The sequence below is a fragment of the Mycobacterium aquaticum genome (assembly GCF_002086485.1).
GTDB lineage: Bacteria > Actinomycetota > Actinomycetes > Mycobacteriales > Mycobacteriaceae > Mycobacterium > Mycobacterium aquaticum.
This window is the reverse complement of the sequence record NZ_MVHF01000025.1, coordinates 1-57,123: the sequence shown is the minus strand read 5'-3', so window position 1 is coordinate 57,123 and position 57,123 is coordinate 1. Positions and strand designations below refer to the sequence as shown.

47 protein-coding genes, 1 tRNA gene and 2 pseudogenes (1 of these 50 only partly in view) are annotated in these 57,123 nt (G+C 67.1%); 26 read left to right on the top strand and 24 right to left on the bottom strand.

Annotated features, from left to right (window positions below):
• On the bottom strand, positions 1-103 hold the beginning of the coding sequence (locus BST13_RS22350) for a type 1 glutamine amidotransferase (RefSeq protein WP_095533664.1). Its footprint begins 620 nt before the window's first position; 103 of the gene's 723 nt are visible here — the first part of the coding sequence; the start codon lies at positions 101-103; the stop codon falls past the left edge of the window.
• 45 nt (positions 104-148) lie between these two features.
• Here BST13_RS22350 and BST13_RS22345 point away from each other — a divergent pair, with 45 nt between their 5' ends.
• Entirely contained in the window at positions 149-529 is a 381-nt protein-coding gene (locus tag BST13_RS22345) for a DUF2784 domain-containing protein (protein WP_083166208.1), read from the top strand.
• On the opposite strand, the gene BST13_RS22340 is transcribed toward BST13_RS22345, so the two are convergent.
• The 3 genes from BST13_RS22340 to BST13_RS22330 form a co-directional block, all read right to left on the bottom strand.
• Complete coding sequence (locus BST13_RS22340) at positions 486-1,730, bottom strand: cytochrome P450 (protein ID WP_083166207.1); 1,245 nt, start codon at positions 1,728-1,730, stop codon at positions 486-488. The two genes, BST13_RS22345 and BST13_RS22340, sit on opposite strands and share 44 nt — an antisense overlap.
• An 84-nt stretch (positions 1,731-1,814) precedes the next feature.
• Positions 1,815-2,492 (bottom strand): response regulator, encoded by a 678-nt coding sequence (locus tag BST13_RS22335; protein ID WP_083166206.1) that lies wholly within the window; start codon positions 2,490-2,492, stop codon positions 1,815-1,817.
• A complete protein-coding gene (locus tag BST13_RS22330; protein WP_083166205.1) occupies positions 2,485-4,128 on the bottom strand; it encodes a sensor histidine kinase in 1,644 nt (547 codons plus the stop codon). Before BST13_RS22330 ends, BST13_RS22335 begins: the two co-directional genes overlap by 8 nt.
• A 108-nt stretch (positions 4,129-4,236) precedes the next feature.
• On the opposite strand from BST13_RS22330, the gene BST13_RS22325 reads away from it, so the two are divergent.
• From BST13_RS22325 to BST13_RS22305, 5 genes are all read left to right on the top strand, one after another.
• Entirely contained in the window at positions 4,237-5,187 is a 951-nt protein-coding gene (locus tag BST13_RS22325; protein WP_211296158.1) for a Bug family tripartite tricarboxylate transporter substrate binding protein, read from the top strand.
• Entirely contained in the window at positions 5,184-5,702 is a 519-nt protein-coding gene (locus BST13_RS22320) for a tripartite tricarboxylate transporter TctB family protein (protein WP_083166203.1), read from the top strand. The genes BST13_RS22325 and BST13_RS22320 overlap by 4 nt, the downstream gene beginning before the upstream one ends.
• Entirely contained in the window at positions 5,703-7,244 is a 1,542-nt protein-coding gene (locus BST13_RS22315) for a tripartite tricarboxylate transporter permease (RefSeq protein WP_083166202.1), read from the top strand.
• The gene (locus tag BST13_RS22310) at positions 7,241-7,633 is read left to right on the top strand and encodes a universal stress protein (protein WP_083166201.1); all 393 of its coding nucleotides are present in this window, start codon (positions 7,241-7,243) and stop codon (positions 7,631-7,633) included. Before BST13_RS22315 ends, BST13_RS22310 begins: the two co-directional genes overlap by 4 nt.
• Positions 7,634-7,765: 132 nt before the next feature.
• Positions 7,766-11,833, top strand: coding sequence for a bifunctional nitrate reductase/sulfite reductase flavoprotein subunit alpha (locus BST13_RS22305; protein ID WP_083166200.1), 4,068 nt, complete (start codon positions 7,766-7,768; stop codon positions 11,831-11,833).
• 3 nt (positions 11,834-11,836) lie between these two features.
• Here the strand turns inward: BST13_RS22305 and BST13_RS22300 are convergent, their stop codons facing one another.
• The 3 genes from BST13_RS22300 to BST13_RS22290 all read right to left on the bottom strand — a co-directional run bounded on the left by BST13_RS22300 (position 11,837) and on the right by BST13_RS22290 (position 17,468).
• Positions 11,837-14,437: a LuxR C-terminal-related transcriptional regulator gene (locus tag BST13_RS22300; protein WP_083166199.1), complete on the bottom strand. Its 2,601-nt coding sequence runs from the start codon at positions 14,435-14,437 to the stop codon at positions 11,837-11,839.
• Positions 14,438-14,556: 119 nt separating this feature from the next.
• Positions 14,557-15,657, bottom strand: a complete 1,101-nt coding sequence (locus BST13_RS22295; protein WP_083166255.1) for a catalase family protein — start codon at positions 15,655-15,657, stop codon at positions 14,557-14,559.
• Entirely contained in the window at positions 15,654-17,468 is a 1,815-nt protein-coding gene (locus BST13_RS22290; protein WP_083166198.1) for a peroxidase family protein, read from the bottom strand. The genes BST13_RS22295 and BST13_RS22290 overlap by 4 nt, the downstream gene beginning before the upstream one ends.
• A gap of 424 nt (positions 17,469-17,892) precedes the next feature.
• On the opposite strand from BST13_RS22290, the gene BST13_RS22285 reads away from it, so the two are divergent.
• From BST13_RS22285 to BST13_RS22275, 3 genes are all read left to right on the top strand, one after another.
• Positions 17,893-19,731 (top strand): S8 family peptidase, encoded by a 1,839-nt coding sequence (locus BST13_RS22285; RefSeq protein ID WP_083166197.1) that lies wholly within the window; start codon positions 17,893-17,895, stop codon positions 19,729-19,731.
• An 18-nt stretch (positions 19,732-19,749) separates the two neighbouring features.
• Positions 19,750-21,117 (top strand): alpha/beta fold hydrolase, encoded by a 1,368-nt coding sequence (locus tag BST13_RS22280; RefSeq protein WP_083166196.1) that lies wholly within the window; start codon positions 19,750-19,752, stop codon positions 21,115-21,117.
• Positions 21,118-21,348: 231 nt separating this feature from the next.
• On the top strand, positions 21,349-23,805 hold the full coding sequence (locus BST13_RS22275) for a hypothetical protein (RefSeq protein ID WP_083166195.1): 2,457 nt from the start codon (positions 21,349-21,351) through the stop codon (positions 23,803-23,805).
• Between the two features lie 83 nt (positions 23,806-23,888).
• Here the strand turns inward: BST13_RS22275 and BST13_RS22270 are convergent, their stop codons facing one another.
• The 5 genes from BST13_RS22270 to BST13_RS22250 form a co-directional block, all read right to left on the bottom strand.
• Positions 23,889-25,163 carry an HNH endonuclease signature motif containing protein gene (locus BST13_RS22270; protein WP_083166194.1) on the bottom strand — a complete coding sequence of 425 codons (1,275 nt, stop codon included), beginning with the start codon at positions 25,161-25,163 and terminating at the stop codon, positions 23,889-23,891.
• A gap of 140 nt (positions 25,164-25,303) precedes the next feature.
• Positions 25,304-26,908, bottom strand: a complete 1,605-nt coding sequence (gene mhpA / locus BST13_RS22265) for a bifunctional 3-(3-hydroxy-phenyl)propionate/3-hydroxycinnamic acid hydroxylase MhpA (RefSeq protein ID WP_083166193.1) — start codon at positions 26,906-26,908, stop codon at positions 25,304-25,306.
• The gene (locus BST13_RS22260) at positions 26,905-28,794 is read right to left on the bottom strand and encodes an acyl-CoA synthetase (protein ID WP_083166192.1); all 1,890 of its coding nucleotides are present in this window, start codon (positions 28,792-28,794) and stop codon (positions 26,905-26,907) included. Before BST13_RS22260 ends, mhpA begins: the two co-directional genes overlap by 4 nt.
• Entirely contained in the window at positions 28,791-29,729 is a 939-nt protein-coding gene (locus BST13_RS22255; protein WP_083166191.1) for a fumarylacetoacetate hydrolase family protein, read from the bottom strand. Before BST13_RS22255 ends, BST13_RS22260 begins: the two co-directional genes overlap by 4 nt.
• A complete protein-coding gene (locus tag BST13_RS22250) occupies positions 29,726-30,856 on the bottom strand; it encodes a VOC family protein (protein WP_083166190.1) in 1,131 nt (376 codons plus the stop codon). Before BST13_RS22250 ends, BST13_RS22255 begins: the two co-directional genes overlap by 4 nt.
• Positions 30,857-30,961: 105 nt before the next feature.
• Here BST13_RS22250 and BST13_RS22245 point away from each other — a divergent pair, with 105 nt between their 5' ends.
• Both BST13_RS22245 and BST13_RS22240 read left to right on the top strand, forming a co-directional pair.
• Complete coding sequence (locus tag BST13_RS22245) at positions 30,962-31,600, top strand: TetR/AcrR family transcriptional regulator (RefSeq protein ID WP_083166189.1); 639 nt, start codon at positions 30,962-30,964, stop codon at positions 31,598-31,600.
• Between the two features lie 144 nt (positions 31,601-31,744).
• Complete coding sequence (locus BST13_RS22240) at positions 31,745-33,394, top strand: alpha-keto acid decarboxylase family protein (protein ID WP_083166188.1); 1,650 nt, start codon at positions 31,745-31,747, stop codon at positions 33,392-33,394.
• Positions 33,395-33,631: 237 nt separating this feature from the next.
• On the opposite strand, the gene BST13_RS22235 is transcribed toward BST13_RS22240, so the two are convergent.
• Positions 33,632-34,066, bottom strand: coding sequence for a type II toxin-antitoxin system VapC family toxin (locus tag BST13_RS22235; RefSeq protein ID WP_083166187.1), 435 nt, complete (start codon positions 34,064-34,066; stop codon positions 33,632-33,634).
• Positions 34,067-34,069: 3 nt separating this feature from the next.
• A pseudogene (locus tag BST13_RS39800) lies at positions 34,070-34,511 on the bottom strand (type II toxin-antitoxin system Phd/YefM family antitoxin).
• Between the two features lie 289 nt (positions 34,512-34,800).
• On the opposite strand from BST13_RS39800, the gene BST13_RS22225 reads away from it, so the two are divergent.
• Positions 34,801-35,970, top strand: coding sequence for an IS481 family transposase (locus BST13_RS22225; RefSeq protein ID WP_083166186.1), 1,170 nt, complete (start codon positions 34,801-34,803; stop codon positions 35,968-35,970).
• A gap of 54 nt (positions 35,971-36,024) precedes the next feature.
• Here the strand turns inward: BST13_RS22225 and BST13_RS22220 are convergent.
• A tRNA-Leu gene (locus BST13_RS22220) sits at positions 36,025-36,110 on the bottom strand.
• Between the two features lie 117 nt (positions 36,111-36,227).
• Between BST13_RS22220 and BST13_RS22215 the strand changes: the two genes are divergently transcribed.
• A complete protein-coding gene (locus BST13_RS22215) occupies positions 36,228-37,571 on the top strand; it encodes a M20/M25/M40 family metallo-hydrolase (RefSeq protein WP_083166185.1) in 1,344 nt (447 codons plus the stop codon).
• A gap of 9 nt (positions 37,572-37,580) precedes the next feature.
• Complete coding sequence (locus BST13_RS22210; protein WP_083166184.1) at positions 37,581-38,105, top strand: YbhB/YbcL family Raf kinase inhibitor-like protein; 525 nt, start codon at positions 37,581-37,583, stop codon at positions 38,103-38,105.
• 61 nt (positions 38,106-38,166) lie between these two features.
• Here BST13_RS22210 and BST13_RS22205 read toward each other — a convergent pair whose 3' ends face one another.
• From BST13_RS22205 to BST13_RS22195, 3 genes are read right to left on the bottom strand one after another with little or no spacing between them, the layout of a single operon-like run.
• Positions 38,167-39,240 carry a quinone-dependent dihydroorotate dehydrogenase gene (locus tag BST13_RS22205; protein ID WP_083166253.1) on the bottom strand — a complete coding sequence of 358 codons (1,074 nt, stop codon included), beginning with the start codon at positions 39,238-39,240 and terminating at the stop codon, positions 38,167-38,169.
• The gene (locus BST13_RS22200; protein ID WP_029368317.1) at positions 39,240-39,500 is read right to left on the bottom strand and encodes a DUF5703 family protein; all 261 of its coding nucleotides are present in this window, start codon (positions 39,498-39,500) and stop codon (positions 39,240-39,242) included. The genes BST13_RS22205 and BST13_RS22200 overlap by 1 nt, the downstream gene beginning before the upstream one ends.
• Before the next feature lie 2 nt (positions 39,501-39,502).
• Entirely contained in the window at positions 39,503-40,588 is a 1,086-nt protein-coding gene (locus BST13_RS22195) for a YncE family protein (RefSeq protein WP_425437033.1), read from the bottom strand.
• 51 nt (positions 40,589-40,639) lie between these two features.
• Here BST13_RS22195 and BST13_RS22190 point away from each other — a divergent pair, with 51 nt between their 5' ends.
• From BST13_RS22190 to BST13_RS22165, 6 genes are all read left to right on the top strand, one after another.
• A complete protein-coding gene (locus BST13_RS22190; RefSeq protein ID WP_087082056.1) occupies positions 40,640-40,951 on the top strand; it encodes a hypothetical protein in 312 nt (103 codons plus the stop codon).
• Between the two features lie 45 nt (positions 40,952-40,996).
• Positions 40,997-41,827, top strand: a complete 831-nt coding sequence (locus BST13_RS22185) for an undecaprenyl-diphosphate phosphatase (RefSeq protein WP_083166252.1) — start codon at positions 40,997-40,999, stop codon at positions 41,825-41,827.
• A gap of 25 nt (positions 41,828-41,852) precedes the next feature.
• Positions 41,853-42,524: a histidine phosphatase family protein gene (locus BST13_RS22180; RefSeq protein ID WP_083166181.1), complete on the top strand. Its 672-nt coding sequence runs from the start codon at positions 41,853-41,855 to the stop codon at positions 42,522-42,524.
• A gap of 35 nt (positions 42,525-42,559) precedes the next feature.
• Positions 42,560-43,147, top strand: a complete 588-nt coding sequence (locus tag BST13_RS22175; RefSeq protein ID WP_083166180.1) for a DUF3090 domain-containing protein — start codon at positions 42,560-42,562, stop codon at positions 43,145-43,147.
• Positions 43,131-43,997: an SCO1664 family protein gene (locus tag BST13_RS22170; RefSeq protein ID WP_083166179.1), complete on the top strand. Its 867-nt coding sequence runs from the start codon at positions 43,131-43,133 to the stop codon at positions 43,995-43,997. The genes BST13_RS22175 and BST13_RS22170 overlap by 17 nt, the downstream gene beginning before the upstream one ends.
• A gap of 115 nt (positions 43,998-44,112) precedes the next feature.
• Positions 44,113-45,030: a TIGR03619 family F420-dependent LLM class oxidoreductase gene (locus tag BST13_RS22165; RefSeq protein WP_083166178.1), complete on the top strand. Its 918-nt coding sequence runs from the start codon at positions 44,113-44,115 to the stop codon at positions 45,028-45,030.
• Between the two features lie 24 nt (positions 45,031-45,054).
• Here BST13_RS22165 and BST13_RS22160 read toward each other — a convergent pair whose 3' ends face one another.
• Positions 45,055-45,729 carry a DUF6891 domain-containing protein gene (locus BST13_RS22160; RefSeq protein WP_083166177.1) on the bottom strand — a complete coding sequence of 225 codons (675 nt, stop codon included), beginning with the start codon at positions 45,727-45,729 and terminating at the stop codon, positions 45,055-45,057.
• A 6-nt stretch (positions 45,730-45,735) separates the two neighbouring features.
• Positions 45,736-46,164 carry a DUF2628 domain-containing protein gene (locus BST13_RS22155; protein ID WP_083166251.1) on the bottom strand — a complete coding sequence of 143 codons (429 nt, stop codon included), beginning with the start codon at positions 46,162-46,164 and terminating at the stop codon, positions 45,736-45,738.
• An 89-nt stretch (positions 46,165-46,253) separates the two neighbouring features.
• Here BST13_RS22155 and BST13_RS22150 point away from each other — a divergent pair, with 89 nt between their 5' ends.
• From BST13_RS22150 to BST13_RS22140, 3 genes and pseudogenes are all read left to right on the top strand, one after another.
• Complete coding sequence (locus tag BST13_RS22150) at positions 46,254-47,012, top strand: 3'(2'),5'-bisphosphate nucleotidase CysQ (RefSeq protein ID WP_083166176.1); 759 nt, start codon at positions 46,254-46,256, stop codon at positions 47,010-47,012.
• 121 nt (positions 47,013-47,133) lie between these two features.
• Complete coding sequence (gene mshC / locus BST13_RS22145; RefSeq protein ID WP_083166250.1) at positions 47,134-48,372, top strand: cysteine--1-D-myo-inosityl 2-amino-2-deoxy-alpha-D-glucopyranoside ligase; 1,239 nt, start codon at positions 47,134-47,136, stop codon at positions 48,370-48,372.
• Positions 48,373-48,393: 21 nt separating this feature from the next.
• Positions 48,394-49,268 (top strand): annotated as a pseudogene (locus tag BST13_RS22140) (SDR family oxidoreductase).
• 7 nt (positions 49,269-49,275) lie between these two features.
• Here the strand turns inward: BST13_RS22140 and BST13_RS22135 are convergent.
• The 4 genes from BST13_RS22135 to BST13_RS22120 form a co-directional block, all read right to left on the bottom strand.
• On the bottom strand, positions 49,276-50,115 hold the full coding sequence (locus BST13_RS22135) for a DeoR/GlpR family DNA-binding transcription regulator (protein ID WP_083166174.1): 840 nt from the start codon (positions 50,113-50,115) through the stop codon (positions 49,276-49,278).
• 77 nt (positions 50,116-50,192) lie between these two features.
• On the bottom strand, positions 50,193-51,221 hold the full coding sequence (locus tag BST13_RS22130; RefSeq protein ID WP_142282824.1) for a substrate-binding domain-containing protein: 1,029 nt from the start codon (positions 51,219-51,221) through the stop codon (positions 50,193-50,195).
• A gap of 73 nt (positions 51,222-51,294) precedes the next feature.
• Positions 51,295-52,311 (bottom strand): ABC transporter permease, encoded by a 1,017-nt coding sequence (locus BST13_RS22125; RefSeq protein ID WP_083166172.1) that lies wholly within the window; start codon positions 52,309-52,311, stop codon positions 51,295-51,297.
• A gap of 29 nt (positions 52,312-52,340) precedes the next feature.
• A complete protein-coding gene (locus BST13_RS22120) occupies positions 52,341-53,864 on the bottom strand; it encodes a sugar ABC transporter ATP-binding protein (RefSeq protein WP_083166171.1) in 1,524 nt (507 codons plus the stop codon).
• A 144-nt stretch (positions 53,865-54,008) separates the two neighbouring features.
• Between BST13_RS22120 and BST13_RS22115 the strand changes: the two genes are divergently transcribed.
• Genes BST13_RS22115 through BST13_RS22105 form a run of 3 tightly spaced genes read left to right on the top strand, consistent with a single transcriptional unit; the run spans position 54,009 to position 57,006 of the window.
• Positions 54,009-55,751: a dihydroxyacetone kinase family protein gene (locus BST13_RS22115; protein WP_083166170.1), complete on the top strand. Its 1,743-nt coding sequence runs from the start codon at positions 54,009-54,011 to the stop codon at positions 55,749-55,751.
• On the top strand, positions 55,751-56,218 hold the full coding sequence (locus tag BST13_RS22110; protein WP_083166169.1) for a ribose-5-phosphate isomerase: 468 nt from the start codon (positions 55,751-55,753) through the stop codon (positions 56,216-56,218). The genes BST13_RS22115 and BST13_RS22110 overlap by 1 nt, the downstream gene beginning before the upstream one ends.
• Before the next feature lie 17 nt (positions 56,219-56,235).
• Positions 56,236-57,006, top strand: a complete 771-nt coding sequence (locus BST13_RS22105; protein ID WP_083166168.1) for an SDR family oxidoreductase — start codon at positions 56,236-56,238, stop codon at positions 57,004-57,006.
• Positions 57,007-57,123 lie beyond the last annotated feature (117 nt).

The following is a 57,123-nucleotide window of genomic DNA, read 5'->3' as shown; positions in this document are numbered from 1 at the left end:
CGTCGAATGTGTGGATCTCGAAACCACATTCGCTGAATGCCTCGCCCAGCATCGCCTCGGGTGCCGTGGGGTCGACGCGGATGAACAGTACTCTCGATGTCACGCCACACATTATCGCGCGAGGCCTCTGTGGCCAGGGGCTGGGTCCATGACGGTGTACTCGGTGTTGGTCGCCCTCACCGTCGCGGTGCACTTCGGCTTCATCGCCTATCTTGTGCTGGGCGGGTTCGTCGCGTGCCGGTGGCCGCGCACGATCGCGCTGCATGTGACGGCCGTGCTGTGGGGTCTGGGCAGCGTCGCACTCGATTTGCCGTGTCCGCTCACCGGCCTCGAGCGGTGGGCGCGAGCCCGCGCGGGGATGCCGCCGCTGCCATCTGCGGGGTTCATCGCGCACTACATCACCGGGGTGCTGTATCCCGCGAGCTGGGTGCCGGGGGTCCAGGCGGCGGTGTTCGCAGTGGTCCTCGCGTCCTGGGTACTGGTGATCAGGCGGCGTCGAAGCTCACCGGCAGGGTCGCCGGGCCGCTGACGCCGGTCAGCGGCTTCCACCGCACCGGGCCGTCGATGCGGACGGTGCGCCAGCGACGGGTCAGCACGGTGAGGGCTTGGGTGAGCTCGAGTCTGGCCAGGTGCGAGCCCAGGCAGTAGTGCGCCCCGCCGCCGAACGTCAGCATCGCCGGCGGGTCCTGACGTGTGACGTCGAAGCGGTCCGGATCCGGGTAGACATCCGGATCACGGTTGGCCGCAGCAGTATTGACGATGACGACGGTTCCGGCCGGGATCATCACGCCGGCGAGTTCGACATCTTCGCGAGCCATCCTTATGGTGCTCAACGCAATTGGGGTATGCCGCATCAATTCCTCGACGAAAACCGGTGCCAGTTCCGGATGTTCGGCCAGCAGCTGCCAGTCGGCAGGATGCTCGCACAGCACCTGTACCGCAGCTGCCAGCTGGTTTCGGGTGGTGTCCGTTCCGGCGAGCAGCACGCCGCCGGCCAGCATCAGCAGCTCGGCATGGGTGAGCCGGTCGCCGTCGACCTCGGCCCGGATCAGGTCGGAGAGCAGGTCGTCGCTGAGGGTGAACAGCCGCCTGGCCACCATCGCTTCGATGTACTCGTCGAATTCGCAGCCCGCCTGTTCGATGACGGCCCCGTTTCCGTCGACATTCCAACTGAACATCTTGAAGATGTCGTCGGCCCACCGCGAGATCCGATCCCAGTCGTTCGGCGGCGCACCCAGCAGGGCACAGATGACCGGGATCGGATAACGACGCGCGATGTCGGCTACGACATCGCAGGCGCCCACCGGCATCCACCGGTCCGTCAGTTCGGTGATGACCTCGACGCACGTGCCACGCAGCCGCTCGGCGGCTTTCGGGGTGAAGGCCTTGGCCACCAACCGGCGTAACCGGTGATGCGCGGGGCCGCCCAGGCTGAGCAGGTTGGCCGCCGCGCGGTCCCACAGTGGTCCCGACGTGACGCCCTGCGCGGCCAGAAACAATCCCTTGGGTGGGGCGAAGCGTTCGTCGCGCAGCACGGCGCGCACCAACTGGTAGCTGAGGATCTCCGGACCGTGTGGCCCGATCGCGATCGGAGATTGCCTGCGGGCCCGCGCGATGAGCCGGTGAGCTTCCTCCGGGTCGGCGGCGTGCTCGTAGGCGACGGATGGCAGGCCCGCGTCGAAAACGTCCGGGTAGGTGCGTCGGATAGTCGGCGCGGTCATCGTGGTCATCGCAGCCTTCCCTTGAACAACCCCCACTTGAACAACCCCACTGCGATGGTGCGCTGTTGGGGATCCGCATGCGTGAGTAGCGGGCTACCTCACTGTCGGTGGGGACACCGCGCGGTAGCGCCGCTCCGGGCGGCCGGTGCCGTACTGCAGCCGCAGCTCGAGTGCGCCAGTGCCGAGGAAGTACTCAAGGTAGCGCCGTGCGCTGACCCGCGAAATGCCCACGAGTTCAGCACATTCAGCCGCCGAGACCTCGCCGGCCGCGCGCACGGCATCGAGTATCAGGCCTGCGGTCTCGGCGCCCAACCCCTTCGGGAGCGTGGCCTTGGGGGCCGCAGCGCCGCCGAACAACGCGTCGATCATCGACTGGTCGGCGCCGCCCTCGGTCGCCAGAGCATCGGCCCGGGCCGCGTAGGCCACCAGTTTCGCCCGTAACTGGTCGAACTCGAACGGTTTGATCAGATAGTCCGCGGCGCCGCCGTCCAAGGCGCCACGCACCGTGTCGAGTTCACGTGCGGCGGTGATCATGATGACCCCGACCCGGTTGCCGTCTGCGCGAAGCCGGTGCAGCACGTTCAGGCCGGTCATGTCCGGCAGGTACACATCGAGCAGGACCAGGTCGGGTCTGAGGTCGGCCACCGCGGACAGGGCTTCGGCCCCGGTCCGCGCGACACCGGTGGCGCGGAATCCGTCGACGCGTTCGACGAATCGGCGATGGATCTCGGCGACCATGAAATCGTCGTCGACCACCAGCACGTCATACATGGGCGGCCTCCGGCAGTCGGACGGTGAACACCGCACCGCCGCCGGTGCCGTCGCTGATCTCGACGGTACCGCCGTGTTGCGCGGTCACCAGCCGCACCAGTGCAAGGCCGATTCCGCGCCCGCCGGGGACGTCCGGTTTCGAGGTCACGCCGCGGGAGAAGATCGACTCCCGAAGATGTTGGGGCACACCGGGACCCGAGTCGGACACGGTCAGCAGCAGGCCGTGGGCGTCGTCGATGTGGATGCGCACCTGTGCGGCTGTCGAGCCGACCGAGACGTCCACGGCGTTGTCGACCAGGTTGCCGAGCAGCGTGATCACGTCGGTGGCCAGGGCCGGGTCGAGCGCCGCCAGGTGACTGTCGCCGGTCAGGGTGAGGGTGACGCCGCTCTCGGCGGCCAGCGAGGTCTTGGCGATCAGCAGCGCGGCCACGGCGGGGTCGGAAATGTGCTGTGTCACAGCATCATTGATCTCTGCTCGGCGCCGGGTGAGGGTTCCCACCAGATCGCGCACCGCGTCGAATTCACCGAGCTGTGCCAGCCCCGAAATGGTGTGCAGCTGGTTGGCGAACTCGTGGGTCTGTGCCCGCAGCGTGTCGGTCACACTGCGGTGCGACGACAATTGTGCCTGCAGCGCAGCGAGTTCGGTGCTGTCGCGCATGGTGGTGACGGTACCGATGCGCTGCCCCTGACTGCTCGCCGCGCGCCGGTTGAGCGCGAGGACCCGCGTTCTGGTGGTGATGATGACGTCGTCCTCGTCGCGGCCCGCGGCGCCGTCCAGCAGGAACCCCGCGACCGTCGGATCCACGCCGACCTCGTCGACCCGGCGCCCCACCGCGCTGTCGTCGAGGCCCAGCAGTTCCTGGGCGCTGTCGTTCAGCACCGTGATGGCGCCGTCGGTGCCCACGGCGACCACACCCTCGCGGATGCTGTGCAGCAACGCTTCCCGATGATCGGCCAGGCCGGCGATCTCGGCGACCTCCAGGCCGCGGGTGTGCCGCTTGATGCGTCGAGACAGCAGCCACGACGCCACGAGGCCGAGCGCGGCCCCGATACCGAGATAGATCAGCAGACGTTCGCCTGCGCCTCCGAGGAGCTGCCACACCGACGGATACCGTTCGCTGACCGAGACGATGGCGAGCACATCGCCGTCGGTGGCCAGGATCGGGACCTGGCCCACCAAGCTGTGGGCGCCGTCGATATCGCCGTCACCGAACCACGCCCGGCCTTCGTCGGCGCGGCTGGGGCCCAGATCGACGCGGGTTCCGACCCGCTGCGGATCCGACGACGCGCGCACCGTGCCGGTGGGATCGATCATCTCGGCCAGCTCGGCCCCTGAGAGGGCAACCGCCCGATCCACGTCGGGGGCCAGGATGGAAGCTGCGAACGGATCGCCGTAACGGTCCCGCACGATCGGTGTCGAGGCGATGTTCTCCGCCACCGCGATCATGCGCTGGCCTCGCACGTCGCGGAATTCACGCGTGGACTGCGCGACCGACACGGCCGCGACCGCGACCAGCACGACTGCGACCACGAGCAGTTGAAAGGCCAGGAACTGGCCGGCGAGGCTGCGTCCCCGCAGCGCACGCACTATCGCCGAGCGTGAACTCAATGACCAATACTTCCTTTGCGAACTCATCAGTGACCTGAGTCACGTCACGGTTCAGTATTGCTGAGCATCACAAGTGATTGGGGACGGTTGATGACGTGTCGACGAGGACACCTGGCGGCGGCGCTCGGGGTGATCATGGCGCTCGCCGTGGCGCTCACGCTGACCGGCTGCGGCGTGACCCGCAACGATGACGCCCGAGGACTGCACCGGCTGCGCATGATGGTGCCGAACAGCCCGGGCGGCGGCTATGACCTGACCGCACGGACCGCGGTGAAGATCATGGAGGACAACGACATCACCGGGCGGATCGAGGTGTTCAACGTCATCGGCGCGGGCGGCACCGTCGCGATGGCCCGGCTGATGAACGAAAAAGGCAACGACGACCTCATGATGATGATGGGGCTGGGCGTGGTCGGCGCCACCTACACCAACGGGTCACATGCCCGCGCCTCCGACGCGACGGCGCTGGCCAAGATGGTCGAAGAGCAGGAAGGCATTCTGGTGCCGGGGGATTCGCCCTTCCGCACCATCGGTGACCTGGTCGCGGCGTGGAAGGCCGATCCGAGCCGGGTGACCGTGGGCGGGGGATCGTCGCCCGGCGGACCGGATCATCTGTTCCCGATGGAGACCGCGCGGGCGGTCGGGGTGGATCCGCGCAAGGTCAACTACATCACCTACGACGGCGGCGGCGACCTGCTGACGGCCTTGCTGGGCAAGAAGATCACGGTCGGAACCACCGGTCTCGGCGAATTCGTCGACCAGATCGCCGCCGGTCAGGTGCGGGTGCTCGCAGTGTCCGGCAAGGAGCGGGTCGCGGGCATCGACGCGCCCACACTCACCGAGGCCGGCATCAACCTCACCTTCACCAACTGGCGCGGAATCCTCGCGCCGCCAGGCATTTCCGATGATGCCAAGCAAGCCATGGTCAAGGCGCTGGAGGACCTGCACTGCACCCAGCAGTGGAAGGACGCGCTGGTCAAGAACGGCTGGAGCGATGCGTTCGCCACCGGGCCCGAGTTCGAGCAGTTCCTCACCGACCAGGACAACCGCGTCTCCTCGACGCTGACCGAATTGGGGTTGCTATGACCGCCTCCGACCAATCGCGAGAACCCGAGACCCGAGTCGACAAGGCGCAGTACCTGATCTGCGCTGTGCTCGTGGCTGTCGGCGCGTTCCTCATCTACGACGCGATGGCCCTGACCGCCGGTTTCGCCAAGGTCGACCCGGTCGGACCGAAGATGTTTCCGCTGACCATCGGTGTCGTGCTCATCGTGCTTGCCGTCGTCCTGGCGATCGCGATTCCGCGCGGCTCGGTGGGCGAGGCCGACGCGGGCGAAGACGTCGACCCCAACTCACCGGGTGATTGGCGCACCGTCGGGCTGCTGGTGGGGCTGTTCGTCGCGGTGATCGTGCTCGTCCAACCGCTCGGCTGGGCGATCACCGGCACCCTGCTGTTCGCCGGGGCGGCGACGGTTCTCGGCAACCGCCACTACTTCCGGAACATCGCGATCGGGGCGGTGCTGTCGGTCGCGACCTTCTACGCCTTCTACTCCGGGCTCGGAATTCCGCTGCCCGCAGGCATTCTGGACGGGATTCTGTAGATGAACAATGTGGACTGGCTGATCCAGGGGTTCGAGCAGGCCGCGACCCCGATGAATCTGCTCTATGCCGTGATCGGCGTGTTGCTGGGCACCGCGGTGGGCGTGCTACCGGGCATCGGCCCGGCGATGACGGTCGCGCTGCTGCTGCCGGTGACGTACAACGTCAGCCCCAGCGCGGCGTTCATCATGTTCGCCGGCATCTTCTACGGCGGCATGTACGGCGGGTCGACGACGTCGATCTTGTTGAACACGCCCGGCGAATCGTCGTCGGTGATCACCGCCATCGAGGGCAACAAGATGGCCAAGGCCGGCCGAGCGGCGCAGGCTCTGGCGACCGCGGCGATCGGATCGTTCGTGGCCGGGGCCATCGGCACCGCGCTGCTGGCCGCGTTCGCCCCGACGATCTCACGCTTCGCCGTCACCCTCGGCGCGCCGTCGTACCTGGCGATCATGCTGTTCGCACTGGTCGCGGTCACCGCCGTGCTGGGTGCTTCGAAACTGCGCGGTGCCATCTCGCTGTTTCTCGGCCTGGCCATCGGTGTGGTGGGCATCGACTTCCTGACCGGGCAGCCGCGGGCCACGTTCGGGCTGCCGCAGCTGTCCGACGGTATCGACATCGTGGTGATCGCGGTGGCCATCTTCGCAGTCGGCGAGGCCCTCTGGGTGGCCGCGCATCTGCGGCGCCGTCCCGCGGAGGTCATCCCGGTCGGGCGGCCGTGGATGAGCAAGCAGGACTTCGCCCGCTCGTGGAAGCCGTGGCTGCGGGGCACCGCCTACGGGTTCCCGTTCGGCGCCCTGCCGGCCGGCGGGGCCGAGCTGCCGACGTTCCTGTCGTACATCACCGAAAAGCGACTCAGCAAGCATCCCGAGGAATTCGGCAAGGGCGCCATCGAGGGCGTGGCCGGGCCGGAGGCGGCCAACAACGCGTCGGCGGCGGGCACGCTGGTTCCGATGCTGGCGCTTGGGCTGCCGACCAACGCGACGGCAGCGGTGATGCTCACTGCGTTCGTGTCCTACGGAATCCAGCCCGGTCCAACGCTTTTCGACAAGGAGCCGATGCTGATCTGGACGTTGATCGCCAGCCTGTTCATCGGGAACTTCCTGCTGCTGGTGCTCAACCTGCCGCTCGCGCCGCTGTGGGCGAAGCTGCTGCGCACCCCGCGTCCGTACCTGTACGCCGGCATCCTGTTCTTCGCGACCCTGGGCGCGTTGGCCGTCAACGTGCAGCCGCTGGATCTCGCGCTGCTGCTGGTGTTCGGCCTGCTCGGGTTGATGATGCGGCGCTTCGGGCTACCGGTGTTGCCGTTGATCATCGGCGTGATCCTGGGGCCGCGGATCGAACGTCAACTGCGCCAAAGCCTTCAGCTCGGCGGTGGCGACTGGGGCAGTCTGTTCACCGAACCGGTCGCCATCACCACGTACGCAATCATGGCCATTCTGCTGCTGGTGCCGTTGGTGCTGCGGCTGATGCATCGCAGTGAGGAGACCCTGCTGATCGTCGAGGACGACGCGGATCAGCAGCAGAAGGCGGGCCAACTGTGATTGTCGTCGGCTACAGCGCCGATCCGTTCGGCCGGGCGGCCCTCGAACACGGCATCGCCGAGGCCAGACTGCGTGGCACCGGCTTGCTGGTGGTCAACGCCACCTCCGGCGACGCCTACGTTGACGCCCGGTTCGCCCCGTCGGGTGAACTGCACGATGTCGAGGAGCATCTGCGCGCCGGCGGGGTGGAGTTTGAAGTGCAACGCCCGGTCGGCGTCGACACCGTCACAGCCTTGCTCGACGCGGTCGACCGACCCGATGCCGAGTTGCTGGTGATCGGCATCCGTCACCGCAGCCCGGTCGGCAAGCTGCTGCTCGGCAGCGTCGCGCAACAATTGCTGCTGGAATGCCCCAAGCCGGTGCTCGCGGTCAAACCCGAAGGGGCGTGAGCTTCTCGCCCATGTGGCGCTGAACTGGGCAAACCATCCTCACCGCGGCGCACCGGACGTGGTGAGGACCAGTTTTCGTCGCGATAACGTGCGGGGAAAGTCACCGGAACAGGCGCGGCTGATCATGGCCGCATGGCAGATGGCACGTCCACCCGCACCGCGTGTTCGTACTGTGGTGTCGGCTGCGGCATCGAGGTCACCACCAAAGTCGATGGCGACCGCACGGTGATCGCCCGGGTGTCCGGGGACAAACTGCACCCGGCGAACTTCGGCCGGTTGTGCACCAAAGGCCTGACCCACGCCGAGATGATGGCCGCTGATGACGACCGGCTGCGGTCGGCGTTGCTGCGTTCCACCCGCGACGATGAACTGCTGCCCATCCCGGTCGACGACGCCATCTCCGAGGTGGGCTCCAGGCTGCGCGCCATCGTCGACGCGCACGGTCCGGACGCTGTCGCGTTGTACGTTTCGGGTCAGTTGTCGCTGGAGGCTCAGTATCTGGCCACCAAGCTTGCCAAGGGATATCTGCGCACGCGCCACCTGGAATCGAACTCCCGGTTGTGTATGGCCAGCGCGGGAACGGGTTTCAAGCAATCGCTGGGCGCCGACGGGCCTCCGGGCTCGTACGCCGACTTCGATTGCGCTGACTTGTTTTTCGTGATCGGCTCGAACATGGCCGATTGCCACCCGATCCTGTTCCTGCGGATGGCCGACCGGCTCAAGGCCGGCGCCAAGCTCATCGTGGTGGACCCGCGCCGCACCGCCACTGCCGAGAAGGCCGACCTGTTTCTGCAGATCAATCCGGGAACCGATGTGGCCCTGCTCAACGGTCTGCTGCATCTGCTCCTGGCTGACGGCGCGATCGATCATAAGTTCATCGCCGAGCACACCGAGGGCTGGGAGGCGATGCCGCAGTTCCTGGCCGATTACCCGCCCGCGCACGTGGCCGAGATCACCGGAATCCCAGAAGCCGACATCCGCACCGCCGCACGGATGATCGCCGAGGCGGGGGAGTGGATGAGTTGCTGGACCATGGGCCTCAACCAGAGCACGCACGGCACCTGGAGCACCAACGCCATCTGCAATCTGCACCTTGCCACCGGCGCGATCTGCCGGCCGGGCAGCGGCCCGATGTCGCTGACCGGCCAGCCCAACGCCATGGGCGGCCGCGAAATGGGTTATATGGGGCCGGGTTTGCCCGGTCAGCGCGCGGTCTTCTCGGCCGAGGACCGGGCCTTCGTGGAGGGACGGTGGGGGCTTGAGCCGGGCACCATCCGCTCCGAGGTGGGGTCTGGCACGGTCGGCATGTTCGAGGAGATGGCCGAGGGTCGGATCAAAGCGTGCTGGATCATCTGCACCAATCCCGTTGCCACCGTGGCCAACCGCAAGACCGTGATCAACGGTCTGGAGGCGGCCGAGCTGGTGATCGCGCAGGACGCCTACCGGTCGACCGCCACCAATCACTACGCCGACATTCTGCTGCCCGCCGCGCTGTGGGCCGAATCCGAAGGTGTCGCCGTCAATTCCGAGCGCAACTTGACGTTGCTGTCGGCGTCGCTATCCCCGGCGGGAGACGCCAGGCCGGACTGGCAGCTGATCTGTGGTGTCGCGGCTGCACTGGGGTTCGCCGAGCAATTCAGCTACGGCAGCGCCGAAGAGATCTTCGACGAGATCCGCGGATTCGCCAACCCGAAGACCGGATACGACCTACGCGGAGCCAGCTACGCCCGGCTGCGGCAGACGCCGCTGCAGTGGCCGTGCCCGCCGGCGGACGCCCCGACCGGTGGGGACGACCGGCACCCCATCCGGTACCTCAACGATGGCATCAGCCAGGACCTGTTCGTCGACGTGAACGGCCACCGGCCCCGGCTGGCCTTCGCGACGGCGTCGCGGCGCGCGGTGTTCCACGCGCGCCCGCACCTGGACCCGGCCGAATCGCCCGATGACGATTACCCGTTCGTGCTCAACACCGGCAGGTTGCAGCACCAGTGGCACACCATGACCAAGACCGGCAAGGTCGCCAAGCTCGCGAAGCTCAATCCGGGGCCCTTCGTGGAGATCCATCCCACCGACGCTCAGCAACTCGGCATCGTCGAAGGGGCATCGGTCGAACTGTCGTCGCGGCGGGGCCGGGCGGTGCTGCCCGCGGTGCTCACCGACCGGGTCCGTCCCGGCAATTGCTTTGTGCCGTTTCACTGGAACGACGAACACGGCGAATACCTGACCATCAACGCTCTGACCAACGACGCCGTCGACCCGGACTCGCTGCAGCCCGAGTTCAAGGCCTGCGCCGTGTGCCTGCGGCCCGTGCTTTCGGTGGCGAGCACCGCACCGGCGCACCCGGTCGCCGCGGAGATCGGCCTGACCGCGACGGCTCAGCCCAGTCTCTCTGAACCCGAGAAGATCTATCTGTCAGGGTTTTTCACCGGTCTCGGTGACAGCCCGGCCGGGGTGCCGGTGCTGCCGGAATCGGCACCGGTCAGTACCCCGGTGCGGTTGTGGGTCGACGGGGTGCTGGCGGGACGCTATTCGCGTGCTGCCGGCGGGCCCGCCGCGTCCGGTGCGCCGGCGGCGGTGCCGGGCACGTCAGGACCGTTGGTGTTGTGGGCCTCCCAGACTGGCAACGCCGAGGAGTTCGCGGCCCAGTTGGCCGGCCGGTTGACCGGCGCCGCACTGATCGGCATGGATGATCTGGCGTTGTCCGATCTCGCGATTGCCCGCGATGTGCTGGTGATCACCAGCACCTTCGGCGACGGCGGCCCGCCGGACAACGGCTCGGATTTCTGGAGCAGGCTGCAGGCCTCGGACGCACCGAATCTCGCCGGGATCCGATATGCGGTCCTGGGTATCGGTGACCGCGCCTATGACAGCTTCTGCGGCCACGCCAGGTCCCTCGACGAGCGCCTGGCCGATCTGGGTGCCACCCGGTTGCTCGACCGCACGGAGTGCGAGGCCTATGACGACGAACCCAAGCAGCGCTGGGCCGACACCGTCACCGCGCTGATCGCCGGTGAGAGCGACGCGCCGGCGGGCGGTCCCGCCGGACGACTCGCGGGTGGCACCCGTACCGTCATCCGTACCGAGCCCGACGAATTCACCAGGGCCAAGCCGATTCTGACGGCGTTGGTCCAAAACACGGTGCTGACGGCCCCGACCTCACAGAAAGAGGTCAGGCAATTCGGTTTCGACATCTCCGATTACGACGTCAGCTACGCGGCGGGCGACTCACTGGGGGTCTACGCCAGTAACGACCCGGCGGTGGTGGACGCCTGGCTGGCGGCCACCGCACTGAGTCCCGACGCGGTCGTCGAGGTGGACGGTACCGAGCAGGAGCTGCGCGACGCGTTGATCACGTCCTACGACATCTGCCGCGTCACGCCGAACCTCCTGGCATTCGTCGCGGAGTCGGCTACTGACCGCTCGGCCGCCAAGGTGCTCAAGGGATCTCGCGACCGAATCGACACCTGGCTGGCCAACCGCAACGGGCTCGACGTCGTCAGAGAGTTCGCCACCCGCGCCACCCCCGAACAGTGGCAGGACGTCTTGGTGCGGCTCACCCCACGCAGCTATTCGATATCGTCGAGCCCACTGGTCAGCCCGCACGAGGTGCAGTTGACGGTGTCGGTGGTCCGGTATCGCGGTGCCGACGGGACCGGCCGCAGCGGGGTGTGCTCGACCTTCCTGGCCGACCGGGCCGCTGCGGCCGCGGTTTTCCTGCAACGCTCACCGCATTTCCGGCCGCCGCCGGAGGCTGACACACCGATGATCATGGTGGGTCCGGGCACCGGTGTCGCACCGTTTCGCGGTTTCCTGCAGGAGCGCCGGGCGCTGGGCCACCGCGGACGCAACTGGTTGTTCTTCGGCGACCAGCACCGCGACGAGAACTATTACTACCGCGACGATTTCGAGGCGATGCTGCGCGACGGCCTGCTCACGCGGCTCGATTTGGCATTCTCCCGCGATCAGGCACGGCGGATCTACGTGCAGCACAAGATGCTCGAGCACGGCGCTGCGCTGTGGCACTGGCTGCAAGACGGTGCCCACTTCTATGTGTGTGGCGACGCCTCCCGGATGGCCAGGGACGTCGATACGGCGCTGGGCACGATCATCCGGACGCACGGCTCCATGTCGGACGAGGCCGCGCACGATTACAAGCGGGAACTGGTCGCCGACAAGCGTTATGTACGCGACGTGTACTGAGCCCTACTGGCCCAGATCGCTCCACACGATCTTGGCCAGTTGGTCGCGGTCGGCCACGCCGAGCTTGATGCAGGCCCGGTAGATGTGGCCCTCGACCGTGCGCACGGATACGGTGAGACGCTCGGCGATGTCGCGGTTGGACAGGCCCCCGGCGACCAGCCCGGCGATCTCGCGTTCCCGGGCGGTCACCGGCAGCGGCCGGGCCGCCGACCGGATGGCGGGCGTGGCCGCACCGCCGCAGCGGGCAGCCAGATGCAGGGCGTGCGCCGCGGATTCCGTGCTGCGGCGGCGCTGGCCGGCCCGGTCGTGCAGCGGGACGGCTTGCGCGGCGGCGTCGGCGGCCGACAGGTTCAGGCCGGCCTGCTCGAATGCCTCCGACACCGCGTCGAGCTCGCGGGGATCAGCCGCGGCCACGGCGGCAGCGTGCCTGGCGTAGAGAGCTGCCGGTGACCCGTCGATGCGGCCGGCGAGGGCCTCCAGGCGGCGGGTGACCGTGCGGTCGCCGAAACGTGCGGCGTGGTGCAAGGCCTCGGCCTCGACCGCGAACTGGCCCGACGAATGCGCGGCGTCGGCAGCCGCGCGGGCCAGGTCGATGGCCGAGCGGTGCCCACCCTTGGCGGCGGCCACCCAGGCCTTGGCGATGGTCCACTGCGGATCATGCAGTGCCATATGGGGACCCGAGTGCTCGGTCGCGTCCTCGAGAACGCGTTCGGCCTGCTCGGGGTTGCCCACCGCGGCATACGCGCGGGCCAGCAACAGTCGGCCGACCAGCTGCCACGGCAGCGACGATTCCGCGTTCAACGCGGCCAGCGCTTGCTCCAGCACGGTGATCGCGTCGCGGAAGTGGCCGCGGTAGGTGGCCACCAGACCGGTCATCATCTTCGCGATCGCCCAGCCGACAAACTGTCCGGCAGTGGAGAATTCGGCGTATTCGGCGGCCCGCTGCTCGGCCAGGTCGAGCTCACCGAGGTGGGTCAACGCGAGCACGTCACCGTAGTGGACCATCAACCGGATCATGCCGTCGGTGGATTTGCGCTCGGCCCGGCAGCGCGCGGCGATCGGTTCGAATGCGGTGCCCCGGCCCGCCACCGGCATGGCCAGACCCGCGCCCAGCGCGGCGAAGTCCACAGCTTGTTTGGGTGCGGCCGGGTCGGCCAGCACCTGTTCGGCGGCGGCCAGCCCGGTGGTGATCTTGTTCTCGTGCACCGCCATTGCCGATCCGGTGGCCTCCACCACGAGCCGCAGGCTGGGGTGCGTGACGCGGGAGCGCAGTAGCTCCAGCAACCGCTCGGCCCGGGTGACGTCGCCCATGGACCAGAACAGGATGGACAACCGGGGGATGCCCCACTGCACGAGTTGCAGCTCGTCGAGCTCGTCGGGCGAGAACCGGGCCAGCACGTTGTCGGCCTGGGCGGGATGGCCCTGCCACAGCAGCGCCCGGGACAGCAGCTCGGCCGCGGGAAGTCCGCCTCCCCGGTCGAACGCGGCGCGGGCGAGCCGTTCACCGAGCGGAAGGTTGGACAGGAACACCGCATCCTTGGCGGCGGTGATCAACAGGTCGGCGTCGGCGGACTGATCACTGTCGACGCACAGCTGCGCGAGCCGGATTCTGCTTGCGGCCGAGTCGAGTTCGCGTTGCCGCAGGATCCCGACGATGTTGCCGCGCAGCTTGCGCGCCGACGCGGTGCCCACGCGCCTGCGGACCACCTCGCCGAACAGCGGATGGCTGAACCGGGCGTTGACCTGCCGGTCGTCCTCGGTGATGCGGATCAGGCCGCGCATCTCGGCCCCGTCCACGGCGTCCTCGCCGGCGAGCTCGGCCAGCGCGTCGATGTCCAGCGGTTCGCACAGCGACAGCAGTTTCAGCGCATGCAGCACCTCGGTGCCGGCGTGGGCCAGGCGCTCGTCGAGCAGCTCGGCGAGCCCGGACGGGATGACGGTGGGGCCGCGGAACTGCCACACGCCGTTGACCTCGGTGAGTGTCCCGGCGTCCACTGCACCTTCGACCATGTTGCGCAGGAACAGGGGATTGCCGCCCGAGGACTCCCACATCACGTCGGCGCTGAGCCCCTCCAGTGTGCCGCCCAGCACGGTCTCGATGAGCGCGATGCTCTGTTCCTTGCTGAACGGGCGCAGTTCGAGGCGCTCCAGGTAGCCGTCTTTCCACAGTGAGGTGACCGCATCGGGTACCGGCTCGCCGGTGCGCACGGTGGCCACCACCCGGCCGGCGCGCTCGACGGCGATCTGGTGCAGCAGCGTCGCCGACAGCTGGTCCAGCAGATGCGCGTCGTCGATGCCCACGATGGTGTCGCCCTCGGCGACAAGGGATTCCCGCGCGGACCCGAGCAGCGCGATCGGGTCGCGGGAGGCCGACGGCCGCACCCAGGATGCGAAGGCGCCCAGCGGAATGCTGCGGGAGGACTCCGTGCACGCGGTCCAGTGCACCTTCGTGTCCATCGAAGACGTGACGGTGCGCGCCAGGGTGGTCTTGCCGACACCGGCCGCCCCCACGAGCACGACGCCGCAACTGTCCGAGCTGCTGAGCGCAGAGCGGATGGCCGCGTGTTCCGTCGGCCGGTCCAGCATCTGCCAATACCCTGGCATGGACGCACAGTCTAAGTGCCGGTGGCGGATACTGCTGCGGTGGGCGGTATCCGAGATGTGCCACTTCGGCTGTTGGCGCTGGGTCGCGGGCATGGGACCAAGGTTTCGGTGTTTGCGGATCAGGAATCCGGGAGTTGGGCGATGTCGGTCGGTTCCAGGCTGGGCGCCCGGTTCACCTCGTGCCGGTAGATCGAGGAGGCGTCGTACACATCCTTTTTCAGCCGGTTGATCGAGCCGAGGGGGCGGTGCGCGGCCAGGCCCCGCCACGAGTTGAACGACAGCACGTCGTCACCGAACGCGCGGCGTTGTGGACCGGCGGGGTTTTGGCGGCCGAAGACGATTTTCGCGACGGGGCGGTGCGGTGAGGCCTCCTCGGGCCAGGCCACCGTGGCATCCTCGATCGGCATGGTTTTCGTGTCGGTGCACAGCTGGACGCTGAGCTCGTATTCGGCGCTGTGGGTGGCCAGGAAATCCATGATCAGGTCGCGGTGCGCGTCCTGGCCGGCGTCTTTCGGAAGTAGCTGGTCCTCAAGCGCTTTCACGTCGTCCGAGAGCGGGGCGTAGCGCAGCTTCGCCACGTAGTCGCCGTAGCGGATCGGCGCCGAGGAGTAGAACGTCTCGCCGAGGATGGGCCGGTTCTCGGCCACGAACACCGCCACGTTGGCCGGAATCGGCACCCCGATCCGCTTGAGCCCGGCCAGGATGTCGCTGCCCACGGCCATCACACCGTCGGGCAGCCGGGCCAGCAGGGTCGCCGTCGGCATGCCCTTCACCAGATAGTCGTGGGCATCGGCGAACAGGAACTCCCGGTGGGTCACCATGATGAAGTCCTGGGTGGTGGCGTCGTCGCCGGCCCGGGCCCGCGGGCCCTGCACGCCAAGCACTTTGACGGCCAGGCCGCGGACGCCGCGCACCCGGTCGCTGCGCAGCACGCCCGACGTGGTCGACAACCGGGCGATCACCGGATATGTGCGCGGCTCGGCGAACAATCCCTGCGCCAGGGACGGCGGCAGGTCCGGGTACACGGTCAGCTCGCCGCGCAGGATCGCGTGGCTCTTGGCGTGTGCATCGCGCAACCCGTGCTTGAACTTCTTGTACGCCCGCACATTGTTCTTGTGCAGCGCTTCGACGATCTTGGCGATGTCCTCGGCCTCGTCGGGCCTGGGCTGTTCGAGATCGTCGCGGTACCGGACGAAAATCGACTCGTCGACAGCGGTCATCGTGGCGTGGCCTTTCTCGGCGATGCGGCGCCGGCCGGGTTCCATGGTGTGAACGGATTGCGCACGCCTTCGAGCGCAGGTTCGAGTTCGTGGTGGTGGCGCAGCAGCACACTGCGCATATCGTTGTCCCGGATCCAGTCCATCCCGACCTCGGTGTAGATCTCCTTGCGGAAACTGTCGGTGAAGAACCGGTCGCTTTCCAGCCGCCGCGACGCCATCAGGATGAACACCCGAAACGCGGTGTCGCTGAAGCCGAAACCGGGTGGCTTCGGCTCGGCGTAGAGGCCGATCATGAGGTCCACCGACTCGATGTCGTCGTAGACCTCCCGCAGCTCGGCCGCCAGGGTGGTCTCGCCGGTGAGCTCCTCGAAACTGGCCGCCGGCTTGAGCCGGAACAACCGTCGAAACTCGTTGTATCGCGGGACCCCTCGCTCCCGCGATCGAATGAGATCGATGGTGGCCAGATCGAGGAGCTCACCGTCTATGTGTTGCAGATGTTGCAGGTGGTGTGGATAGTTGTGCAGGTTGAGGGCACCGGGATTGGCGCGGCCGAACGAGTACAGCAGGTCGGTCATCGACGTCTCGGCGAGCCGGGCCCGGACGTTCTCGACGGTCAGGTCCGGCAGTTCGTGCACCGAGAGCACCCTGTCGTCGGTGGCCGAGCGAAAGGTGTAGGTGTCGGGGATCAACGGATGCATCCGGTACACCGCGACGAACTCTTCGGTGAGCGAGTAGGGGATGCCGTGGTGATTGGTGGGCGAACCGGGGATCCCGTGCAGCAGCACGCTGCTGCTCAACCTTCCGAACCGGCGCGCGAACCCTTCGCCGAGCAGCCCGAACCAGTTGGCCCGCATGGCCGCGACCGTGGTCGGGTGCGCGATGATCGCCGGCGTCCAGTCGACGGTGTGGATCTTGGCCATCAACGCGGCATTGACCAACCGGGCCTTGTCATAGAGCTGCTGCGGCGACAGCTGCGGGTAGGCCGCGGCAAGCCTGTCGCGGATCGCGTTGTGCTCGCGCATGAAAAGCGAATGCAGCAGCGCCAGCCCGACCCAGAAGTTGGCTGCGGTACCGGTCAGATCCACCGTGGCCTCTACATCCGGTGGCGGCAACCCGGCGTCGTCGATACGCAGTCGCCCGGTTTCGGGGCACCGCAGCGCGTTCGCGAATGCCGGTGTGGTGCCGTAGATCTGCGATGAGTCCCACCAATGGGTCTCCTGCGTGGTGAACGTGGCGGGGCCGGCCGGGTCGGGATGGGGGTCCGGCGTGGTCCGGTCGACCCGCATGGGCCGCTGCGGCCACGGGTCATCGTCGGCCAGCGGCACCACCCACGGCTGCGTGGTGACGGTGCCGTGGCTGAACCAGTCGTGCACCTCGAACTGGATCCACGCGGCGGCCAGCACGTTGAGTGTGGTTGCGGGTTGAAACTCGGTCCGCGCCAACAGCGTGCGGCTGATCAGCCGCGGGTTGGGCTCCAGCAGGCGCGTCGCGCTCTCCGGATACTGATGGGTGGGCGGGACATTGCGCCCGAACCGGCAGCCCAACGCTCCCATCTGGGGGCTGCCGAGATCGTTGTGCCTGCCGTTGCGTGTGCGGGCGACGAGATAAGCAGACGGGCCGTCATCGCCCGGATCGGGTACCGGGCCGGCGTCGAAGAGGTTCTGGGTGCGCAACTGGTGGCGCAACCCGATGAGCACACCGAGGCCCAGCACCGTTGGCAGCCGGAACCAGCCGACGGTCTGATCCACCCGCTGGGCGAACCGGGCGGCGATGGTGGCCAACCAGTTCGGGCGTCTAGCCGTGGTCACCATATTCCGTCTCCCCATCCGCGCACGCCAGGAATGTTGCCGTAGCAACCGGGGAAAGGCACGAGTAGTGCGCTACTCGAACCGGGCCAGTCGCCAGTGGCACTGCGCGACTACTTGCGTGAGCAATGGGGTAGTGCTGTTCGAACTGGAGTAGTGCGCCACTCGTGTCAGACATATCCGCCGGGTCGTACGTTTCCTGGTATCGGCAACAGAACTTGCTGAGGGGAGTATCGGAGATGTCCGAGATGTCTGTGACCTCGACCGACCGAGAATCGGCTCGATCATGATGGCGTGGCTCGCCGCACTGCCGGTGTTGCTGTTGATCACCGCGGCGCTCGGCGTGTACGACCTGCAGCGCTGGCTTGAGCGCTGGGACCACGACCGGCACCTGTCGGATTGAGACCGGTGCGATGCCAGAGGTAACGCGGTGACCACAGCCGACGATCTATGGCCCGACCGGGTGCATTGCGCGCTCGGCCACCTGGACTCGCTCGAGATGCCGGCCGACCCGCAGCACATCCGCGAGGCGGTGGCCGCCCGCTTCGCCTCCCGATTCACCGCGCAGGACCGGCCCTGCGTCGACGGAAGCCCGCGGTGGCACGGGGAAGTCGACCGGGCCGTCGACCAGCTCCTGGGGGCCGGGGTCGTCGCGCCGACCGCCCAGGCCGTGCAGTTGACCGCTACGGGTCGGGACGGCGTCGACGATGCCTGCGCGTCGGCGTTGGCCACCGACGAACGGGCGCTTCCGGCCGCATCCGCGACGCCTTCCGCCGGACCGGGCCGCGACGCACTACTCGCCGGGGTGATCACGCCGCCGCTGCGGGCGAAGTTCGTCCTCCCTCCCGGCGGGGACGCCGCCGCGGCACGGGATGCGTTGTGGCCGGTGATGATCGAGCTGAACCTGCGGTACGCCGACGGCACGGCCGCGGCGATCCGACGGGTCCGCGACCTGTGGCGGCTGGTCGACGGTGCGGGCGTGCCGGTGCCTGTCGCCGGGCAGTACCTGGTGGGAGACCTGACCACCGGACAGATCGAGGGGTTGGTGTCCGCCGACGCGGTGCCACAGCGCTGGCCGGCGCGGGCCGTCTACCGGATCTGGCCCGACTTCGACACCCACCCACTCATCGACGCGTCGTCCTCCACCATCAAGGCCATCCCCGCGCAGCGCGCGTTCGACAGCTTCGGCGACGGAATCGTGTGGGCAGTGGTCGATTCCGGCATCGCGGCCGACCACCCGCACTTCATCGGGCATCAGACCCTGTCCGATCCTGCGGTGGCCGACCTGCACCGCGACTTCACCGCCGGTGAGCAGGTGGCCTCCGCCCTGATCGACGACGACGGGCACGGCACGCACGTCGCCGGGATCATCGCCGGCGGCCTGGTGGGTTTCAAGCCCGAGGACGTCTACGTCGCCGAGAAACGCTTCAACGTCGGGTCGCCGGAGGGTGACGACCCGATCCTGCAGCAGCGCACGGTGACCGACGTGAGCAAGCTCGCCGGGATGGCCCCGCGGGCAAAGCTGGTGAGCCTCAAGGTCCTCGGCCCAGGCGATCAGACGTCGCGCGTCAGTCGCGTGATGCGCGCGCTGGATTACGTCCGCGACGTGAACGCGCAGAGCGAGCGGATGCCGCGCATCCACGGCGTCAATCTCAGCCTGGGCTACGAATTCGCCGCCGAGTGGTTCGCCTGCGGCCAGAGTCCGCTGTGCCTTGAGGTCGACAAGACCGTGCGCTCGGGCGTCGTGGTCGTGGTGGCGTCAGGCAACACCGGTTACGTGTCGTTGAACCCGCTCTTCGCCAGTGACGTCACCAAGTTCAGCGCCGACATGACGATCAACGATCCGGGCAACGCTGAACGGGCGATCACCGTCGGGGCGACGCATCGCGATGCCCCGCACACCTACGGTGTTTCGTACTTCTCGTCCAAGGGGCCTACCGGCGACGGACGCCGCAAGCCGGATCTGGTGGCGCCGGGGGAGCGGATCACCTCGGCCGCCGCGGGCAAGAACCGGATCAGCGTCCAGCAGCAGACCGAGGCGCCGATCGCCGACGGGGTGGCGCTGTATGTCGAGGCCACCGGCACCAGCATGGCGGCCCCGCACGTGTCCGGCGCCATCGCGGCGTTCCTGTCGGTCCAGCGCGAACTCATCGGCAAGCCCGAGGACATCAAACGCATTTTCGTCGAATCCGCGACCTCACTCGGCCGCGATCCGGCCTTCGAGGGCAGCGGTCTGGTCGATCTGCTGCGCGCACTGCAATCGGTATGAGGTGAAAGGAAAAAACCCATGGGCAACATCGACAGCATCGACGGCAGGCCGCTGTTTCGACTGGTGTTCGACGCCGACGGTGACATCGATCCGGCGACGTCGGCCGCGCTGACCGACGGCATCCGGGAGAGTGCGCTCACCGACCTGGTGATCTTCTCGCACGGCTGGAACAACGACGAGTCCGCGGCGACATCACTCTACGAGCGGTGGTTCAAACTGCTTGCGCAACAACTGGATCCGTCGTACACCGTCGGGTTCGTCGGGCTCCGGTGGCCATCGCAGCTGTGGCGCGACGAGCCGATCCCCGACTTCGCCGATGAGCAGACCGACGATGCCGCAGACGCCGTCGCGCTCGCGCAGGCCCCGACCTTCCCCGCCGGGCCGCCAACGCTCGACGCTGCCCAACTCGCCGATCTCAAGGAGATGTTCCCGGGCGGGAGCGCGGATCTCGATGTGATCGCCGGCCTGCTTGCCCAGCCGCCGACCGCGACGGGGGCCACCCAGATGTTCGCGGCGCTACGCGCGTTCAACGCGCACACCGACACCGGATTCAGCGACGGCGAGGCGGATCCGGCCGCGACGCTGCTGCCCCCGGGTACACCCGGAATGCTGGACCCGCAACGCAATCCCGTCGACGTGTTCACGAAGTTCGGTGACCGGCTCGCCGACGCGGGCGCCACGTTCGGCGATGGCGGCGGCGGCGCGGCCGGCCTCGGCGGTCTCGCCGAGAAGGTATGGCAGGGCGCGAAGGAAGCGCTGCGGCAGCTCAGTTACTGGCAGATGAAGAACCGCGCGGGCGTGGTCGGCCGCAACGGGCTCGGCCCGGCCGTCGACCGGTTGGCCGACGAGTACCCAGCGTTGCGGTTCCATCTCGTCGGGCACAGCTTCGGTGGCCGCCTGGTGTCCTACGCTCTGGCCGGGATGCGGGACCGCAAGCCCTCGCCGGTGAAGGCAGTCACGCTCATGGAGGCGGCGTACTCACGGTTCGCCTTCGCCGATCGGCTGCCGTTCCGGCAGGCTTCCGGCGCTCTTGCCGGCTGCCAGAACCGCGTCGACGGGCCCGTGGCGATCTGCTTCTCCCGCTACGACCGTGCGTTGAGCACCTTTTACCCGCTCGCCTCGGCTGCTGCCGGGGACGACGCGGCGGGGTTGGACGATCCGCTGTTCCGCTGGCGGGCCATGGGATCGCTGGGCGCCTACCGCGCGGTGACGCAGCCACTCGGCGATGACGGAGTGCCGTACCGGTTCCAGCCGCGTCAGCTTTTCAACCTGGACGCCTCGGCCGTCGTGAACGCCGACGCCGGGCCATCGGGCGCGCACAGCGACATCTTCCATTCCGAACTCAGCTGGGTGACCGCATCCGCGGGCGGCTTGAACAAGCCGTGAATCACTGGGTGTGATCCGACCTCGCCGTAGGTCCGAAGGGGCAGTCATTGGTCGTTGTCCTTGCGGGGTATCCGTCGCCCTCAACACAATGAGGAGGCGCCGTCGTAGGGAGTGGGCGATATGTCCGTATCAAGGGCACGACCCGAGCCTCAGCGCAGTCACGATCGGCCTCGCCAGTCGCACACCCCGCTGTCCGCAATCAGGAGCGACGTCGCACCCAAGGTCAACGCCGTGGACGCTCCCGCCCTCGTCGCCCTCCAACGTCTCGCCGGAAATCAGGCTGTCCTCACGCTGCCTCATCTGCAGCGCCTCGCACTCGTTGACGGTCCGCCGCTCGCGCCCGGTAATTATCGCTACGGCAACGACATCGTCAGCGTCGAAGCGAAAGCGATGAGCAAACTGCTGACCGATATGGCAGCACACAACGGACTCGTGGACGAGCGCAAATGGCAGGCGGAGTTCGTCGCAGATATGAAGGGCACGCCCGGCGGCAACGTCCACAAATACGAGGACACGACGAAGGGCCAGACAGTCAGCGTCGAGCCGACGATGGCCACGAACGCCGAGCAGGGTCAGCGGGGGGTCGACGAAGGCGTGGCGTTGGCGCAGAAGCAGTTTCAGCAGGACCTGTTGGGGACGGTCAGCAGCATGCTCGACTCCAGCGAGAGTCGTCTCCTCGCTGAGGGCAAGCGATATGGATTTCCCAATCAGGAATCGATCCTCAACCCCACTCCGATGAGTGCCGGCCAAGCCGCGATCTTCGCGTCGATGCCGTGGAGCGAAGAGATCCGCGGGATGATGCGGGCCGCGAAGACTCTCGTCGACGGCAAGCAGAAATTGAAGAAGGCCAGGGACGCGAATGCCAAGATGGGGCCGTTTCTCGGTGAGATGGTCCGGCCGACGACGCTGGAACCCGCGGTCAAGGAGTATCACGCGTTGCGGCAGAAGCAGTGCAGCGATTACCCGATCCTGGCGTCGTTCGAACGCGACGATACGAAGCTCGGCGAGCTCGCGTCCAACGCGGAGTTCGCGCAGCCCGGTTCGGCCGGTCACGCTGCCACGACGGCGCTGATGGACGCACAGGAGAAGATCCGGCACGACATCGCCGACAAGTTGGCGAACATCGCGTACGTCAAGAGCAACATGAACGACGACGACAAGATCAAGAAGTTCTGGACCAACCCCTCGCTGCGTGACGGCACGAAGCGGAAGATGGCGATCGGCGCCGGTACGTTGCCAAGCGCCGCGATCGACGACAAGATCCGGGGTATCAACGAGGACGCCGAGTTCGACGGCAAGCTCAAGACGGCCATCGGCACGGGACTTCTGCTGGCCTCACTCATCCCGGGTGTCGGACTCGTCGCAGGCGGTATCGGCATGGCAATGGCTGCGGTCGACGTCTACGGCGCGTTCCAGGACTTCTACTGGGAGGAAGCGGCATCGGGTACCGCGATGGACAAGGCCGAGGCGATATCCCAGACCGATCCGTCGCTGTTCTCCTTGGGGGCCGCGCTCGCCTTCGGCCTGCTCGAAGGGGTCGCGGAGGTCAAGGCTCTCGAGGGTGCGATCGCCGTGTTCAAGGTTGTCGGCGCCGCCTACAAGGAGGCGCGTGCCGCTGCGGCCATCGCCAAGGTGGCCAGGGGCGCGGGAGCAGCCGAAGTGCTTGCGGCACAGAAGAAATTGCACCTCGCGGTGGAATCGGCAAGTGAGAAGCCAGGATTGGGCGCACAGATCGTCGCGACCGCGATGGGCGACGCCGAATCCATGGCCACCGATCTCCGGGCCGCACTCGACAAGATCAAGGACCCGGCACTCAAGGACCTCATCATCAACGCCAGCCGGGACAAGCCGAACGAGGTCAGCCTGGCCGACCTGGCCGTCGCAGATCCGGAAAAACTCCAGGCCGACTACGAGACCTGGAAGAAAGCCTCCCGCGACAAGGACAACCCCGATCGGGGCAAACGCTTCGACGACTGGTTGCGCGACAAGGCGACTCCCGAACAGCCCGGAACCATCACCGATCCGGCCGGACTGGTCGAATACGGTCTCGACAACGCCGGCGCCAAACGGAGTTTCGAAGCGATGATCAGCGACGACCCGTCGCGTGAGGCAGCGATCTTCCGCGATACGGCCACCGGCGAATGTGTCGCAGTTCAAGGTGGGCATTCGTTTGTCGAAGGTCGGTCGTGGCAGATGCTCAAGGAGAACTTCCGCAACGGTGACCCCGCTGAGTGGCACCTGGAGATCCACTACCACCCGAACCGGGGGCTCGCTTTCGATCGTCTGCCCTCGATGGCCGACTTCGATCTCGTCACCGGCGACACCCTTGCCCTGCGATCTCGAACTCCGGTCAAGTCCGCGATTGCCTGGCAGGACCCGGTCTCGAAAATCCGGTTCGAAACCGAATATGGCTTCGTCCCGGGCGCCGACCGTCCGTTCTGGACCCGCTATCGGGTCGACGACGGAACCATGCGCGTCGCGAGTTTCAAAGACCCACCCTGGACCGGTCCCGGCGCCGCGGAGTATCAGCAGTTTCTGTACAACAAGGCGGTTCTCGATCCCGCGACCCCAGTGCCGGGTGGGAACGTCATGCCGGTGCCCGGGCCGTTGCCGCCCCAGCCGCCGCTCCCGGCTCCGCCCGGAGCCGAGCCGAACCGGCTGCGGCCGCCGCCCAAGCCGACTCGCTAGCTGTCACCGGTCTCGACGGCCGGGAACGCACGCAGACAGCCTGGTGGACAGCGTGATTCGGCCCGTCACCGGCCGGCTTGTGTCTAGTTGGGCGATGGTGGTGGCTCGGGTTGGAAGGGGGTGTACCACCACCAGTCGGCGCGTTCACCGGTCGGCCCCCGATAGGGCGGGACATTCGGTGGTGGTGTGGTCGGTGGCCGGGCCAGCGAACCCCGGTGGAGTTCGCGGCCGGTGGCGTCGGTGACCCTGAGTTGGTCAGCGGGGCCGGTGATGGTGATCCCACCTTTGTGATGCAACCGATGATGAAAAGGGCAAAGCAACACCATGTTGTCGAGGTCGGTGGGGCCACCGTCCTCCCAATGGACGATGTGGTGGGCGTGTAGGCCGCGGGTGGCTCCGCAGCCGGGGACTGCGCAGCAGCGGTCGCGGTGCTCCAGGGCGCGGCGCAGCCGGCGGTTGACGGTGCGGGCGCTACGCCCCGCGCCGATGGGTTGCCCATAGCGTTCGAACCACACCTCGCACGTCGCATCGCAGGTCAGGTAGCGCCGCTCCTCATCAGTGAGCACGGGGCCCAGGTGCAATGCGGCGACGGGTTTCTCGCCATCCTTCGCGAGGTCGACGTGGACGACGACGGTGGTGTGTTGCCCGTGCGGGCGGGCCGCCACATCGGCATCCCACCCCGCTTCGACCAGGCCCATGAACGCATCGACCGTGTTGGGGAAGGGCGGTGCTTGCTCGGAGACGCCCTCGGCGTTCTCGTGGTCGCGTTTCCACGCCGCGATCTGTGCGTCGTGGTGTGACTGCAGGCCGGCGTCGAGTTTCGCCGCCTCCAACCGGGGGAGCACGATCTGATACGTCGTGTAGTCGTCGTGGACCTCTTTGCGGAACGACCGCTTCGGTTCGGCTTCCGGGTCAGGTTCGGCCGCCGGTTCGGGGCGCGGTTCCAGCTTGACCGCGGTGCGTAATTGGGTGACCGTGGCCACCGCGGCCAGTTCGGCGTAGTGCGCATCGGAACCATCAGCGGCGTGCTCGGCGATCACCCCGACCTGATCCAGCGACAATCGGCCTTCCCTCAGGCCCTCGACGCAGAGGGGGAATTCCTCGGCCCGCCGTGCCACCGCGACGATCGTCTCGGCATTGTTGGGTGTCATACCGGTTTTCCACGCCACCAATGCCTTGATGGACCGGGCACCGGTGGCGCCGCACAATTCGTCGCGTTCCAGTTCGGCGACGATGTCGACGATGCGTCCGTCGATGGCGTTGCGCTGCCCGACCAGCTCGGCCACCTCCTCCAACAACTCCTCCAACCGCTGCGCGGGACTCACCGCATCAGCGTCGAAAGGTATTGCCGAAGACATGAAACCATTATTGCAGCGGGGTACGACAAGTTGCCTCGGCCCGAAACCGTTCGCGCGCAACCTGATCGAGCGACAAGCCCCGCCGTTGACTCTGCGGTGAGGGCGTTGGTTTCTCGCGTTTTCGCGCCGTGAACGCAGAGTCAGCGTGCTGCCGAGTTGGTGTTGCTCGTCAGCTCCAACCCGGACATGGCCGCGCAGAGTTTCCCCACGTCGCGGCCGGAGCGCATCACCGTGCGATCGGGCCTGACGATGGCCGCGGTGGCATGGCCGCGGCGCAGCCACCGCTCCAACTCGCCGCCGGGTGCAGTGACGTGAACGACAGTGCCGTGCTCTTCGAGCATGCTGCGCTGAAACGCCAGAGGTTGAGTCGTCGTTATCAGCGCGAAGCCGTTGCCCAGCACTGTGTCCAGGCGCCGTCCGTCGGCAAGCACCGGGTTGGGGCACAGGGTTCCGGCGAGGTGGCGGGGTGTCCGGCTCCTGATGACCAATGCTGACTCGTGCAGCCGCGGGGTGGTGCCGTTGGTGAGCTTGTCGCGAAGGCCGGGTATCCACCGCAGCCGAGGTGCGACTGTGCGCCGCACCATGTTTCCGACATGACCACCGGCGGTCATTGCCCACCCCATGGCCAATGCCAAGCCGATCATGCTGCGCGCATGGGGTTTCCGTTCCTGTTCGTAGGTGTCCAGCACGGTGGCGGGCAGGCCCTCGTTGATCACGCCGGCGACTTTCCACGCCAGGTTCATCGCGTCGCGCAAGCCTGCTCCCATGCCCTGCCCGATGAAGGGCGGTGTGAGGTGGGCGGCGTCGCCGAGGATGAACACGTTGCGGTCCCGCCATCTGTCGGCGATCTGCGCGCGAAAGGTGTATTCGGTGACGCGCACGAGGTCGAGCTCGTCGTCGGCGACATCGCCGATCCAGGGGGCGACGAGGGGCCGAAGGGTTGCCATCGTGCTGAAGTCGGCTGCGGTTTCCGACGGCAGCAGCCGAAATTCCCAGCGGTAGCGGTTGGGCCCGATCCGCATGTACGTCGCAGCCCGAATGGGATCGCATACCTGGTGCACACCATCCCACTGATCGAGCTCGGCCTCGGTGATCACATCGGCCACCAGCCAGCGCTGCTCGAAACGCAGGTCGTCCATGGCTGCACCGATGGAGGCTCGCACGATGCTGTTGGCCCCGTCGCAACCCAGCACGTAGCCGGCTTCGACGACGTGTTCCGTGCCGGTGGCACGGTCGGAGTACGTCACCCGCACGCGGTCCGGCTCGTGCTGGGTGACGGCAGTGACCTCGGAATTGCCGCGCAGCTGCACATTTGGGCGCTTGGCCAGGTTGGCGCGCAGCAGCTGTTCCAGTTCGGGTTGGTCGAACATGTTGGCCTGAGGGAAGCCATGCCGACTGCGGGCGGGGTCGCGGTCGAACTGTGCCAGCGTGTGGTGATTCTGGTCGAGCAGCCGCAAGCCGAGCGCCGGTCGGGATATCGCGGCGAACTGTTCGGCCACGCCGAGGCGGGCGAGGATGCGATGAATCTCGTCATCGAGGTGCACCGCCCGGGGCTGGGGATAGACCGATTCCCATCGGTCCAGAACCAGTGTCGGCACGCAGTAGTCGGCGAGCAACGTCGCGGCGGTGACACCGGTCGGTCCCGCTCCGACGACGACGACGGGCACGAATTTCGTTGGAGAGCTCGGTATAGTGACGCGCACAACCGATTTGATCGTCGACGATGTCGCAGAGGAATCTGTCATGGTCGTTCCTTGATGTCCCACGCGAGCGCGTAGCGACCCAGGACCGCGGCAACGGCGCCGGTGTCGGCGTCGGCGTCGACGACCACCGTCGTCACGATGGCGCCGTAGTCGACGGTCGCCTCGACCTCGGCGACGCCGAGTACCGAGGTCAGCGCGTCACGGATTGCGCTGCGGGTGGCATCGGCGCGCAGCGCGGGCTTGTAGGGCTTGCCGACCGCGGTTACCGGGATGGTGTCGATGACGATCACCGATTTCGGCGCGGCTGCACTCTCGCTGACGTGCTCAACTGCCCACTGCCGCAATGATTCCGGAGTCGCGGTAGCGTCGCGGCAAAGTGTCACGTAGGCCACCGGCACCTCGCCGGCATGGACGTCGGGACGTCCCACTGCTGCGGCGCCCGTGACGTCGGGGTGGGCCAGGAGGGCGTCTTCGATCGTTGCCGGGTCGATGTTGTGCCCGCCACGGATGATGAGGTCTTTGGCCCGGCCGGTCAGATGGACGAAGCCGTCGCCGTCAACCCAGGCGAGGTCGCCGGTATCCAACCAGCCGTCGTTCAGTTTTCCGAGCCCGTCGAGCACATAGCCGTTGACGGTTCGGGCGGTGACGTATCCGGGGAAAACGGTGGGCCCGCTGATGGCAAGGTTTCCCACCTCGCCGGTCGGCAGGTCGTGCCATTGGCCGTCGTCATCGATCCTGACTGTCTTGACCTGCTGGTAGGGGAACCGCTGGCCCACCGCGCCGGGGCGCGGGTGGTCGGGAAAACTGCGCACGCTGGCGCAGGTTCCTTCGGTCAGTCCGTAGCCTTCGAGCAGGGGCACCCCGGTGCGTGATTCGAAATCGGTACGAACCGCCGCGGGCAGTGCTGCGGCACCCACCAGCGCGTAGCGCAGGCTCGAGATGTCGGCGTCCACGGGGCATTGCGACAGCACGGCATAGACGGTCGGCACCGCACTCATGGCGCTGATGCCATGGTGTGCAACGATTTTCCAGAAGTTCGCGTACAGCGCCGGGTCCCGGTATCCGAGCGGGCCGGCCCACACCGCGTGCTGGCCGCGCAGCATCGGCGCGAGCAATGTGACCACCAGCGCGTTCACGTGGAACAGCGGCAAGCCCGCGAAGAACACGGAGTTCTCGTCAAGCATGGTGTTGGCGGCGATCATCCAGGCGTCGGTGACCTCGTTGGCATGGGTATGGGCGGCCGGTTTCGGCTTGCCGGTTGTTCCGCCGGTGTGGAACAGGGCGGCCAGGTCCGTGGCCGCCGGGGCTTCACCGTCGAAGACCGAACCGCCATCTCCGGGCCGGAAGTCACTGAAGTAGCGCACTGTTGCGCCCTCGATCACCGGAGCGGTCGCCGACGCATCGTGGCCTCCGGTGGGGCGCAGCAGGAGAACGGTGTCGATCACCCCTGCGGCCACCAGGTGCTCGGCGGCGCGCCAGCTTGCCTCGTCCAGTTCGGGACCGGCGGCCACCAGTGTCCGTGCCCCCGAGCGTTCGACCAGATGGGCGATGTGGTCGCTTGACAGTGCGCCATTGACGGGCGCCGCGATGCCCGCCAGTTGTGCGGCCAGCATGGCCGTGATCAGCTCATCACAGTTCGGACTGATCAGTGCCACTGGGGTGTGTCTCTGAACGCCCTTCTGGCGCAACATATTCGCGGCTCGGTGCGCATCTGCCAACAGTTCGCTGTACGTCCGCGTGTTTGCCTGCTGCCATCGATCGGCAGCGGGCATGACGGTGACCGCGGGGCGGTCGGGCCACAGGGTGGCTGCCCGCTGCAGCACCGCATATGTCGTGTTCGGCAGGCCCCGGTCGGCCAGCGGAATGCGCTCGATGTCGTCGAGGTCGCCCGGTGTGGCATAGCGCGGCCACAGCAGGTCCGCGTTCATACGTACCTCACCGAGGTGCGCTGGGTGCCGAGGTCGATGGCGCCGTCGTCGGTCGCCACCGACAGTTCGACGACATCCCCGTGCTGCAGGTACTTGGGATTGCCGGCTTGGCGCCGGAAGAACGCCTTCCATTTGACCGCCGGTGGCAGAAGCGATCCGATGATCTCGACAGGTTTGGGCGGCGCGCTCAAGGCCGTGCCCACAGGAGTGCCGGTCAAGACGAGGTCACCGGGATTCAGGTGCTGGAACCGGGCCAAGGACTGTAGTGCCTGCAGGGGTTTGTAGATCATGTCGCCATCAACCAGCATGTCTTGGCGAGCTTCGCCATTGACCCGCAGGCTCAGTCGCAGATCGCCGAAGCGCTTGAGTTCGTCGGCCGTCAACAACACCAGCGCGGGACCAACCGGTGTGAACGTCGGGTACGACTTGGCTTCGTAGAACTGCGTTTGGGGCAGCTGGATATCCCGGGCGGAGACATCGTTGGTGACGACCAGGCCGGCGACGTAGTCCGCGAGGTTCGACTCGGTGACCTCGGTGCCGACGGGAATCTCCTGTCCGATGACCAGACCGATCTCCACCTCGTAGTCGAGGAACTTGACGTGCTGCGGTTTGACGATGTCGTCGAACGGCCCGCTGATGGAACCGGAAGTTTTGCGAAAGAAGGTGAGCGGGATGGTCTTTGGGTCCATACCGGCGTCTGTGACATGCGAGGCGAAGTTGGTCATCTGGGCGACCACTCGGCAGGGCACGGTCACGGGGGAGACCAGATCGAGGCTGTCGACCGGCACCGTGGTGGTGTCGGAGGCGGCGGCCTCGATGGCGGCGCGGTCGGCCAGCAGTGCGCCGGTCGTGGTGGCGTCGGTGGCGATCTTGGCGGCACCGGTGGCGGTGTGCACCCACCAGGCGTCGGCGGTGCGCAGAACGGAGATGGTCATGAGTTCGCTACTTTCAGCAGGCCGATGAGGCGGTTGATATCGAATTCGTTGTCGCCTCGCAGGGCTGCGAAGATCGACTGTGCTTCGTGCGGTAGGGATTTCGGATTTGTGCCGAGGAAGTCCTTGCTCGCGGGTGGTCCCCATTGGGCCAGGCCGGAAGCGGTGAACGGGGCCCAACCCGGTTCAAGAGTCGAGTCGAACAGGTCGCCATCGGTGAAGTGCTCGACCATGAAGCCATCCGGATCTCGCCAGTAGTCGAAGAGCTGACTGCCCTGGATGTGACGCCCGATTCCCCAGGACCGGAAATAGCCTCGCTCCGTGAGGTATTCGCCGCCGGCGGCCAGCGCGTCCAGATCGCATACCTGATAGGCCGAGTGCACGTAACGGTTCTGCGGACCCAGGGCCAGCGCCAGCGTGTGGTGATCGGCGGGCGTCGAACCTCGGTCGCATCGAATGAAGCTCATGGTCGGTCCCCGGCTGCGCTGGCCCGGGAAATAGAGGAAGTCGCTGACGATCATGCCGAGGGTGTCGAGATACCAATTCAGCGTCTCAAGGTATTTCGTCGACTGCATGACGAGGTGACCGAGCCGTTGCACCGTGGTCGGCTCGCGACGTGGGCGTTGGGTGGCGTTGATGCGGTGAATCTCGTGTCCGATGTTGTAGCGGTGCGGAGTCTGCGACGGCAACGCGTCCAGGGAGTGCATTCCAGCCACCACGTGCACTGGCACACCGCTCGGGTCGGTCAGATCGACTGCCATGCCGCCGATGGCCGCGGGCAGCGCCCGGGTCGGTGCACCGGTCGCGGTGGCCAGTCGCAGCAGGTCCGCTTCGTCGGCAGCGGCGAACGCGACTCCCAGGAACCTGCTTCGGCTGCCGCGGCGCACGATCACGCACGGCGCGGTCGAATCGCTGCCGCGCAGATGTAACTCCTCGGCGGTTCGTAGCGAGGTGGCGAAACCAAACGCGAGGGCGAACGCCTCGGCCCGCTGAAGGTCCGGTTTCTCGAATTCCAGCCAGGCGATATCCGCCACCTTGATGACGGGGTTGCGGGAGCGCCCGCAGTGCTCGCCTTTCAGGGCGCCCTGCTCGCTGTGGAGCTCGTTATGTGCGCCGACCAGGTCGTTCATGCCTGACCCCTTTCGTTCTGACGAAATCGTCACATACGACGTGATGCTCAGTCAAGAGTTTCTGACGAAATCATCAAAACTGATAGTTGCTGCTATCCTGAGCCGGTGAGCGCATTGCAGGATGAGCCGGTCAACCGCCTGGAACGGCGCAAACAGCGCACCCGCGCGGCGCTGATCCAGGCGGCGCAGGCGCTGATCGCCGAGGGCAGACTCAACGTTCCGGTCCTGGAAATCACACAGGCGGCAGACGTCGGAATGGGCTCGTTCTACAACCACTTCGACAGCAAGGAAGCGCTGTTCGAGGCTGCCGTGGCCGATGTGCTCGACAGCCACGGAGCGCTGCTCGATCAACTCACCGCGGCGATCGACGACCCGGCGGAAAAATTTGCCTGCAGCTTTCGGATGACCGGTCGACTGTTTCGGCGCCGCCCGCAGGAGAGCCAGATCCTGCTCGTCAATGGCCTCAGTCTCATGGCTTCGGACCGAGGCCTCGGCCCACGCGCATTGCGCGACATCACGGCTGCCGTCGCCGCCGGCCGATTCACCGTTGGCGATCCCAAATTGGCCATGGCTGTCGCTGGCGGGGCGCTCCTCGGGCTCGGCCAGCTCCTGCAACAAGAGCCCGAGCGCGACGACGTGGCTGCGGCAGATCGGGTCACCGAAGACGTCTTACGACTGTTCGGACTGCCTGCCGAGGAAGCACATCAGATCTGTCAGCGGCCACTTCCTGGTCTTGAATTCTGACGAGTTGGGATAAGGCTGCCCACCCACCCGCCGGCCGGAATACGGCGCCGGTGTCGGATCTGATGATCGCTGATCTTTGGATTTGGCGAATCTCATCGAGGCCAAAGCGCTACAACGTATTGACAACCACTTACGGAGTGCGTCATGGCCGAATCCGTTATTCAGTATGTATTGCGGCGCCTCAACGAGATCGGCATTGACGACGTCTTCGGCGTCGCCGGTGACTATGCGTTTCCGGTCAATGATGCGATCGTCGAGCATCCGGCGATCAATTGGGTCGGGTGCTGCAACGAGCTCAATGCCGGTTACGCCGCCGACGGGTACGCGCGAATGCGCGGGGTGGGGGCGGTGTGCAGCACCTACGGGGTCGGCGAACTGGCCGCGATGAGCGCGATTGCGGGCTCCTATGCCGAACACCTTGCGGTTTTCCACCTGGTGGGCGCACCCAACCTTCCGACGCAGGAGGGGCGGGCGCTGGTACACCACACGCTCGGCAACGGGGAATTCGACCTGTTCCACCGGATGGCCGAGTCGATCGTGTGCGCGAGCGCGATCCTGACACCGCAGAACGCAGCCGCGGAGACCGAACGACTCATCGCTGCGGCGCTCTACCGTCGACGCCCGGTGTACCTGGCCATTCCCAGCGACGTTTCCCGCGCGCCCGTCCTACAGAGCGCACCACCGGTTGTTGCCCCGACGAGTGATCCTGAGGCGCTGGCCGCGGCGACCAAGGCTGTGGCCGCCGCGCTGAATGACGCCGGCCAAGCGTGCGTATTGCCGGGGATACTGCTCCGGCGGCTCGGTCTGCAAGGTGCAGCAGCCGCGTTCGTCGACGCCGCGGGGCTACCGTTTGCGACGATGTTCGCCGACAAATCCGTGCTCGGGGAAGACCACCCCAATTACATCGGGATGTACGTCGGCCGGCTGATGGGCGAACCGGTCCGCGCCTTCGTCGAATCGTGTGACGTGGTCATGATGCTCGGAGCCAAACTGACCGACGGCAACTCAGCCGGAGGTACCGTCCGCCTTGACTCGTCCAAGAACATCACGATTGACCACCACCGCACCACCGTCGGCACCAAGGTGTATCGCAATGTCGAGATCGCCGACCTTCTCAGGCAACTGTCAGAAGGCGTCAGCACACGCGCGCAGCGCACCGACATCCGCCCGGAGCCGCTCGGGCCGGTTGCCGGCGGTGACCAGGACCCGATCACGGCAGACCAGCTCTATCCCCGTTGGGCGCACTTCTTCAGGCCCAATGACGTGATCATCACCGACACCGGGACGTCATCGCTGGGCTTGGCATTGGCGCAACTTCCGCAAGGAGCGGAATTTCACAACCAAACGCTGTGGGCGTCGATCGGATGGGCGACTCCGGCAACTTTCGGCGCCGCCAAAGCTACCCCAGAGCGGCGACTGATCCTTATCACCGGCGAGGGCTCGCACCAGATGACCGCACAGGAGATCAGCCAGCTCGGTCGCCATGGGCTGCGACCGATCATCTTCGTGCTCAACAACTCTGGCTACCTGAGCGAGCGAATGTTGTGCAAAGACATGGCACTTGCCTACAACGACATCGCGGCGTGGAACTATGCGGAACTTCCGCACGCGCTGGGCTGCCACGGGTGGTTCGTGGCGCGGGTGAGCAGTTGCGGCGAGCTCGACGACGCGCTCACCACAGCCGACCAGGCCGACAACGGCGCCTATATCGAGGTCATCACTGATCGCTACGAGGCGCCGCAGATGTACAAGAAGCTGCACGAGAACGTCAAATCGTTCTACAACATCAAGTAGCGTCCGTTGCGCGTCGCCGGTGAAGGACCGCCGATTCGCGGCTCAGCACACTGCGGCAGGTTGATTGCCATGAATTGAGTCAAGCTTCGGCGGGCGCTGGCGTGCTTTGGGTTCGGCATTCCACATCACCGTCGATGGTTCCGATTCACCCACGGCCACAACGACTTCGAACGTCGTACTGGTCAGAGATGCCCGACGAGGCTGGGGCTGATCCGCCTGTGATGACGAGCAGTCGGGCTAGGGATCGAGTTGAGCGGGGGCGACGCGGCATCCGGCAGCTCGGGCTCCGGTGTGCAGGCGCCGGTCCCAAACGGCGAGGATCAGGTTGGGTTCGCCGACAACCAACGCGCTGGCCAGATGAACGGCGTCGGCTCCGCCCAAGGCATGGGCTCGGGCCAGGTGGCCGGCGTGCTGTTCAACCGCCGCGGTGAGTTCGACTGGGCGGGTAGCGGCCCAGAAGTCTTCCCAGTCACGCTCGGCTTCGGTGAGCTCGGCTTCGGTGAGGTCGTGATTGCGGGCTGCTGCGGCGAGTGCGGCGCGGACTTCGGGGTAGGCCAGGCGGCTGGACAATGCGGCGTCGCAGCCGTCCCACAGCGCGGACGCGAGCGGACTCCCTGTCTCGGTGGTCAGAAGTTTGACGAATGCGCTGGCGTCGAAGTAGACGAGCGGCACCGGTCAGCGCCGCTGGTCGCTGACGCGGTCAGACAAGGGTCGTCGCGGCCGGGGGCCGGGCCGATCCGCGGCGACGGGCCTCTGCGCGGTGGCCTTACCAATTACGCCTTCGGCCGTGAGACGCTCCAGGGTGCCTGCGCTGTCCAGCGCGGCGAGTCGCGCAACCGGAATCCCGCGGTCAGTGATGACGACTTCAGCACCAGCCCGAGCCCGATCGAGCCAGTCGCTGAGGTGTGCGCGCAACTCCGTCACAGATACCTCCACCTTCTGAACTGTACATTCGCTGAGCCGCGATTTGTACAGAACACTATTGAGTGTGGCGACGACGACCCGAGCGATTGACCTGCGCAAGCGCAACGGGTCGGTCCACCGATTCGTCGGCGGTGCTGGCGACGCCGAGAAGATCGACGTCATGGCGGGTGGTGGCACTCCGTCTTAGCGGCATTCGAAACTGTTGCGGCGGAAGGTTTTTAATGTCATAAGTGGGCTCTGGCGCAGCTGGCGTTGGTGTTCAGCTCCATGGCGTCGGCAGCCCGGTCCCGACACATGAACCCCGACCGCAACTACTGGCACCACCTACAAAAAACCCCGGCCAGGGGCCGGGGTTATCTGTCGATCTGTTGTGTGTCCGAGGGGGTGTGTGAGTTCACGACATAGGTGACACATGAGTCGCGACATGGGTGACACCTGGAGCAACGCCAGATGAGTCGCGTCATAGGTGACAGTCCTGGCTCATGTCGAAAGCCCGTGTGGTCGTGTTGGAAATCGTCTCCGGTCATCTGTCGGTCAGCGCGGCGGCCCGCACCTACGGGCTGTCCCGTCAACACATCTACCGACTACTGGACCGCTTCCGCGACGGTGGATTAGACGCCGTTGATCCGCGCTCGCGACGCCCCGCCAGCAACCCCCACGCCGTCAGCGACGAGGTCATCGCCGCGATCGTGCTGCTGCGTGAACAACTGACCGCCGACGGCCTGGACGCCGGGCCGCTCACCCTGCAAGAACACCTCACCAAACACGGCCTGCCCACCCCGTCGACCTCCACCATCCGGCGCATCCTGCACCACCACGGTCTGATCACCGCACAACCACACAAACGGCCCCGCAGCTCCTATCACCGCTTCGCCGCTGACCAGCCCAATGAGTGCTGGCAATCGGACTTCACCCACTGGACCCTGGCCGACGGCACCGACGTCGAGATCCTCAACTGGCTCGATGACCACTCCCGATACCTGCTGTACTGCACCGCATTTGCCCGCGTCACCGGACCCGATATCGTGGCCAGTTTCACCGCCCTCATCGAGCGCTACGGTCCGCCGGCATCCACGCTGACCGACAACGGATCGGTCTATACCTCACGATTCACCCACGGCCACAACGACTTCGAACGACTCATCGCCACCCTGGGCATCACACAAAAGAACGGACGACCCGCACACCCACAAACCCAAGGCAAAATCGAACGCTTCCACCAAACCCTCAAACGCTGGCTCGCCGCACGCCCCCGCCCAGCAACCCTGGCCGACCTGCAACAGCTGCTCGATGAGTTCACCGCCATCTACAACACCGAACGCACCCACCGGGCCCTGCCCGCGCACACCACCCCGGCGCAGGCCTACGCCGGCCGCCCCAAAGCCACCCCCACCGGCATGACCGAACACTTCCGCATCCGCCACGACACCGTCGACCAATTCGGCAAACTCACCCTCCGGCACGGCAGCCGCCTGCACCACCTGGGCATCGGACGCCGCCACGCCCACACCCCGGTGCTCATCCTCGTCACCACCACCACCGTCACCGTCATCAGCAAAACCGGCTACCACCTCATCGCCGGCCACCACATCAACCCCGACCGCAACTACTGGCCCAACCAACAAAAAACCCCGACCAAAAGGCCGGGGTGATCTGTAACCGATGACGCGACTCATGTGTAACCCATGACCCGACTCATCACAGTGTGTCCGAGGGGGGACTTGAACCCCCACGCCCGTTAATAGGGCACTAGCACCTCAAGCTAGCGCGTCTGCCATTCCGCCACTCGGACTTGCCAACCTCATCGGTTGGGCGCCTAAGGCTAACGGATTGAGGGCCCAGGTCCCAAACCGGTCGGTGCGAGCGCGCCGTGTCGGCCCGCCGCGCGATGGTGCCTGCAGTGGTACGAATGGTGACTGTGACTGACCCCGTGGGCAGCGTGGACGAAGTGGTCGACATCGTCAGCGCTCTGATCAGGTTCGATACCTCCAACACCGGCGACCCCGCCACGACCAAAGGCGAGGCTGACTGTGCCGAGTGGGTCGCCGACCGGCTTCGCGAGGTCGGCTACACCACTGAATACGTCGAAGCCGGTGCGCCCGGCCGGGGCAATGTGTTCGCGCGCCTGCCCGGTGCCGACCCGCAGCGCGGGGCGCTGATGATCCACGGGCACCTCGACGTGGTGCCCGCCGAGCCTGCCGACTGGAGCGTGCACCCGTTCTCCGGTGCGATCAAAGACGGCTATGTCTGGGGCCGTGGCGCGGTCGACATGAAGGACATGGTCGGGATGATGATCGCGGTGGCCCGGCACTTCAAGCGGGCCGGCATCGTGCCGCCCCGCGACCTGGTGTTTGCGTTCGTCTCCGACGAGGAACACGGCGGCACCTACGGCGCGAACTGGCTGGTGGACAACCGGCCCGATCTGTTCGCCGGGGTCACAGAGGCGATCGGCGAGGTCGGTGGATTCTCGTTGACCGTTCCCCGCAAGGACGGTGGTGAGCGTCGGCTCTACCTCATCGAGACAGCCGAGAAGGGGCTGTCCTGGATGCGGTTGACGGCAAGGGGCCGCGCCGGGCACGGCTCGATGGTGCACGACGACAACGCCGTGACGGCCATCGCAGGCGCGGTCGACCGTCTGGGCCGGCACCGCTTCCCGCTGGTCCTCAACGAAGCGGTGGAGCAGTTCCTGACGGCGGTCTCCGAGGAGACGGGCTACGAGTTCGATGTCGACTCCCCGGACCTCGACCTGGCGATCGAGAAGCTCGGTGGGGTGGCGCGCATCGTGTCGGCCACCCTGCGCGACACCGCCAACCCCACGATGCTGAAGGCCGGCTACAAGGCCAACGTCATCCCGGCGACGGCCGAGGCGGTCGTCGACTGCCGCGTGCTTCCGGGCCGCAAGGCGGCGTTCGAGCGGGAGATCGACGAGCTCATCGGTCCGGACGTCACCCGCAGCTGGGAACGTGATCTGCCGTCGTACCAAACCACGTTCGACGGCGATCTGGTCGACGCGATGAATGCCGCGCTGCTGGCGGTGGATCCTGACGCGCGCATCGTGCCGTACATGCTCTCCGGAGGCACGGACGCAAAATCGTTCCAGCGGTTGGGTATTCGCTGCTTCGGCTTCGCCCCGCTGAAGCTGCCGCCGGAGTTGGACTTCGCTGCGCTGTTCCACGGGGTGGACGAGCGGGTACCCGTCGACGCATTACAGTTCGGCGCGAAGGTCCTCGAACATTTCTTGACGCACTGCTGAAAGGGCACCATGAGCAATTCCCCGTACGACAACCTGCCACAGCTGCCGACCTTCACGCTGACCTCGGAGTCGGTGACCGACGGGCAGCCGCTGGGCAAAGACCAGGTCAGCGGCATCATGGGCGCGGGCGGTTCCGATGTGTCGCCGCAGCTGAGCTGGTCGGGATTCCCGGCTGAGACCAAGAGCTTCGCGGTGACGATGTACGACCCCGACGCGCCGACGGGGTCGGGCTTCTGGCACTGGGCGGTCGCTGATCTGCCTGCGAGTGTCACGTCGCTGCCCGCCGATGCAGGCAACGGCGACCCGCTGCCCGGTGGCGCGGTCACGCTGACCAACGACGCGGGCCTCAAGCGCTTCCTGGGTGCGGCCCCGCCGGCCGGACACGGCCCGCACCGCTACTACATCGCCGTGCACGCGCTGCCCGTCGAATCTCTCGAGCTGCCCGACGGTGCCACCCCGGCCTACCTCGGCTTCAACTTGTTCAGCCAGGCCATCGCCCGCGCCGTCATCCACGGCACCTACGAGCAGAAGTAGCCCACTTTTCTTTCGGCGAGCAGACGCAAACCTGCCTCAAAACCCGCGTTTTGGGGCAGGTTTATGTCTGCTCGCGGGAGATGGCCGAGCCCACCGCGTCACTGAGCGACGCGAACCCGCCCGCGTGCAGGCGTTCGGCGATGCCGTCGTGAATCTGCTTGGCCCACAAACCGCCGCCGTAGATGAACCCGGTGTAGCCCTGCAGCAGTGTGGCCCCGGAGGTGATCCGGTCCCAGGCGTCGTCGGCGGTCTCGATACCGCCCACGCTGATCAACACCAGCTTGTCGCCCACCCTGCGGTACAGCCGGCGCAGGACTTCAGCCGAACGGCGGGCCACCGGCGGCCCGGAAATGCCGCCCGCGCCGAGGTCGTCGACGCCGGGGGTGGCCAACGCGTCACGCGAGATCGTGGTGTTGGTCGCCACGATTCCGGCGAGGCCCAATTCGACTGCCAGATCGGCGATTTCATCGATATCGGCATCGGAGAGGTCGGGCGCGATCTTGACGAGCACCGGCTTGGTGGTCTCCGCCTTGACCGCGGCAAGGATCGGTCGCAGTGAGGCCACCGCCTGCAGGTCGCGCAGTCCGGGAGTGTTGGGGGAGCTGACGTTGACCACCACGTAGGCGGCCAGGTTGCCCAGCTGTCGCGCACTCTGCGCGTAGTCCTCGACCGCGCGCTCGGCCGGGGTCACTTTCGTCTTGCCGATGTTCACCCCGATCGGCACGTCGGGGGTGTGTCGTGACAGACGCGCCGCCAATGCGCCGGCGCCCTCGTTGTTGAAGCCCATGCGGTTGAGCAGAGCGCGGTCCTCGGGCAGGCGGAACAGGCGCGGCTGCGGATTGCCCGGCTGGGCCGCCGCGGTCACGGTGCCCACCTCGGCGTACCCGAAACCCAGCGCGCCCCAGGTGGCCAGTCCGCGGCCGTCCTTGTCGAACCCGGCGGCCAGGCCCATCGGGCCGGGGAACCGGACCCCGAACACCGTGCTGGCCAGCACCGGATCCGAAGGCGCCAACCAGCGGCTCAGCGCGCGCCGAAACGCCGCCGGGCCCGATGCGATGCGCAACAGCGCGAACACCCAGACATGGATCCGTTCGGGCGGCACCAGGAAGAGTGCCCGCCGCAGCGCGCTGTAGATCACGGCGTCGGCTGATCCGGTGTGCCCGGCGTGGTGGCGGCGGTCTTCCTGCGGCGCAATAGCACCCGTCGACTCCCGTCTGTATAGGCCCGCACCCGGGTCAGTTCCCAGCCGCGGTATTCCGCTTCGATGGACAGCCGGATGGAGGCGCTGAGCCTGGTCACGTCCGGCGGCAGCCGCAGCGGCACCCACTCGTATTCGTCGGACAACCCCTCGGCATCCCACCCCGCCGGCATCCGGCCGCGTTGTATCGACGTCATGGTCATCCCCCCGCGTGCGGGATCACCTGCACGCCCGCTCCCGAGCCGGACACCACATACAGCGTGCCGGACTTGTCGTCATAGGCCAGGGAGTTGGGTTGCTGCACGGTTCGATAACGCACCTTTTCGACGGGAATGCCGGTGTCAAGATCGTAACCAATGACAGTGTTGTCGGCGGTCTGTGACACCCAGGCCAGCCGTGATGTACCGACCAGCCCGTACGGCGCGGCCCGCACCGGGTAGCGCTGACGCATGATCAGCGGGTCGGTACCGAACACCAGCAGTTCGTCGCCGCGGGTGTCGGCGACGAGGACCCGGCCGTGCGGGTCGACGGCCATGGTGGTGGCACCGTCGCCGGCTCGCAGCGCCTGCTCGGCCTTGGTGCCGGTGACGTCGACCTCGGTCACCGAGGTCTGGCCGCGGTCCAACACCACCGTGGTATTCCCCTGGGTGGCAAGCTCATCCACCCTCGCGAAAATCTTGAGTTTGGCGCCGACGGTGTCGGGGGCACTCAACGTGTAGACCGCGCCGGCGGCGCTGCCGAGTACTGCCTTGCCGTCGGCTCGCAACGCGATGGCAGTGAAATCGGTGTCCTGCTCGCCGGCGACCGTGACTTTGGTCGCCTTACCCGCTGCGATGTCGACGCGGAAGTACCCGCCGCGGGTCGCGAGGAGCAGTCCGCCGCGGCCGTCGGCGGCCATCGTCGACGCCGTCGCGGGCAGCAGTACCGTGCGCGGCGGCTGGGTCCCGGCCACGAGGGTGACCATCGACTGCCCGTCGGGCCCGGGGCCGAGCACGGCCAGGCTGGTCGTTGCTGGATCGAACACCGCGGACTGTGCTCGGCCGCCGACGGGACGGACTTCGCCGTCGGGGACGCCGGTCACTGGCGGGGAAACCGCGGCCTGGGCGGGTTCGATGGTCGGTGGCGGAGCGTCGGCCGGGTTCGACGAACAACCCGGCGCGAGCAGCAGTGCCAGTGCTGCCACGCCAGCACGAAACGGCTGACCTGCAGGGATTAGGCGCAACGGACGGCTCTCGTTCGGGGCGGATGGTTGACCGACCAGTCTATGCACGGCCGCGGCGGGCATTTGGACGCGTCTGGCGCACGTCGTTGCATAAGCAAGAGTATGGTGCGAAGCATGACCCTCGCTGCAGACCGGGAACCGGGGTACCAGGAGTTTGCTATCGAGGACATTTCCACGGGCGTCCACGCCAGTGGATTTGGCCAGGTCGGTGACGGCCGTACCTTCTCCTTCCACATCGAACGCGGGCAGCTGATCATCGAGGTGTACCGGCCGCGCTTGTCTGGACCGGTGCCCGCCGAAGAAGACGTGGTGGCGCTCGCCACCCGCAAACTGACCGATATTGATCTGACCGACGAGCGCAGCTTGTCGGCGACGGTGCGTGACGCGGTCGCCGACGCGCAGCCGGTACCGCGCCTCGGGCGCTGACCGAACCCCCACGGTACGGTCGTCGTCGTGATTGACGTGCCGGCGATGTCGTGGCTGCAAGTGGTCGTGTTGTCGATTGTGCAGGGGCTCACCGAATTTCTTCCGGTCTCGTCGTCCGGACATCTCGCGATCACCTCACGGCTGTTGTTCCACGACGACGCGGGCGCCTCGTTCACCGCGGTCACCCAACTCGGTACCGAACTGGCCGTGCTGATTTATTTCGCGCGCGACATCTGGCGGATCGTCAAGGCCTGGTTCAACGGGCTGTTCGTCGCGGCGCACCGGGACGCCGACTACCGCCTCGGCTGGTTCGTGATCATCGGCAGCGTCCCGATCGGGGTTTTCGGGCTGTTGTTCAAGGATGAGATCCGCACCGGCGCACGTAATCTCTGGCTCGTCGCATCGGCACTGATCGTGTTCTCGGCGGTGATCGCCGCGGCCGAGTATTTCGGTAAGCAGACCCGTCAGGTGGAGCAGCTCACCTGGCGCGACAGCGTGGTGGTCGGCCTGGCGCAGTGCCTGGCGCTGGTACCCGGCGTGTCGCGCTCGGGGGCGACGATCAGCGCCGGGCTGTTTCTCGGGCTGGACCGCGAACTGGCGGCCCGGTTCGGTTTCCTGCTGGCCATCCCGGCGGTGTTCGCCTCAGGGCTGTTCTCACTGCCCGACGCGTTCCACCCGGTCGGGGAGGGTATGAGCGCCAGCGGCCCTCAGCTGCTGGTGGCGACGGTGATCGCCTTCGTCGTCGGGTTCGCCGCCATCGCCTGGTTCCTGAAATTCCTGGTGTCCCACAGCATGTACTGGTTCGTCGGCTATCGCGTGCTGGCCGGCGTGGTGGTGCTCGTGCTGCTGGGTACCGGAGTGCTGGCGGCACAATGATCGAGCGCTTGCGCGAGGAGCTGATATGACCGTCATCCTGCTGCGGCATGGGCGCTCGACGTCGAACACCGCCCAGACGCTCGCGGGCCGGTCGGAGGGCGTCGACCTCGACGAGCGCGGCGTCGAACAGGCCGCGGCCGTCGTCGACCGGGTGGGGGAGCTCCCGGTGCGTGCGATCGTCCGGTCGCCGCTGCTGCGCTGCGAGCGGACGGTGGCGCCGCTGGCCGCCGCGCTCGGGCTGGAAGCGATCGTCGACGACCGGCTGACCGAGGTGGACTACGGTGCCTGGACCGGCCGCAAGATCGGTGAGCTGGTGAAGGAACCGCTGTGGGGCGTGGTGCAGCAGCAGCCCAGCGCCGCGGTGTTCCCCGATGGCGAGGGGTTGGCGCAGGTCCAGGCCCGCGCGGTGGCCGCGATTCGGGAACGGGACCGCGCGCTGGCCGCCGAACATGGCGCCGACGCGCTGTGGGTCGCGTGCACCCATGGCGACGTGATCAAGGCGATCCTCGCCGACGCGCTCGGGGTGCACCTGGATGGCTTCCAGCGCATCACGGCCGACCCGGCGTCCATGAGCGTGATCCGCTACACCGACATGCGTCCATTTGTCGTGCACATCAACCACACCGGTCCGCAGCTGAGCGCCGGACTGGCTGCCAAACCTGCCACCGATGCGGTGGTCGGCGGGTCCACTGACTGACCGTCGGTGCTCCAACCGGTATTTTGGAAGGTGCCATGGCCCGCGCAATTCACGTCTTCCGCACTCCCGACCGCTTCGTGGCCGGGACCGTCGGTCAACCCGGAAATCGGACCTTCTACCTGCAGGCTGTCCACGACAGCCGGGTGATCTCGGTGGTGCTGGAGAAGCAACAGGTCGCGGTGCTGGCCGAACGCATCGGGGCACTGCTGTTGGAGATCAACCGCCGGTTCGGCACCCCCATCCCGCCTGACACCGGCGAAGTGACCGACCTGCGGCCGCTCATCACGCCCGTGGACGCGGAGTTCCGCGTCGGCACCATGGGCCTGGGCTGGGACTCCGAGGCGCAGACGGTGGTGGTGGAACTGCTGGCGGTCTCGGATGCCGAGTTCGACGCGTCGGTGGTGCTCGACGACGCCGAGGAAGGTCCCGACGCGGTGCGGGTGTTCCTGACGCCCGAGTCGGCCAGGGAGTTCGCGACACGGTCCAACCGGGTCATCTCGGCCGGGCGGCCACCGTGCCCGCTGTGCGATGAGCCGCTGGACCCCGACGGCCACATCTGTGTACGTACCAACGGCTACCGGCGCGGCGCCATCGCCGGAACCGAAGATGACGCCGAGGGCTGACGGCGAGCCGGACTCCTTTGACGTCGATGAGGCGTTGGCGGGCGGCGAGCTCACGGTGATCGGTCGGATCCGTTCGGCGAGCAACGCCACGTTCCTGTGCGAGGCGCAACTGCGGGACGGTCTGGTGCACTGCGTGTACAAACCGGTGCGCGGCGAGGCCCCGCTGTGGGATTTCCCCGACGGCACACTCGCAGGCCGCGAGGTGGCCGCGTACCTGGTGTCAGTGGCCCTGGGGTGGAACATCGTGCCCCAGACCATCATTCGTGACGGGCCTGCCGGCATCGGAATGGTGCAACGGTGGGTGGACCAACCCGGGGACGACGCGGACGTGGGCAGCGACACTAGCACCGCCGGCGACGAACTGGCGCAGGCCGCGCTGGATCTCGTCGACCTTGTGCCCGCGGGGCATGTCCCACCCGGTTACATGCCCATCCTGCAGGCCTACGACTACGCCGGCGACGAGGTGACGCTGGTGCACGCCGACGACCCCCGGCTGTATCGGATGGCGGTGTTCGACGTGCTGATCAACAATGCCGATCGCAAGGGTGGGCACATCCTGGCCGGCGTCGACGGCGGGGTCTACGGCGTCGACCACGGTGTCAGCCTGCACGTCGAGGACAAGCTGCGCACCGTGCTGTGGGGCTGGGCGGGCAAGCCGGTGGACGACGACACGCTCGTCGCCGTGGCGGCCCTGCGGGACCGGCTGGCGGGCGACCTGGCCGAGCAATTGTGCGACCACATCACCGACCGCGAGATTGCCGCGCTGCGGGCCAGAGTTGTTGGACTGCTGGACAATCCGGTGATGCCGACACCGGACCGGCGCAGGCCCATCCCGTGGCCGGCGTTCTAGCCTCTGTGGGGCGTATGTCCGTGTCGCGATTAGGTATCTCGCTACTCTAGGCGGCCGCGGCGGACGCCCGCAGACTGTGCTCAGCCAGATCGGCGCGCAGTGATCGGAGCACGTCATGCAGCTGATGTTCGTCATGCCCCACACGATGGAACTCGCCGCGTTGACCCAGCCGTGGGAGCTCACCGTCACCGGAGCGGACCAGGCCATGATGGCCAGGCGGGCCGAGGAACTTGGATACGGATTGATCGCGGTACCGGAGCATTTCCTGGTACCGCGCTCCCACGTCGCACTGACAGGACCGCACTACTTCCATTCCACGGTCGCCCAGGCCTATCTCGCGGGGGCCACGCAGACCATCCGGCTGAGTACCTGCGCCACTCTGCTACCGCTGCAGCATCCGGTCATCATGGCCAAAGCGCTGGCAACAGCGGACTGGATGAGTGGCGGCCGGATCGGCGTCACGTTCGGTATCGGTTGGGACGCCGAGGAATTCCGGATGCTCGGGGTGCCCTTTCACGAACGCGGGCGGATGGCCGACGAGTATCTCAGCGCCATCATCGAATTGTGGACCAGCGAGTCGCCGAGATTCGAAGGAGAGTACGTCACGTTCGACGACGTCGCATTCCAGCCGAAACCAGTGCAGCAGCCGCACATCCCCATCTGGATCGGCGGCGATGCCGACCTGGCGCTCCAACGCGCGGCCAGGTTCAGTTGCGGGTGGATGCCGTTTCTGACCCAGCCCGAGCAGTTCCCAGCCCGGATCGACTTCATCAAATCCCAGCAGTCCTATGACGGCCGGCCGTTCGACGTGATGTACGGCCTGGGCACCTCACTCATCGGCGAAGGGCATGTGGTCAAGGATGATCCGACCCAGCGTACGGGCATGAGTGCGGGCGAGATCATCGACAAGCTCGGCCGGTTCAGCGAACTGGGCGTGACGATCAGCAGTGTGCCGATACCGCCGGTGCAGGATGTGACCGAGTACCTGGACTACGCGCAGTGGGTCATCGAGGAGATCGCGCCCGCTGTCTAGTGCCGGATGGCCACTGTGGAATCTCTACTCCGGCAGCGGTTTACGCCACTCGCGGACATTGACCTCGATGCGGTCGCGCCTCGACCCCGACCACGTCGTCGCCAGCCCATAATGATTGGCCAGCAGCACGATTCGCTCACCGAGCAGTGTCTCGGTGCGCTCGGTGATCTCGGCGGACGCGGATTCATCGCCCGCCGCGGCGGCGCGTATCAGCGCCTGCGGTAACGCCGGGTGCGGGCGAAAAGCGCTGTAGCCCAGGTAGAGCACCGGATCGGGGTCGCCGAGGCGCGCAGCGTCCTGTTCGTGGAAGAAGGTGTACGCCCACTCGCGATAGCGGTACCAGTCGTTCGGATCCGGGTTGGGTGTCCGTTCGTCGTCGATCTCGTGCGTCGCGCAGGTGGTGCAGCACGCGAAGCACATCCGGGCCAGGATGCCCTCCGACTCCAACTGGGTGAACACATATTGCAGCCGCCCGTAGTCGCCGGTGTCCTGCCACGTCGCCTGCTCGGAAAGTCGTTGGGCCCACATCGATTCCAGCAGTGCCGTGGCCTCCTCGGGCCGAACCACCCCGGAATCGTCCACCCACGCCGCCACCCAGTCGAGCAGGTCGTCGAACTGCCAGAAGCCCGCGACCAGCCGCGCGCGGATGAAGCGGCTGAGCTCGTCGAGATCCCCGGTGTCCCAGTCGAGGATGCGCATCGCCGTCTACCGCTTGCGGCCGAATCCCTCGAACAGGTTCCAGGATTGACTGCCTCGGGTCACGTGCAGGTAGTACGCGTAGTTCGCAGTGCTCATCGCGACCGAGGCCACGGCGATGCCTGCCGCACGGGTGACGTTGTCGGACACGTCGAGGACGACGAGTACCGCGGAGATGGCCATCGCGATGCCGAACAGGGTCAGCCCCTTGCGCCACATGCCCTTGACGAAAAAGTAGATGGGGCCGAAGAAGAAGGCGGGGAAGTTCGAGCCGATGCGCAACTTGGTGCCGAACGGCAGCGACCGGTAGACCGCCTTGGACTCCGGCGACGAGTTCGGCAGGCCGTAGATGGTGAAGAAATCGAACCGCCTTTGCCAGGCGGGGGACAGGGTCACGCTCGGGGTTTGCTCGGTCACCCGATGAATCCTAACGGCCATGGTGAGCTGCCTTCGCCACGTGATCGGCGGAACCGCCACACCCCAACCCCGATTCGAGGTCCGTCGCGCACACCAGTCAAACTGACTGGATGCACTCGACCGATGCCGACCTGGCCGCTGCCGTGGCCGAGGAGGCCGGCGAGTTGTTGCTGGCCGTGCGCGAGGAGATCGGTTTCTACGATCCGTACTACCTCGGCGACGAGGGCGATCTGCGCTCCAACGCCCTGATCCTGGAGCGGCTCGCGCAAGCCCGGCCGCAGGACTCGGTGCTCAGTGAAGAGGCCGTCGACGACCTGTCCCGGGTCGACGCCGACCGCGTGTGGATCGTCGACCCCGTCGACGGGACGCGCGAGTATTCCCTACCGGGACGGGAGGATTGGGCCGTGCACATCGCGCTGTGGCAGCGCCACCGTGCAGGCGGGCCCGGGCTCACCGATGCGGTGGTGGCGTTGCCTGCCCGCGGCGAGGTTTACCGCAGCGATACCGTGCAGCCACCGCCGCCACGGCGGGACGGCCCGATCCGGATCACCGCGAGTACCAACCGGCCGCCGCCCGTGCTGTGGCGCATGCGTGAACGGCTCGACTTCGAGCTGGTGCGGATCGGTTCGGCCGGTGCCAAGGCGATGGCCGTGGTCCGCGGCGACGTCGACGCCTACATCCACGCCGGCGGACAGTGGGAATGGGATTCGGCGGCCCCGGCCGGTGTGGTGCTCGCGGCGGGGCTGCACGCCTCCCGGCTGGACGGCTCCACGTTGGTGTACAACCGCGCCGATCCATATCTCCCGGATTTCGTGATGTGCCGCCCGGAGCTGGCCCCGATCCTGCTCGAGGCGATCGGCGCAGCGTGATCGCAAAGGCGGGAATGGATCGGCGTTCGTCGTTGTCTGAGTTGGGTGAACCGAGCCTGTCTTCGGTGACCCGACCGACCGGGGGAGACCCGTGCTGACCGAGCACCCTAAAGTCGAAGCCATGCAGTCTTGGCCGGCGCCGAACATCCCTACCCTGCCGGGGCGGGGTCCTCAGCTGCGCCTTTACGACACCGCCGACCGGCAGGTCCGCCCGGTCGCGGCGGGGCCGACGGCCACCATGTACGTCTGTGGCATCACGCCCTACGACGCGACGCACCTCGGCCACGCGGCGACCTACCTGACGTTCGACCTGGTGTACCGCTTGTGGCTGGACGCCGGGCACACCGTGCACTACGTGCAGAACATCACCGACGTCGACGACCCGCTGTTCGAGCGCGCCGCGCGCGACGGCCTGGACTGGCGTGAGCTCGGTGACCGCGAGACCCAGCTGTTCCGCGAGGACATGACGGCACTGCGCGTGCTGCCGCCGCACGACTACGTGGCCGCCACCGACGCGATCGGCGAAGTGGTCGAGGTGGTCGAGAAGATGCTGGCCTCGGGCGCGGCGTATGTGGTCGACGATGCGCAATACCCCGACGTCTACTACCGCGCCGACGCGACCGTGCAGTTCGGCTATGAATCCGGATACGACCGCGAGACCATGCTGCGGCTGTTCGGCGAGCGTGGGGGCGACCCGGACCGGCCGGGCAAGGCCGACGAGCTCGACGCGCTGCTGTGGCGCGCGCACCGGCCGGGCGAGCCGAGTTGGCCGTCGCCGTTCGGGCCGGGCCGGCCCGGTTGGCACGTGGAGTGTTCGGCAATCGCGTTGAGTCGCATCGGCACGGGCCTGGACATCCAGGGCGGCGGCAGCGACCTGATCTTCCCCCACCACGAGTTCTCCGCCGCGCAGGCCGAATCCGTCACGGGGGAGCGTAGATTCGCGCGCCACTACGTGCACGCCGGCATGATCGGCTGGGACGGTCACAAGATGAGCAAGAGCCGTGGCAACCTGGTGCTGGTGTCCCGGTTGCTCGCCGACGGGGTCGACCCGGGCGCCATCCGGCTCGGATTGCTGGCGGGGCACTATCGCGCCGACCGGTACTGGAGCCGGCAGGTGCTCGACGAGGCCAACGCCCGGCTGGAACGCTGGCGGCACGCCACTACCATGCCAGGTGGCCCGGACGCCACCGACGTGATCGCGCGGGTTCGGCAGTATCTCGCCGATGATCTGGACACGCCGAAAGCACTTGCCGCTCTTGATGGTTGGGCTGACGACGCGATCGGTTACGGCGGACACGACCCCAGCGCACCGCGCGCGGTGGCCGCAGCTGTCGACGCACTGCTGGGTGTGCAGCTCTAAGCCGGGCGGTACGTTGGCGGCATGAGTTCAGTCAACGGCAAGGTCTCTTCATCACCGGCGGTGCTCGCGGTGTCGGCGAGGAGGTGGCCCGCCGCCTGCGCCGCAAGGGCGCCAAGCTGGTGCTCACCGATCTCGACGAGGCACCGCTGACGGCGCTGGCCGCGGAGCTCGGTGAGGAACATGTCCTGACCGCTCTGGCCGACGTCCGTGACCTGCCCGCCATGCAGAAGGCTGCCGATGCCGCGGTCGAGCGGTTCGGCGGCATCGACATCGTGCTCGCCAATGCGGGGATCGCCAGCTTCGGCTCGGTGCTCAATGTGGACCCCGAAGCGTTCAAGCGCGTCATCGACATCAACATCACCGGCGTCTTCAACACCGTCCGCGCCACGCTGCCCGAGGTGATCAAGCGGCGCGGCTACGTGCTGGTGGTGTCCTCGCTGGCGGCGTTCACGTCGGCACCGGGGCTCGCGGCGTATCACGCGTCGAAGGCGGGCGCCGAGTACTTCGCCAACACCCTTCGGCTGGAGGTGGCCCATCTCGGTGTCGACGTGGGCTCGGCGCACATGAGCTGGATCGACACCCCGCTGGTGCAGGACGCGAAATCGGATCTCTCGACGTTCCGCGTCATGCTGTCCAAGATGCCCGGGCCGATCAAGCAGACCACCACGGTCGACAAGTGCGGCGCTGCGTTCGTCAAGGGCATCGAGGGCCGCAAGAGCCGCATCTACTGCCCGGACTGGGTCGGGCTCTTCCGCTGGATCCGCCCGGTGGTGGCAACTCCGTTGGGGGAGCGCGATATTCGCAAGTTCACGCCCGAGCTGTTGCCCAAGTTGGACGCCGAGGCCGCTGCGCTCGGCCGGTCCACCAGCGCGCGCACCGAGGCGCTGGAGAAGTAGCCGCGGGCTACAGCGCGGCCGCTCCGATGTCGGGCGCGACCACGACGTTGACGCCGTCAAGGCGCAGCCCGCGGATCTGATCTTCCGGGGTGCGGCTGTCGACGATGACCGTGTCGAAGTCGCTCAGCGGCCCGAGGGCATGCAGCGCGCGGCGCTCGAACTTCGAGTGGTCCAGGTAGGCGATGCGGGTGCGCGCCGATTCGAACATGGCGCGTTTCACCAGAACAGTGTCGTGATGCTGGTGGAAGCAGATGCCGTCGGTGACGGCGGAGGTCGACATGATGAACACGTCGGCGCGGATGTTGCGTAGCGCCGTGAGCGTCAACGATCCCATGTAGGCCCGGCACCACGGGTAGTACTGGCCCCCGAGTGCGATGACGTTCAGGCCGGGCTGGTTGAGCAGCGCGTCGAGCGCGGACTGGAAATTGGTGATGACCGTCAGAGGCTGACGCTCGGGCAGCTGGCTCACCAGATGCAGGCCCGTGGTGGAGTCGTCGATGATCACCGACTGCCCGGGTTCGATCATCTGCAGCGCGGCGTTGGCGACGGCGTGCTTGTCGGCGACGTTCTGGCGGGCCCGGAACTCGGTGCTGGCCTCCGACAGCGTGCTCGGCATGGCCGTCGCGACTCCGCGGGTCTTGCGGATCAGCCCCTGGGTGGCCAGGGTGTCCAGGTCACGGTGCACCGTCATCAAGCTGACCCCGAACGCGTCGGGCAGATCTTCGATCTTCACCGACCCGGCGGCCATCACCATTTCCAGGATGGCGGCGCGGCGTTCATTGGGTCCCGCCGGAGGCTCGGCCTGTCCGTCGCGGTGCGACCGACCAACACCCGCTGGGTTCGGCATCGGGCCTCCTGTTCTGTCGTCCGGACGGGACGCGCCATGCACGTCCCGTCCGTACCTTACTTAGATGCTGATCGTGGTCACGGTTGGTTCAGCTTCTCGTTGGACAGATCGCCCGAGGCCAGGTTCTGGGCGACGAGCGCAGGCAGCTGCGCGAGGAACGCGTCTTTGCCGGTGACCACGTTCTGGTAGTACTGGTCGACGTTCTGCGGCGTCACGGGCGGCATCTTGTAGACGTACTTCTGCTCGACCGGTTCGCCCTTGACGGCGCGCTGCGCCACCGCGATGCCCTCGGCCATCTCGACCCGGCCGTGTTGCAGCGAGGTGCCGATGAACTTGCCGCTCTTGACCGCTTCCAAGCCGTCCTGGATCCCGTCGATGCCGACCACGGGGATCGACTTGCCCGCCTCCGAGAGGGCCTGCACGGCACCGAGGCCCATGTCGTCGTTCTCCGAGACGATTCCGTTGATCTGGTCACCGAAACTGGAGATCCAGTTCTTCATCTTGTTGACCGCCTCGTCGCGCTTCCAGTTCGCGGTGTCGATGGCCAGGATCTTGATGCCGGGGTACTTGGTCAGCGTGTCCTTGATGCCCTTGGTGCGGTCGAGTTCGGGGGAGGATCCGAGCGGACCCTGCAGGACGACGATGTTGCCCTTGCCGCCGAGCTTGTCGGCCATCATCTGCATCTCCTGGGCGCCTGCGGCGACGTCGTCGGGCAGCACAGAGGATTTCAGCGCACCCGAATCGGCAAGCGCGGTGTTGACGGCGATCACCGGAATGTTGGCGGCCTTGGCCGAAGCCATCTGTGGCGCAAGGGAATCCGCCTGCACCGGGACGATCACGATGGCGTCCACCTTCTGGTTGATCAGCTGGTCGACCTGACTCGCCTGAGTCGAGACATCACCGCCCGCCGAGTTCCACACCAGATCGATGTTGTTGGCCTTGGCGTAGGACTCGGCGCCTTCCTTGCCCTGGGTGATGAACGAGGACATGTCGTAGACGGTGACGCCGACACGCGTCGACGGCTGGCCGTTCTTGGCGCTGGGATCACCTGCGCCACAGGCGGCGACGGACACCATGAGGGCGGGAACCGCTGCCGTCACAAGCATGCGGGTCAGTCTGCGGGACATCGGGGTGGTGCCTTTCTCTAAGTGGATGAGGTTGGGGTGCAAGCGTTTCGGGTCAGCTGCTGCGTCGGCGGACAGCCCACACGTCGACGGCGACCGCCGCGACGATCAGCACGCCGCTGATGACCTTCTGCCAGTAGGCAGGGACGACGAGGATGTCCAGGCCGTTGTTGAGGGTCTGGATGAGCAGCAGGCCCAGCAGGGTGCCCCAGACCGATCCGCGGCCGCCGAGCAGGCTCGCGCCACCGATGACGACGGCGGCGATGGCGGCCAGTTCGTAACCGGACCCCAGGTTGGGCGGACCGGAGATGACGCGCGAGGACAGGATGACGCCCGAGAGCCCCGCGAGTGCACCGCTGAGGGTGTACACCGCGATGAGGATCTGCCCGGATTTCACGCCTGCGACGTCGGCCGCGGTGCGGTTGCCCCCGACGGCGTACACCCGCACGCCGAACGAGGTCTTGCGCAGCACCAGGTAGGAGATGATGAAGCCGGCGATCATGATCAGCACCGGCAGCTGCACGCCGAAGAACGTGGTGTTGGCGATCTTGCCCCACTCGCCGGGCAGCCCGTTGATCGGTGCCCCGCCACCGATCACATAGGCCAGGCCCGAACCCGCTGTCAGTGTGCCCAGTGTCGCCACGAACGGCGCCACCCCGAGCTTGCTGACCACGACCCCGTTGAGCAGGCCGATCAGCAGGCCGACCACCACACCCGCCGCGAGTCCGAGGAAGATCCGGTCGGGATGGCCGACCACCACCGACGACGCGGTCATCGCACTGACCGCGATCACGCTGCCGACCGACAGGTCGATGCCTCCGGTGAGGATCACGAAGGTTTGCCCGAGCGCGACCAGCGCGAACGGCGCGGCGGCCACCAGGATGGTCAGCGCGTTGTCCGGCGTGGCGAACCGGACGCTGCGGTAGCTGAAGTAGGCCATCACGAGCAGCAGCACGATCACCATCGAGTTGCGGATCGCGAAGTTGGTGAGCCAGGTCCGGTCGAAGCGCCTGGTATCCCGCACGGCATCCGCGGGCGGAAGCTTGTTCGCCTGGTCGGTAGCGGTTGACATGGTGTCCTCTCGAGGGCTTGGCGACGCGGTCACGCGACTTCGCCTGGTTGGGTGGCTTCCTGGCCGCTGGCATAGCGGAAGATGCGTTCCTGCACGTCGTCGGCATCGAGCTGGTCGCGCGACAGTTCCCCGGCCACGCCGCCGCTGCGCATCACCAGCACGCGATGGCTGAGCCCGATGAGCTCGGGCATGTCGGAGCTCACCAGGATCACGGTGAGTCCCTCGGCGGCCAAGTCGCGGATGATCGTGTAGATCTCGCCGCGGGCGCCGACATCGACGCCGCGGGTGGGCTCGTCGAGCAGCAGCACCGAGCAGTTCTGGGTGAGCCAGCGGGCCAGCACGATCTTCTGCTGGTTGCCGCCGGACAGGTTGCCGACGAGCTGGCCCAGGCCGCTGGACTTGAGCCGGACCGACGCGGTGGCATCGGTGACCGCCGATGAACGCTTGCGGTTGCGTAGCCAGCCCGCGGAGGCGAATGCGCCCAGATGCGGCAGGCTGCCGTTGTCGAGGACCGACTGTGTGAGCACCAGGCCCGCGCCCTTCCGGTCCTCGGGGACCAGCGAGATGCCTGCGCGGATCGCGTCGGCCACCCGTCCGCGGTGGACTGCACGGCCGTTGACCTCGATGGAGCCGGCGACCGAGCGCCGGATGCCGAAGATGGCTTCGACGATCTCGCTGCGCCCGGCGCCCACCAGTCCGCCGAGTCCGAGGATCTCGCCCCTGCGGACCTCGAGATCGACGGCGGGGCCATCGGGATGCAGTTGCAGACCGCGCACGGACAGGCCGATCTCGTCACCGGCAGGGGTGATGGGCGGAAACAGGTTGTCCAGTTCGCGGCCGATCATGGCGTGCACGATGCCGTCCGGCGTGGTATCGGCCAGCGGCGCGTTGAGTACGAGCTGGCCGTCGCGCAACACCACCACGTGGTCGGCCAGTTCGGTGATCTCGGCCATGCGATGGGTGGTGTAGAGCATCGCTACGCCCTGCTTCTTGAGCCTGCGCACCACGTCGTAGAGCCGCTCGACCTCGCGGTCGGGGATCGCCGAGGTCGGCTCGTCGAGCAGCAGCACCTTGGCGCCCCACGTGGTCGCCTTGGCGATCTCGACGAGCTGCATGAGCGCGATCGGCAGATCACCCATACGGGTCCTGGGATCGACTTCGACCCCGAAGGTGCCCAGCATCTCGCGGGCCTGTTTGGCCATGCCGCGCCGATCCAGGGTGCGGAACTGGGTCTTGAGTTCCCTTCCCACGAACAGGTTTTCGTAGATCGTCAGCTCCGGGTAGGGAGCGAGCTCCTGCGGCACGATGCCCACCCCGAGGCTGCGGGCGAGCTTGGGGTCGGCGTGCTGCAGGGCGGTGCCGTCGACGGTGACCTCGCCCGAGTCGGCCTTGAGCTGCCCGGTGACGATCTTCATGAGCGTGGACTTGCCCGCCCCGTTCTCGCCCGCGAGCACGGTGAGCTCGCCGGGGTGCAGGTCGAACGACACGTCACGCAGCACCGGCACGCCGCCGAAAGCCTTCGCGACGTGATCGACATGTAGGGCGGTGGCCATACCTGCTCCTCTGATCTCGGATTTGAGAAAGATAACAACGACAATGCGAACTATCAAGGGATTGACATTAGAAATCGCATCTATCATGTTATAAAACGAGTGAGCGGACGCACACACGCATCCGCGTGAGCGAAGGAATCAGCGGTGACGAAACTGTACGACGACCCACGCGCGTTCAGTGACGACCTCCTGGAGGGGTTCGTCGACCTGCACGCCGACCGTGTTCTCAGCGTCGAGGGCGGGGTGGTGCGAGCCGCCGAAACGCCCGGGAAGGTGGCCGTCGTCGTCGGCGGCGGCTCGGGTCACTACCCGGCGTTCTGTGGTGTTGTCGGAACAGGTTTCGCCGATGGGGCAGTGGTGGGCAACGTGTTCACCTCACCCTCGACCCAGGAGGCCTACTCGGTCGGCCGGGCGGCGTCCAACGGCGCCGGGGTGCTGTTCAGCACGGGCAACTACGCCGGCGACGTCATGAACTTCACGCTGGCCCAGCAGCGGCTGCAGCAAGAGGGCATCGACACCCGCGTCGTGTTCGTCACCGACGATATTGCTAGCGCACCTGTTGAGGAAATTCACAAGCGACGTGGGATCGCCGGCGACTTCGTGGTGTTCAAGATCGCCGGTGCCGCCGCCGAGGCCGGCTACGACCTCGACGGTGTGGAACGCGTCGCGCGCCTGGCCAACGACCGCACCCGCACGCTCGGCGTCGCGTTCGGCGGCTGCACGATGCCGGGCGCCGACACCCCGCTGTTCACCGTTCCCGACGGCCGCATGGGTGTCGGGCTCGGCATCCACGGCGAGCCCGGAATCGCCGAGGGCGATCTGCCCCGCGCTGCCGACCTGGCCCGCCGGTTGGTGGAAGGCGTGCTCGCCGAGGCGCCGGGGGACACCAACCGCGTCGGCGTGATCCTCAACGGTCTCGGCGCCACCAAGTACGAAGAGCTGTTCGTCGTGTGGCGCACGGTGGCCCCACTGCTGCGGTCCGCCGGCTACACGCTGGTCGACCCCGAGGTCGGGGAGCTGGTCACCAGTCTCGACATGGCAGGCTGCTCACTGACTTTGGTGTTCCTCGACGACGAGCTCGACGAGTTGTGGCGGGCCCCCGCCGACACCCCGGCCTACCGCAAGGGCATCGCGACCACGTCCGGCGCGGCACCCCGGCGCACTGTCGCGGCGGCGACCGTCACCGAAACCGAGGCCGTCGAGGTGTCACCGGCAGCCCGCCGCTGCGGACAGACCTCGACCGCGGTCCTGGCGGCGATGGCCGCCGCGATCGAGGGTGCGGCCGACGAGCTCGGGCGCGTCGACGCGGTCGCGGGCGACGGTGACCACGGCCGCGGCATGGTGAAGGGCACCTCCGCAGCACTGCAGGCGGCCGAGCGCGCCGATGCCTCCGGCGCAGGGGCGGCATCGGTACTCACCGCGGCGGGAGAGGCCTGGGCCAGCCAGGCCGGCGGCACGTCCGGCGTGCTCTGGGGAGCCGCACTCGCCGCACTCGGCGCGCGTCTCGGCGACGACGCCGACGTCATCGCACCCACCGACGTCGCGGCCGCGGTGCGGGCCGGGCTGGAGGCCATCACCACGCTCGGCAAGGCCTCCGTCGGCGACAAGACGATGCTCGACGCGCTCGTGCCGTTCGTCGACCGCCTCGAACGTGAGACCGCCGCGGGCGCCGAGCTGGCCGATGCCTGGCAGCAGGCGGCGGCCGACGCCGAACAGGCCGCACAGGCCACGGCAGATCTGAAACCCAAAGTGGGACGGGCACGTCCGCTCGCCGAGCGCAGCCTCGGCACCCCCGATGCAGGAGCTCTGTCGTTGGCGCTGTGCGTCCGGACCGCGACAGCGGTACTGGCGAAGGCCACGGCAGACGACACAGTGAGGAGCAAGTGATGAGCGGTCTGCGGATCGTGGTCGGCGCCGATGACGCCGGCGTGGACTACAAGGACATCCTGCGGCGCGACCTGGAGGCCGACGAGCGCGTCGAATCCGTGGTCGATGTCGGGGTCGGCACCGACGAGCACACCGCCTATCCGCACGTTGCGGTCGCGGCGGCCCGCATGATCGCCGAAGGCAAGGCCGACCGCGCGCTGCTGGTCTGCGGCACCGGACTCGGTGTAGCCATCAGTGCCAACAAGGTCCCCGGAATCCGGGCGGTCACCGCGCACGACAGCTTCTCCGTCGAACGGTCGGTGCTGTCCAACAATGCCCAGGTGCTGTGTTTCGGACAACGTGTCGTGGGGATCGAGCTGGCGCGCAGACTGGCCAAGGAATGGCTCGACTACCAGTTCGACCCGGAGTCGGCCTCGGCCGCCAAGGTCGACGCGATCGCCGGGTACGAGCCGGCCCCCGGCTGCTGACGAGCAAGGAGATGAGCATGAGCACCACGGATCCCGTTGTCGACTTCGACTTTTCGCTGGCCGGCAAGGTTGCCGTCGTGACCGGCGGAGCCTCGGGCATCGGCGCCGCGATCGCGACGGCTTACGCCAAGAAGGGCGCCTCCGTCGCCATCCTGGACCTCTCGGGTGACGCCGCTACCCAGCGGGCCCGCGAACTCGGGGACGGCCACGCCGCCTTCGCGTGCGATGTCAGCTCCGCGGAATCGGTCGCCGACGCCGTCGAGGCGGTCCGGGAACGCTTCGGCCGCATCGACATCCTCGTCAACTCCGCCGGGGTGGCGCTGCTCGCACCCGCCGCCGAGATCGACGTCAAGGCCTGGGACAAGACCATCGCCATCAACCTGACGGGCACGTTCCTGATGTGCCAGAAGGTGGGGGCCGTGATGCTCGAGCAGGGCTACGGGCGCGTGATCAACATGGCCTCGCAGGCGGCCAGCGTCGCCCTCACCGATCACGTCGCGTACTGCGCCTCGAAATTCGGCGTCGTGGGCGTCACCAAGGTGCTCGCCTCGGAGTGGGCGGGCCGTGGTGTCACCGCCAACACCATCAGCCCGACGGTGGTGCTGACTGATCTCGGCCGCGCCGCATGGGAGAACGAGAAGGGGGACCGGCTCAAGACCCAGATCCCGACCGGTCGATTCGCCTACCCCGACGAAATTGCCGCCGCAGCAGTATTTCTCGCATCCGACGCGGCCGCGATGATCAACGGGGCCGACCTTCTTGTCGACGGCGGATACACCATCCGCTGACGACGTCGAACGGCCAGTTGTGACACGCCTTTTCGTCGATCCGGGTTGTTGCGAAATTGAGCGGTTGATCGGGGGCTTCGGTATGTCTTACCGGGGGTCGGGGGTGGTGGCCGCGAT

What these genes read in the sequence shown, in the direction of transcription:
- BST13_RS22260 (WP_083166192.1), bottom strand. Translation starts at nt 28,794, where the DNA reads ATGAACGCGGACCTGCTGTGGCCGCGCTATGCCACACCGGGCGACCTC.
- BST13_RS22120 (WP_083166171.1), bottom strand. Translation starts at nt 53,864, where the DNA reads ATGGCCACCGCCCTACATGTCGATCACGTCGCGAAGGCTTTCGGCGGC.
- BST13_RS22130 (WP_142282824.1), bottom strand. Translation starts at nt 51,221, where the DNA reads ATGCTTGTGACGGCAGCGGTTCCCGCCCTCATGGTGTCCGTCGCCGCC.
- BST13_RS22320 (WP_083166203.1), top strand. Translation starts at nt 5,184, where the DNA reads ATGACCGCCTCCGACCAATCGCGAGAACCCGAGACCCGAGTCGACAAG.
- BST13_RS22110 (WP_083166169.1), top strand. Translation starts at nt 55,751, where the DNA reads ATGAGCGGTCTGCGGATCGTGGTCGGCGCCGATGACGCCGGCGTGGAC.
- BST13_RS22150 (WP_083166176.1), top strand. Translation starts at nt 46,254, where the DNA reads ATGCACTCGACCGATGCCGACCTGGCCGCTGCCGTGGCCGAGGAGGCC.
- BST13_RS22345 (WP_083166208.1), top strand. Translation starts at nt 149, where the DNA reads ATGACGGTGTACTCGGTGTTGGTCGCCCTCACCGTCGCGGTGCACTTC.
- BST13_RS22305 (WP_083166200.1), top strand. Translation starts at nt 7,766, where the DNA reads ATGGCAGATGGCACGTCCACCCGCACCGCGTGTTCGTACTGTGGTGTC.
- BST13_RS22210 (WP_083166184.1), top strand. Translation starts at nt 37,581, where the DNA reads ATGAGCAATTCCCCGTACGACAACCTGCCACAGCTGCCGACCTTCACG.
- BST13_RS22180 (WP_083166181.1), top strand. Translation starts at nt 41,853, where the DNA reads ATGACCGTCATCCTGCTGCGGCATGGGCGCTCGACGTCGAACACCGCC.
- BST13_RS22105 (WP_083166168.1), top strand. Translation starts at nt 56,236, where the DNA reads ATGAGCACCACGGATCCCGTTGTCGACTTCGACTTTTCGCTGGCCGGC.
- BST13_RS22170 (WP_083166179.1), top strand. Translation starts at nt 43,131, where the DNA reads ATGACGCCGAGGGCTGACGGCGAGCCGGACTCCTTTGACGTCGATGAG.
- BST13_RS22190 (WP_087082056.1), top strand. Translation starts at nt 40,640, where the DNA reads ATGACCCTCGCTGCAGACCGGGAACCGGGGTACCAGGAGTTTGCTATC.
- BST13_RS22225 (WP_083166186.1), top strand. Translation starts at nt 34,801, where the DNA reads ATGTCGAAAGCCCGTGTGGTCGTGTTGGAAATCGTCTCCGGTCATCTG.
- BST13_RS22160 (WP_083166177.1), bottom strand. Translation starts at nt 45,729, where the DNA reads ATGCGCATCCTCGACTGGGACACCGGGGATCTCGACGAGCTCAGCCGC.
- BST13_RS22215 (WP_083166185.1), top strand. Translation starts at nt 36,228, where the DNA reads ATGGTGACTGTGACTGACCCCGTGGGCAGCGTGGACGAAGTGGTCGAC.
- BST13_RS22335 (WP_083166206.1), bottom strand. Translation starts at nt 2,492, where the DNA reads ATGTATGACGTGCTGGTGGTCGACGACGATTTCATGGTCGCCGAGATC.
- BST13_RS22315 (WP_083166202.1), top strand. Translation starts at nt 5,703, where the DNA reads ATGAACAATGTGGACTGGCTGATCCAGGGGTTCGAGCAGGCCGCGACC.
- BST13_RS22295 (WP_083166255.1), bottom strand. Translation starts at nt 15,657, where the DNA reads ATGACCGCTGTCGACGAGTCGATTTTCGTCCGGTACCGCGACGATCTC.
- BST13_RS22195 (WP_425437033.1), bottom strand. Translation starts at nt 40,588, where the DNA reads ATGCCCGCCGCGGCCGTGCATAGACTGGTCGGTCAACCATCCGCCCCG.
- mhpA (WP_083166193.1), bottom strand. Translation starts at nt 26,908, where the DNA reads ATGACAGATTCCTCTGCGACATCGTCGACGATCAAATCGGTTGTGCGC.
- BST13_RS22290 (WP_083166198.1), bottom strand. Translation starts at nt 17,468, where the DNA reads ATGGTGACCACGGCTAGACGCCCGAACTGGTTGGCCACCATCGCCGCC.
- BST13_RS22280 (WP_083166196.1), top strand. Translation starts at nt 19,750, where the DNA reads ATGGGCAACATCGACAGCATCGACGGCAGGCCGCTGTTTCGACTGGTG.
- BST13_RS22325 (WP_211296158.1), top strand. Translation starts at nt 4,237, where the DNA reads ATGGCGCTCGCCGTGGCGCTCACGCTGACCGGCTGCGGCGTGACCCGC.
- BST13_RS22165 (WP_083166178.1), top strand. Translation starts at nt 44,113, where the DNA reads ATGCAGCTGATGTTCGTCATGCCCCACACGATGGAACTCGCCGCGTTG.
- BST13_RS22135 (WP_083166174.1), bottom strand. Translation starts at nt 50,115, where the DNA reads ATGCCGAACCCAGCGGGTGTTGGTCGGTCGCACCGCGACGGACAGGCC.
- BST13_RS22185 (WP_083166252.1), top strand. Translation starts at nt 40,997, where the DNA reads ATGTCGTGGCTGCAAGTGGTCGTGTTGTCGATTGTGCAGGGGCTCACC.
- BST13_RS22250 (WP_083166190.1), bottom strand. Translation starts at nt 30,856, where the DNA reads ATGAACGACCTGGTCGGCGCACATAACGAGCTCCACAGCGAGCAGGGC.
- BST13_RS22240 (WP_083166188.1), top strand. Translation starts at nt 31,745, where the DNA reads ATGGCCGAATCCGTTATTCAGTATGTATTGCGGCGCCTCAACGAGATC.
- BST13_RS22200 (WP_029368317.1), bottom strand. Translation starts at nt 39,500, where the DNA reads ATGACGTCGATACAACGCGGCCGGATGCCGGCGGGGTGGGATGCCGAG.
- BST13_RS22340 (WP_083166207.1), bottom strand. Translation starts at nt 1,730, where the DNA reads ATGACCACGATGACCGCGCCGACTATCCGACGCACCTACCCGGACGTT.
- BST13_RS22270 (WP_083166194.1), bottom strand. Translation starts at nt 25,163, where the DNA reads ATGTCTTCGGCAATACCTTTCGACGCTGATGCGGTGAGTCCCGCGCAG.
- BST13_RS22300 (WP_083166199.1), bottom strand. Translation starts at nt 14,437, where the DNA reads ATGCCAGGGTATTGGCAGATGCTGGACCGGCCGACGGAACACGCGGCC.
- BST13_RS22155 (WP_083166251.1), bottom strand. Translation starts at nt 46,164, where the DNA reads ATGGCCGTTAGGATTCATCGGGTGACCGAGCAAACCCCGAGCGTGACC.
- BST13_RS22175 (WP_083166180.1), top strand. Translation starts at nt 42,560, where the DNA reads ATGGCCCGCGCAATTCACGTCTTCCGCACTCCCGACCGCTTCGTGGCC.
- BST13_RS22255 (WP_083166191.1), bottom strand. Translation starts at nt 29,729, where the DNA reads ATGACCATCTCCGTTCTGCGCACCGCCGACGCCTGGTGGGTGCACACC.
- mshC (WP_083166250.1), top strand. Translation starts at nt 47,134, where the DNA reads ATGCAGTCTTGGCCGGCGCCGAACATCCCTACCCTGCCGGGGCGGGGT.
- BST13_RS22330 (WP_083166205.1), bottom strand. Translation starts at nt 4,128, where the DNA reads ATGAGTTCGCAAAGGAAGTATTGGTCATTGAGTTCACGCTCGGCGATA.
- BST13_RS22125 (WP_083166172.1), bottom strand. Translation starts at nt 52,311, where the DNA reads ATGTCAACCGCTACCGACCAGGCGAACAAGCTTCCGCCCGCGGATGCC.